Source organism: Chryseobacterium oncorhynchi (assembly GCF_002899895.1).
Classification (GTDB): Bacteria; Bacteroidota; Bacteroidia; order Flavobacteriales; family Weeksellaceae; genus Chryseobacterium; species Chryseobacterium oncorhynchi.
The window spans coordinates 749729-807399 of the sequence record NZ_PPEI02000002.1; the positions used below are offsets into that span (position 1 = coordinate 749729).

54 protein-coding genes and 1 riboswitch (1 of these 55 cut by a window edge) are annotated in these 57671 nt (G+C 35.4%); of the genes, 33 read left to right on the forward strand and 21 right to left on the reverse strand.

Translation table 11 applies throughout. From position 1 onward, the window contains the following. A protein-coding gene (locus C1638_RS08975; RefSeq protein WP_109620174.1) for an alpha/beta hydrolase crosses the window boundary here: on the forward strand, positions 1 to 223 show its end. It extends 647 nt beyond the left edge of the window; 223 of the gene's 870 nt are visible here — the last part of the coding sequence; its start codon lies off the left edge, out of view; it ends in the stop codon at positions 221 to 223. A 41-nt stretch (positions 224 to 264) separates the two neighbouring features. Here C1638_RS08975 and C1638_RS08980 read toward each other — a convergent pair whose 3' ends face one another. From C1638_RS08980 to C1638_RS09000, 5 genes are all read right to left on the reverse strand, one after another. Further along, positions 265 to 966: a DedA family protein gene (locus C1638_RS08980; RefSeq protein ID WP_109620176.1), complete on the reverse strand. Its 702-nt coding sequence runs from the start codon at positions 964 to 966 to the stop codon at positions 265 to 267. 85 nt (positions 967 to 1051) lie between these two features. Beyond that, the gene (gene prfB, locus C1638_RS08985; protein WP_076353784.1) at positions 1052 to 2164 is read right to left on the reverse strand and encodes a peptide chain release factor 2; all 1113 of its coding nucleotides are present in this window, start codon (positions 2162 to 2164) and stop codon (positions 1052 to 1054) included. 146 nt (positions 2165 to 2310) lie between these two features. Further along, the gene (locus C1638_RS08990) at positions 2311 to 2616 is read right to left on the reverse strand and encodes a hypothetical protein (protein WP_109620178.1); all 306 of its coding nucleotides are present in this window, start codon (positions 2614 to 2616) and stop codon (positions 2311 to 2313) included. Positions 2617 to 2642: 26 nt separating this feature from the next. After that, positions 2643 to 3749 (reverse strand): NAD(P)/FAD-dependent oxidoreductase, encoded by a 1107-nt coding sequence (locus tag C1638_RS08995; RefSeq protein WP_109620179.1) that lies wholly within the window; start codon positions 3747 to 3749, stop codon positions 2643 to 2645. Between the two features lie 92 nt (positions 3750 to 3841). Next, positions 3842 to 5191, reverse strand: a complete 1350-nt coding sequence (locus tag C1638_RS09000) for an ATP-binding protein (protein WP_109620181.1) — start codon at positions 5189 to 5191, stop codon at positions 3842 to 3844. Between the two features lie 116 nt (positions 5192 to 5307). Here C1638_RS09000 and C1638_RS09005 point away from each other — a divergent pair, with 116 nt between their 5' ends. The 3 genes from C1638_RS09005 (at position 5308) to C1638_RS09015 (ending at position 7805) form a co-directional block, all read left to right on the forward strand. After that, positions 5308 to 6210, forward strand: a complete 903-nt coding sequence (locus C1638_RS09005; RefSeq protein WP_109620183.1) for an ABC transporter ATP-binding protein — start codon at positions 5308 to 5310, stop codon at positions 6208 to 6210. 2 nt (positions 6211 to 6212) lie between these two features. Beyond that, the gene (locus C1638_RS09010; protein ID WP_109620185.1) at positions 6213 to 7058 is read left to right on the forward strand and encodes an ABC transporter permease; all 846 of its coding nucleotides are present in this window, start codon (positions 6213 to 6215) and stop codon (positions 7056 to 7058) included. A gap of 99 nt (positions 7059 to 7157) precedes the next feature. Then, positions 7158 to 7805, forward strand: coding sequence for a hypothetical protein (locus C1638_RS09015; protein WP_109620187.1), 648 nt, complete (start codon positions 7158 to 7160; stop codon positions 7803 to 7805). Between the two features lie 42 nt (positions 7806 to 7847). Here the strand turns inward: C1638_RS09015 and msrB are convergent, their stop codons facing one another. The 4 genes from msrB to C1638_RS09035 all read right to left on the reverse strand — a co-directional run bounded on the left by msrB (position 7848) and on the right by C1638_RS09035 (position 10320). Then, positions 7848 to 8948 (reverse strand): peptide-methionine (R)-S-oxide reductase MsrB, encoded by a 1101-nt coding sequence (gene msrB, locus C1638_RS09020; RefSeq protein ID WP_109620648.1) that lies wholly within the window; start codon positions 8946 to 8948, stop codon positions 7848 to 7850. 17 nt (positions 8949 to 8965) lie between these two features. Next, positions 8966 to 9415: a DUF417 family protein gene (locus C1638_RS09025; protein WP_109620650.1), complete on the reverse strand. Its 450-nt coding sequence runs from the start codon at positions 9413 to 9415 to the stop codon at positions 8966 to 8968. An 81-nt stretch (positions 9416 to 9496) separates the two neighbouring features. Beyond that, on the reverse strand, positions 9497 to 9709 hold the full coding sequence (locus tag C1638_RS09030; protein ID WP_228428095.1) for a hypothetical protein: 213 nt from the start codon (positions 9707 to 9709) through the stop codon (positions 9497 to 9499). Positions 9710 to 9771: 62 nt separating this feature from the next. Then, the gene (locus C1638_RS09035; protein WP_109620191.1) at positions 9772 to 10320 is read right to left on the reverse strand and encodes an RNA polymerase sigma factor; all 549 of its coding nucleotides are present in this window, start codon (positions 10318 to 10320) and stop codon (positions 9772 to 9774) included. 340 nt (positions 10321 to 10660) lie between these two features. Here C1638_RS09035 and alaS point away from each other — a divergent pair, with 340 nt between their 5' ends. The 4 genes from alaS (at position 10661) to C1638_RS09055 (ending at position 17650) form a co-directional block, all read left to right on the forward strand. Continuing rightward, positions 10661 to 13264 carry an alanine--tRNA ligase gene (alaS, locus tag C1638_RS09040; protein ID WP_109620652.1) on the forward strand — a complete coding sequence of 868 codons (2604 nt, stop codon included), beginning with the start codon at positions 10661 to 10663 and terminating at the stop codon, positions 13262 to 13264. Positions 13265 to 13482: 218 nt separating this feature from the next. Beyond that, positions 13483 to 15879, forward strand: a complete 2397-nt coding sequence (locus tag C1638_RS09045) for a hypothetical protein (RefSeq protein WP_109620193.1) — start codon at positions 13483 to 13485, stop codon at positions 15877 to 15879. 58 nt (positions 15880 to 15937) lie between these two features. Continuing rightward, positions 15938 to 16174 (forward strand): hypothetical protein, encoded by a 237-nt coding sequence (locus tag C1638_RS09050; RefSeq protein ID WP_076353758.1) that lies wholly within the window; start codon positions 15938 to 15940, stop codon positions 16172 to 16174. Positions 16175 to 16180: 6 nt separating this feature from the next. Next, positions 16181 to 17650: a M20/M25/M40 family metallo-hydrolase gene (locus C1638_RS09055; protein ID WP_109620196.1), complete on the forward strand. Its 1470-nt coding sequence runs from the start codon at positions 16181 to 16183 to the stop codon at positions 17648 to 17650. A 64-nt stretch (positions 17651 to 17714) separates the two neighbouring features. Here C1638_RS09055 and ilvA read toward each other — a convergent pair whose 3' ends face one another. From ilvA to folP, 7 genes are all read right to left on the reverse strand, one after another. After that, positions 17715 to 18977, reverse strand: a complete 1263-nt coding sequence (gene ilvA, locus C1638_RS09060) for a threonine ammonia-lyase IlvA (protein WP_109620198.1) — start codon at positions 18975 to 18977, stop codon at positions 17715 to 17717. A gap of 14 nt (positions 18978 to 18991) precedes the next feature. Further along, positions 18992 to 20038 (reverse strand): ketol-acid reductoisomerase, encoded by a 1047-nt coding sequence (gene ilvC / locus C1638_RS09065; protein WP_109620200.1) that lies wholly within the window; start codon positions 20036 to 20038, stop codon positions 18992 to 18994. Between the two features lie 42 nt (positions 20039 to 20080). Next, positions 20081 to 20362 (reverse strand): ACT domain-containing protein, encoded by a 282-nt coding sequence (locus tag C1638_RS09070; RefSeq protein WP_109620202.1) that lies wholly within the window; start codon positions 20360 to 20362, stop codon positions 20081 to 20083. A gap of 15 nt (positions 20363 to 20377) precedes the next feature. Beyond that, a complete protein-coding gene (gene ilvB, locus C1638_RS09075; RefSeq protein ID WP_109620204.1) occupies positions 20378 to 22102 on the reverse strand; it encodes a biosynthetic-type acetolactate synthase large subunit in 1725 nt (574 codons plus the stop codon). A 12-nt stretch (positions 22103 to 22114) separates the two neighbouring features. Next, entirely contained in the window at positions 22115 to 23791 is a 1677-nt protein-coding gene (ilvD, locus tag C1638_RS09080; RefSeq protein ID WP_109620206.1) for a dihydroxy-acid dehydratase, read from the reverse strand. A gap of 212 nt (positions 23792 to 24003) precedes the next feature. Further along, the gene (gene ilvE, locus C1638_RS09085; RefSeq protein ID WP_109620208.1) at positions 24004 to 24876 is read right to left on the reverse strand and encodes a branched-chain-amino-acid transaminase; all 873 of its coding nucleotides are present in this window, start codon (positions 24874 to 24876) and stop codon (positions 24004 to 24006) included. Between the two features lie 366 nt (positions 24877 to 25242). Further along, positions 25243 to 26109, reverse strand: coding sequence for a dihydropteroate synthase (folP, locus tag C1638_RS09090; RefSeq protein WP_165826522.1), 867 nt, complete (start codon positions 26107 to 26109; stop codon positions 25243 to 25245). A gap of 243 nt (positions 26110 to 26352) precedes the next feature. Here folP and C1638_RS09095 point away from each other — a divergent pair, with 243 nt between their 5' ends. The 7 genes from C1638_RS09095 to C1638_RS09125 all read left to right on the forward strand — a co-directional run bounded on the left by C1638_RS09095 (position 26353) and on the right by C1638_RS09125 (position 33679). Then, positions 26353 to 26919, forward strand: a complete 567-nt coding sequence (locus tag C1638_RS09095) for a DUF1599 domain-containing protein (protein WP_109620211.1) — start codon at positions 26353 to 26355, stop codon at positions 26917 to 26919. A gap of 2 nt (positions 26920 to 26921) precedes the next feature. Next, positions 26922 to 28031: a BT_3928 family protein gene (locus C1638_RS09100; RefSeq protein WP_109620213.1), complete on the forward strand. Its 1110-nt coding sequence runs from the start codon at positions 26922 to 26924 to the stop codon at positions 28029 to 28031. A gap of 57 nt (positions 28032 to 28088) precedes the next feature. Continuing rightward, positions 28089 to 28439 carry a hypothetical protein gene (locus C1638_RS09105; protein WP_076353736.1) on the forward strand — a complete coding sequence of 117 codons (351 nt, stop codon included), beginning with the start codon at positions 28089 to 28091 and terminating at the stop codon, positions 28437 to 28439. A gap of 25 nt (positions 28440 to 28464) precedes the next feature. After that, positions 28465 to 30591, forward strand: coding sequence for a S9 family peptidase (locus C1638_RS09110; RefSeq protein WP_109620214.1), 2127 nt, complete (start codon positions 28465 to 28467; stop codon positions 30589 to 30591). A gap of 59 nt (positions 30592 to 30650) precedes the next feature. Next, on the forward strand, positions 30651 to 31409 hold the full coding sequence (tpiA, locus tag C1638_RS09115) for a triose-phosphate isomerase (protein WP_109620216.1): 759 nt from the start codon (positions 30651 to 30653) through the stop codon (positions 31407 to 31409). A 182-nt stretch (positions 31410 to 31591) separates the two neighbouring features. Continuing rightward, positions 31592 to 32746 carry a helix-turn-helix domain-containing protein gene (locus C1638_RS09120; protein WP_228428096.1) on the forward strand — a complete coding sequence of 385 codons (1155 nt, stop codon included), beginning with the start codon at positions 31592 to 31594 and terminating at the stop codon, positions 32744 to 32746. A gap of 117 nt (positions 32747 to 32863) precedes the next feature. Further along, positions 32864 to 33679, forward strand: a complete 816-nt coding sequence (locus C1638_RS09125; protein WP_109620218.1) for a pepsin/retropepsin-like aspartic protease family protein — start codon at positions 32864 to 32866, stop codon at positions 33677 to 33679. 99 nt (positions 33680 to 33778) lie between these two features. On the opposite strand, the gene C1638_RS09130 is transcribed toward C1638_RS09125, so the two are convergent. Further along, a complete protein-coding gene (locus C1638_RS09130; protein WP_109620220.1) occupies positions 33779 to 35044 on the reverse strand; it encodes an esterase-like activity of phytase family protein in 1266 nt (421 codons plus the stop codon). A gap of 256 nt (positions 35045 to 35300) precedes the next feature. Then, positions 35301 to 35493, forward strand: a riboswitch (cobalamin riboswitch). A 70-nt stretch (positions 35494 to 35563) separates the two neighbouring features. On the opposite strand from C1638_RS09130, the gene C1638_RS09135 reads away from it, so the two are divergent. Continuing rightward, positions 35564 to 36682: a T9SS type A sorting domain-containing protein gene (locus tag C1638_RS09135; protein WP_109620222.1), complete on the forward strand. Its 1119-nt coding sequence runs from the start codon at positions 35564 to 35566 to the stop codon at positions 36680 to 36682. Positions 36683 to 36771: 89 nt separating this feature from the next. On the opposite strand, the gene clpP is transcribed toward C1638_RS09135, so the two are convergent. After that, complete coding sequence (gene clpP / locus C1638_RS09140) at positions 36772 to 37458, reverse strand: ATP-dependent Clp endopeptidase proteolytic subunit ClpP (RefSeq protein ID WP_034726592.1); 687 nt, start codon at positions 37456 to 37458, stop codon at positions 36772 to 36774. Between the two features lie 109 nt (positions 37459 to 37567). Continuing rightward, positions 37568 to 39556: a DNA primase gene (gene dnaG, locus C1638_RS09145; RefSeq protein ID WP_109620224.1), complete on the reverse strand. Its 1989-nt coding sequence runs from the start codon at positions 39554 to 39556 to the stop codon at positions 37568 to 37570. 97 nt (positions 39557 to 39653) lie between these two features. On the opposite strand from dnaG, the gene tsaE reads away from it, so the two are divergent. From tsaE to C1638_RS09185, 8 genes are all read left to right on the forward strand, one after another. Then, the gene (tsaE, locus tag C1638_RS09150) at positions 39654 to 40061 is read left to right on the forward strand and encodes a tRNA (adenosine(37)-N6)-threonylcarbamoyltransferase complex ATPase subunit type 1 TsaE (RefSeq protein ID WP_109620226.1); all 408 of its coding nucleotides are present in this window, start codon (positions 39654 to 39656) and stop codon (positions 40059 to 40061) included. Positions 40062 to 40129: 68 nt separating this feature from the next. Beyond that, positions 40130 to 41320 (forward strand): alanine dehydrogenase, encoded by a 1191-nt coding sequence (locus tag C1638_RS09155; RefSeq protein WP_076353720.1) that lies wholly within the window; start codon positions 40130 to 40132, stop codon positions 41318 to 41320. Further along, positions 41321 to 41692 carry a hypothetical protein gene (locus C1638_RS09160; protein WP_109620228.1) on the forward strand — a complete coding sequence of 124 codons (372 nt, stop codon included), beginning with the start codon at positions 41321 to 41323 and terminating at the stop codon, positions 41690 to 41692. Positions 41693 to 41712: 20 nt separating this feature from the next. Then, on the forward strand, positions 41713 to 42486 hold the full coding sequence (locus C1638_RS09165; protein ID WP_109620230.1) for a histidine kinase: 774 nt from the start codon (positions 41713 to 41715) through the stop codon (positions 42484 to 42486). Next, a complete protein-coding gene (locus tag C1638_RS09170) occupies positions 42461 to 43171 on the forward strand; it encodes a LytR/AlgR family response regulator transcription factor (protein WP_109620232.1) in 711 nt (236 codons plus the stop codon). The genes C1638_RS09165 and C1638_RS09170 overlap by 26 nt, the downstream gene beginning before the upstream one ends. Positions 43172 to 43417: 246 nt before the next feature. After that, positions 43418 to 45697 carry a cation:proton antiporter gene (locus tag C1638_RS09175; protein WP_228428097.1) on the forward strand — a complete coding sequence of 760 codons (2280 nt, stop codon included), beginning with the start codon at positions 43418 to 43420 and terminating at the stop codon, positions 45695 to 45697. A gap of 95 nt (positions 45698 to 45792) precedes the next feature. After that, entirely contained in the window at positions 45793 to 46272 is a 480-nt protein-coding gene (locus C1638_RS09180; RefSeq protein WP_109620233.1) for a hypothetical protein, read from the forward strand. 26 nt (positions 46273 to 46298) lie between these two features. Further along, positions 46299 to 46835 carry a hypothetical protein gene (locus C1638_RS09185; RefSeq protein ID WP_109620235.1) on the forward strand — a complete coding sequence of 179 codons (537 nt, stop codon included), beginning with the start codon at positions 46299 to 46301 and terminating at the stop codon, positions 46833 to 46835. Between the two features lie 79 nt (positions 46836 to 46914). On the opposite strand, the gene C1638_RS09190 is transcribed toward C1638_RS09185, so the two are convergent. Next, positions 46915 to 47568, reverse strand: coding sequence for a hypothetical protein (locus tag C1638_RS09190; RefSeq protein WP_109620237.1), 654 nt, complete (start codon positions 47566 to 47568; stop codon positions 46915 to 46917). A gap of 238 nt (positions 47569 to 47806) precedes the next feature. Between C1638_RS09190 and C1638_RS09195 the strand changes: the two genes are divergently transcribed. From C1638_RS09195 to C1638_RS09235, 9 genes are all read left to right on the forward strand, one after another. Continuing rightward, a complete protein-coding gene (locus C1638_RS09195) occupies positions 47807 to 48832 on the forward strand; it encodes a LysM peptidoglycan-binding domain-containing protein (RefSeq protein ID WP_109620239.1) in 1026 nt (341 codons plus the stop codon). 1 nt (position 48833) lies between these two features. Next, positions 48834 to 49679: a DUF4280 and LysM peptidoglycan-binding domain-containing protein gene (locus C1638_RS09200; protein ID WP_109620241.1), complete on the forward strand. Its 846-nt coding sequence runs from the start codon at positions 48834 to 48836 to the stop codon at positions 49677 to 49679. Positions 49680 to 49698: 19 nt separating this feature from the next. After that, positions 49699 to 52227, forward strand: coding sequence for a peptidoglycan recognition protein family protein (locus C1638_RS09205; protein ID WP_109620243.1), 2529 nt, complete (start codon positions 49699 to 49701; stop codon positions 52225 to 52227). Between the two features lie 15 nt (positions 52228 to 52242). Further along, complete coding sequence (locus tag C1638_RS09210) at positions 52243 to 53022, forward strand: hypothetical protein (protein ID WP_109620245.1); 780 nt, start codon at positions 52243 to 52245, stop codon at positions 53020 to 53022. Between the two features lie 186 nt (positions 53023 to 53208). Beyond that, a complete protein-coding gene (locus C1638_RS09215) occupies positions 53209 to 53757 on the forward strand; it encodes a DUF5991 domain-containing protein (protein WP_109620247.1) in 549 nt (182 codons plus the stop codon). A gap of 44 nt (positions 53758 to 53801) precedes the next feature. Further along, positions 53802 to 54593, forward strand: coding sequence for an SH3 domain-containing protein (locus tag C1638_RS09220; protein WP_109620249.1), 792 nt, complete (start codon positions 53802 to 53804; stop codon positions 54591 to 54593). Positions 54594 to 54787: 194 nt separating this feature from the next. Further along, a complete protein-coding gene (locus C1638_RS09225; protein ID WP_123838363.1) occupies positions 54788 to 55252 on the forward strand; it encodes a hypothetical protein in 465 nt (154 codons plus the stop codon). Between the two features lie 47 nt (positions 55253 to 55299). Further along, a complete protein-coding gene (locus tag C1638_RS09230) occupies positions 55300 to 55779 on the forward strand; it encodes a hypothetical protein (protein WP_109620253.1) in 480 nt (159 codons plus the stop codon). A gap of 269 nt (positions 55780 to 56048) precedes the next feature. Continuing rightward, complete coding sequence (locus C1638_RS09235; RefSeq protein ID WP_109620255.1) at positions 56049 to 56891, forward strand: prephenate dehydrogenase; 843 nt, start codon at positions 56049 to 56051, stop codon at positions 56889 to 56891. Positions 56892 to 56983: 92 nt separating this feature from the next. On the opposite strand, the gene C1638_RS09240 is transcribed toward C1638_RS09235, so the two are convergent. Next, positions 56984 to 57652, reverse strand: coding sequence for a hypothetical protein (locus C1638_RS09240; RefSeq protein WP_109620257.1), 669 nt, complete (start codon positions 57650 to 57652; stop codon positions 56984 to 56986). Between the last annotated feature and the right edge of the window lie 19 nt (positions 57653 to 57671).

Here is a 57671-nt window from a genome sequence, read left to right on the forward strand (position 1 = left end):
TATTGCCAACATCACCAATGTTCCTACCCTATTATTTCAGGGCAACAATGATTTCCTTGTTAACCATCATCAGGGGCAGGCAATGGACTCTGCGCTCACCCACATGAATGTTCCCCATAGGTTTATCTTTATGGAGAAAACAGGCCATGTTCCAAGGTTTTTCAGTAAAACAAAAAGAGATAGTATTATCTATCCGAATATTCTGGAATGGATAAAAAAATAACCTACTAAAAAGCAGGTTATTTTTTATATTTCTATTGATTCTTATTCTGGGTCAGAATCATTGTTTTCATACTTGGAAAAGTCTTCTTTTTTACCAAAAACAAATTTGATGATCACCGGAAGTGTTGTTACCAATACAATCACAATGATGATATACTCCAATTTCTCTTTTAAGTTGATTCCAAATTGCTCCATGAATAATTTATCAAGGTAATGTCCTGCAAAAATCAAAATGAATGACCACAGGATTGCTCCGATAACATTATCCCTTAGAAATTCTTTCTTATCCATTTTTACAATTCCTGCAACAATGGGGGTAAACGTTCTTACAACAGGTAAAAACCTAGCCATAATAATAGCTAATGCACCATGTTTTTCAAAGAAATCATGAGCCTGATACAGATATTTTTTCTTAAAAAGCATTGAATCTGGCCTTTTATATAAAGCCGGACCTGCTTTACGTCCAAAATAGTAACCTACTTCATTTCCTATAATAGCAGCCAGAGCTACTCCGGAAGCTAAAAGTGTTGTATCTAAGAAATCGCTCCCAGTGGAGCCAAAAGTCTCTTTGATGATTTCAACGGCATAAATTCCTGAAACAAACAATAATGAATCTCCTGGTAGAAAAAATCCTACAAAAAGACCTGTTTCAGCAAAAACAATGAACAAAATAAGCCAAAACCCTCCCATTTTAATATAAAACTCCGGGTTTAATAAATCCTTCCAGCTATTGAAATCTTCCATATATATCGATGAACAACAAAAATAAGTCTAAAATGTCTGAAACAAAAATTAATTATAAGATTTTAACTAAAAATCATATGATATTTTATAGCTCCATATCATCATCGGAAACTGCAGTACCATCTGCCATTAGAAAAGCTTTCAGGAAAGGGGTGATATTTCCGTTCATCACCGCATCCACATCTGATGTTTCATGGCCTGAGCGTACATCTTTTACCAATTTGTATGGGTGCATCACATAATTTCTGATTTGACTTCCCCACTCGATCTTCATTTTATTGGCTTCAATTTCATTTCTGGCCCTCATACGCTCTTCCAATTCCATTTCGTATAATCTGGAACGAAGGAGCTGCATTGCTTTCTCTTTATTCTGAAGCTGTGAACGGGATTCTGAGTTTTCAATGATAATTCCTGTAGGTGCGTGACGAAGACGTACAGCGGTTTCAACCTTGTTTACGTTCTGCCCTCCTGCTCCGGAAGACCTCATTGTTTCAAATGATATATCGGCAGGGTTAATATTAATTTCAATGGTATCATCCACCAATGGATAAACATATACAGAAACAAAGCTGGTATGACGTTTAGCGTTACTGTCAAAAGGTGAAATTCTTACCAAACGGTGTACTCCATTCTCCCCTTTCAGGTATCCAAAGGCATATTCACCTTCAATTTCAAGAGTAACCGTCTTCACTCCGGCTACCTCACCTTCCTGAAAATTCAGTTCACGGATCTTATAGCCTTGCTTTTCTGCCCACATTGTGTACATTCTCATCAGCATAGATGCCCAGTCACAACTTTCTGTACCTCCTGCTCCTGCAGTGATCTGAAGAACAGCCGAAAGCTCATCTCCCTCGTTGGAAAGCATATTCTTAAATTCAAGATCCTCGATTTTTTCAACCAGCTGTGGAAAAGTTTCATCCAACTCTTTTTCAGAATCAGGATCTTCTTTAGCAAAATCAACTAAAACCTGTAGGTCTTCAAACTGTGTCTGAATTTCATCATAACCCTCCACCCATTTTTTCTTGGATCGAAGCTGCTTCAGAAAAGCTTCTGCAGTCTTAGGATTATCCCAAAATTCAGGAGCTGCTGTTTTTTCATCATCGTTGGCTATTTCTATCTTCTTTTTTTCAATCTGAAGGTATCTATGTAGGTCTTCAATCCTGGATTGAACTTCTTTTATCTGGTCGTTGTTAATCACGAGTTTTTCTTTTTTACAAAAATAAGGAATTCTTTTAGAGTAGAGAGTTTTGAGTTTTATTAAGGCGTAGAATTTGATTTAGAGAAAAAAGAGTATTTTTCCTTTATACTTATGGTCTTTACAGATCTGAGTTCAATTCGGAAGAATTAGCTAAAAAAGTATTCTCTTCTCAACATAAAGGTAATATACATACATATAACATGTACTGCAATAATAATAGGAAAGGCTTTTTTTGTACTAAATTTATCCATTAAAAAACCATAAACAGGTAACTGTACTATTCCAATAAATAAAGATATTTTTTCATTAAAAAATGTTCCTAGCAAGCTAAAAGGAAAGATAGCCAGTATAGGAAAATAGGTCCCGTGTCCTCCTCCTCCTGCAAGGATTGTAATAAACCCAAGAGGAATTGTTAATATAGAAAACCATATTGTGTATTTATAGCTACTCATAGTTTTTTATTTAGTTTTATCATTTATCAGATCATTTCTGCGACCAACTCACCAATCTTTGGAGCTAAGGCAACTCCCATTCCTGAAAGTCTTACCGCACAAAACTGTTTTTCTGAAACCTGTTTTACGATGGGTGTTTTTTCTGTACCCATAGCCATGATTCCGGACCAACGGAGGGCAATCTTGAATTCATAATCTGGCAGAACAACTTCTTGTAAAAAAGTTTCTAAATGATTTTGGAGAAATTCTGTGGTTTCAAAGGCTGTAGTTTCTTCAGTTTTAAAATCCTGATTTCGTCCACCACCTAGTAATATTCTATTTCCTAAATTTCTAAAGTAATAAAACCCCTCATCGTAATGGAAAGTTCCTTTTAATTTTAAATTTTCTATAGGTTCGGTCAATAAGATCTGTCCGCGAGCAGGAATTATATTTTCATTCTCAAGAAATTTTGAACTGAAGGCATTAGTGCAATGTACCAGCGCATCAGCTTTTACAGAAAGATCTTCCGATAGATAAATTTCAACCTCGCCTGAGCTCTCCTCAATTTTCTTCACCTCTGTTCCTAATAAAAACTCAATCTTCAGCTCATGACACTTCTCTGTAAGTTTCTGTAATAACTTCCCCGAGTGCAAACTTCCCTCACAAGGGTTTTCAATTAAAAACTGAGATTTTCCTAGTCCAAAGTTCTTTATTTTATTCTGTTTCAAGGTATATGTCTGCTGTAGCCCTGTTATAGATTTCAATTGAACATTCACCTCATCCAGATGTAACAAAGGTTGCTCATTATTCAATATTTCATAACCACCGCTGAGTTCAAAATCTATTTCATCACTTTTAAAATAGTGTCTAATCTTTTGAAGTCCATCAAACCTCATCTGAACAAGATCCAATGTTTTTTCCCAACCCATATTTTGGGAATCTGCAATAACTTCTGTAAGGCTCCCAAAGCAGGCAAATCCGGCATTCCTCGTTGAAGCTCCCAATGGAATTGTATTCCGTTCTATAATCAATACAGACTTTTCGGGGTATTTCTCTTTGATAGATATGGCAGTCCAAAGTCCGGTAAAACCAGCCCCTATGATGACGATATCTCTTTTACGGTAAAAGGTTTCCTGTTCCCAGATACTGATCATGAGTGTTTTTTTGTACAGTGTAAAAAGTATTTGATCATGCAAAAGAGATAAGAATCTAAAAATAGAGCATTTCTATCTTCAAACCCTGAAAGTTACTCTTCTTTTTCTCCATTATGATGGAATCCAATGGCGCGCCTTGGTTCTTCAACGATTTTATAGGTCTCCAATTCACTTTTCAATGCCTGAATTCTAAAATGAAATTCTTCAAAATTATTAATGATTGCATCAGCCAGAAATCTTGCTACCTGATCCAGATATTCTTCAGTAAGCTTTGCTGTGGCATCTCTTAAAGCTCCATTCAAAAGATTCTTGTCAATTTTAAGCTTTTCATTTCGCGTTCTTTGGTAGAGATTTTTAATACGTTTCTTTAAACTTTGGGTAAAGTCAATCAGCATGGTGTTGCTAAAAGCTTTCATTCTTGAAGAAACGTCATGCCAGAAAGGAAGTTTATCTGCTTTATTATTTTTAAGAATCTTGTAAAGTAAGGAATCTTCTTCAAGCCCTCTCGTCATTGCATATAAGATAATCTCGGAGCGTTCTGAAGCATTGGGCGGGAATATGGGAATCATCACATCAAATCTTCCCGGCGCCAGAATTTCTTCATCAATTTCTGAAACAGAGTTGGCAGAACCTACCATTAGTACTCCTTCTTTTTCAAACTTACCAATGTAATGAAGAATCAGCTCCTGAGCCTCAAGATTGCAAGAAGCAATATCTGTTTCCGCTTTTCTCTGCATCATAATTTCATCAAAATCTTCAAGGAAAAGCAGCATTTTATTTTCTTTCATCATGGTTTGTAGAAAGTCACTAAAATTAATTTCATTTCCATCAATAAATGAAGTTCCCAAATAGTGTTTCTTAACTTCTTTAAACTGATATCCTATAATTTCAGCAATTTTATTGGCCCAAAAAATCTTTCCACTTCCCGGAGGTCCATATAAAATAATTCCTGCGGGTTTATTGATTCCCCAATCCTTGATCTGCTGGGGATTTAAAAATGGTTCTAATACTGCAGAAGTATAGAAAAATAAGTCTCTGTATCCTATAAAATCTCTTTGCTGTAAACGGGTCTTATGGCCAAAGTAGTCATATACGAACTTATAGTTCCCTCCCATCTTATTATCGATACCATAACTTGAAATAGAAGATTTGAAAAAACCATTGTCGAAGATATTAGGATTGTTATCTTTTATGGCTTTTTCTACTTTGTCTTTAGGCTGGTTAATTACTTCCGCAATCTGTTCCAAGGTCTTATTCTTATCCAGATCCTTTTCATATAATCTTAAAAAATCTACATTTTCACGGGCAAATTTTTCAAAATCTTCCTTTACATCAAAGTTTGTACTAACGCAATCTACCAATTCTAGGTCGAAATCCTGTATAAACTGCTTTATGGCTTCTGCAGAAACATTGAGTTCTTCTGCGAGTTCGATTAACTTCATAATTCCCTATTAGTTCTATCAAATTTAATGTATTTACATTTAAATTTATATTGATTTATGATAATTTTGTAACAATATCTAGTTTAGATAGACTACTACTATGTAAAACAAATTACATGGAAAAGATTTTATCAGTAAAAAATTTGACAAAAAAATTTAAAAGAGTTGTAGTCAACAATATCTCTTTTGATGTCGAAAAAGGAAATGTATATGGCCTTCTTGGTCCCAACGGAAGCGGGAAATCTACTACTTTTGGGATGTTGCTATCAACGATCAATCCTACCAGCGGAGATTGGTTCTGGTTTGGTAAAAAAGGTACAGATTCAGAAACTTTAAAAAGGATTGGAGCTATTATTGAACAGCCCAACTTCTATCCTTATTTAAGTGCCGAAACAAACCTTAAAATTGTGGCAGAAATTAAAAATGCCTCTTATTCAAGGATTGATGAAGTTCTGAAGATCGTTAACCTGTACGAAAGGAAAAAAGATACTTTCAAAACCTTTTCTTTGGGAATGAAACAACGTCTGGCCATTGCTTCTGCCCTACTGAATAACCCGGAAGTATTGATATTGGATGAACCGACAAACGGATTGGATCCTGAAGGAATTATTCAGATCAGAGAAATCATCAACGATATTGCAAAGCAAGGAATCACAATTATCATTGCCAGTCACCTTTTGGATGAAATTGAAAAAATCTGCAGCCATGTAATTGTACTAAAAGAAGGAAATTCTATCTACTGTGGAAGAGTGGACGAAATGACTTCCAACAATGGATATTTTGAATTAAAAGCAGATAACAATACATTGCTTTTAAATACATTAAATGAGCTTCAATGGTTCTCTTCCATCAATCAGGACGGTGATCTTATCAAAGCACAGATCCGTGATGATGCTTCAATTTCCGCTTCGGCGATGAATCAAAAACTGGCTGAGAGAGGAATCTATCTTTCCCATTTGACCAAGAAAAAATTATCTCTTGAATCTCAATTCCTTGAACTTGTAAAAAACACCAATTAGTCATGATAAAATTATTAAAACTAGAATACTACAAAAACCTGAACTACAAACCGTTCAAAGTTTTTACAATATTATATTTTGCTATCCTTATTGCTTTACTTTTCATCGGATTGGTTGATTTTGATCTTTTCGGAGGAACGATTAACTTAAAGGAACAAGGAATTTATAATTTTCCGGAAATCTGGAACTTTACCACATGGATTGTTGCTTTATTGAAAATTTTTCTGGGATTGATTATTGTTTTCTCCATTTCACAGGAATTTAGTAATCGCATGTTCAAGCAGAATACGATTGATGGATTGAGCAGACAGGAATTTATCATTTCAAAATTGCTGACAATAAGCATTTTCACAATTGTTTCTACCGTAATTGTATTGGGTATCACTCTATTTCTGGGATATCAATATTCGAATACAACAGAATCCACAAAGGTTTTTTCAGAGATTTTCTTTATTGGAAATTATCTGGTTAAGTTATTTACGTTCTTCTGCTTTCTAATGTTTCTTTCCATTTTGTTGAGAAAATCAATCTTTGTATTTCTTGCCCTTTTTGTTTTCTGGATTGGTGAGGGAATTTTAACAGCAGTTGAAGTTTTTTCAAAAGTAAAAGGGGTACAGGGTCCACAAAGGAATGATATTCTTCAGAATGACTTTTTTATAACACATCTTTTACCATTGGAAAGTATGTCCAGTCTTATTCCTAATCCGATAATGAGATTAAATATGGCTAAAATGATGGGCGTAAAGTATGAGTTCCACTACCCTACAGAAAGCCTTATCGCATGTCTGGTATGGTCTGCTGTTTTCATATTCGGGTCATACTGGATTTTGAAAAAAAGAGATTGGTAGACTTCAATGTTAAAAATTGAAAGATTATTTTTAAAGTGGTTCGTTTCGGATCACTTTTTTTGGCTTAAAATTTTCATTCGGTATCGTCAAAACCTATCCATGAGAAAAATATATTATGTACCCGGGTTGATGAGCGCAATATTGATTCCTCTGTTATTATGGTATTATGGGAATCAAAAATTTAACGAAATAAATGTTTCAGTAATAGATATAGGACTTCCTGCAAAATTAAAGGAAGACAAAAGCAATGACATGTATACTTTTGAACCTGCAAGAAACTGGAATTACAAAAGGATCAAAATAGAATCCGGTACAGCTAAACAAAATTCAAAATTATATGTTTCAGAACTGAAAAACATTCAAAAAAGAAACGAGAAAGAATCTGGTATTGAGTTTATTTTAAGTCAAAATAATACGTATGGTGACTTTGTATCTATTTTGAATGATCTGCATATCGCCAAACAAGAACAATATGCGGTTGATATTGAAAAAACAGGACATATTTTTGCCGTTTATAGCTATGTTAACCCCAATGCTAAACCTCTCGAATATGAATGTTTACTTTGTAACGATATAATATCTTCAACGGTAATAAGCGCTGATACTTTTGAATCTTCTATTTATGGGAAAATCTTCAATACATTTACAGTCTTTCCAAAAGATACATATTACATTATTTTTGCATTTCTGATATTTCTAAATATCTCTATGTTCAGCATTAAAGAACGATTTCAAATGCATCATTAATTCAAAATAAAAAGGCTGCCAAATGGCAGCCTTCCTTTCAAATTACTTTTTATCTAACAACGGAAGATATTTTCCGTATCCTTTTTTATCCATTTCAGCTTTTGGAACAAACTTCAGAGAAGCACTATTGATACAGTAACGAAGTCCGCCTTTATCCTCGGGTCCATCTGTAAAAACATGTCCTAAGTGAGCATCTCCAATTTTACTTCTCACCTCTACTCTGGTCATTCCATGCGTACGATCCAATTTTTCATCAATCATGCTTTTTGTAATAGGTTTTGAAAAGCTTGGCCATCCACAACCTGATTCAAATTTGTCTGTTGATATAAATAAAGGTTCGCCTGTGGTAATATCCACATAAATTCCTTCTCTTGTTTCGTCCCAGTACTCATTTTGGAAAGGTCTTTCTGTTCCGTTTTCCTGAGTTACATTATATTGTTCTGCACTTAATTTTTCCTTTAAAACTTTTTTATCCGGCTTCTGATAGTTTGTTGCCTTTGGAAGCGGGTTAGCTTTTTTCGCCATTTCAAAAAGGCCTGGTTCAATATGACAGTAACCTCCTGGGTTTTTATCCAAATAATCCTGATGATAATCTTCTGCCTTGTAGAAATTTTTCAAAGAAACAGTCTCTACCATTAACGGCTTATTGTAATTTTTAGCCAGCGTCTGAACTTCTCCTTTTACAACAGCTTCATCATTTTTATCTGTAAAATAAATACCTGTTCTATATTGGTTTCCGCGGTCATTTCCTTGCTGATCTTTGCTTGTAGGATCAATCGTTTTAAAATATAGGTCAATCAAAAGTTTCAGATCTACTTGCTCTGGATCATACTTCACTTTTACAGTTTCTGCAAAACCTGTTGTATGACTTACCACTTCCTCGTAGGTAGGATTTTGAGTATTTCCGTTTGCATAACCAACTTCTGTTCCTACAACTCCACGAATCTGTTGAAAGAAATGTTCTGTTCCCCAGAAGCATCCACCGGCAAAATAAATCTCTCTGATGTTTTTATTATCCATAATTTCTTGTTTTTCTTTCTTTATCTCTACTTCATTGGGCTTGTTCTTTTTAAAAAGCCCGGATTCTGCAGCAAAAACTGCGATACCCAGTATAATTCCGAGTACTATTAATATATTTTTCATATTTAGCTTTTTATTCATTATTTATTATTTTGAACAATCATTAATCCAAATCCTAAAAGCATAAGGTCTTTCAATATAAAAAAGTCTGTGACCGGCACTCCATCTACTACTTTCCACATTCCCGGTGTTGTAAATAAATAGCTTAAAGTCACTAGAAAAGTTACAATCATTCCTATCCCTGCATACTTTTTCAGTACAGCAAATTTCGCACTAAATATGAGTAGTAAGGCAATGATAATTTCTATCGTTCCGATAAGATTTGACATAGCCTGAACGCTCATAATCTTATATACGAAAAAAGTTAAGAAATGGTTTTCAACCAAAGGTTTTATAGCGGCAGCTTCAGTGGGAGTAAATTTGAAAATACCAATCCAGAGCAAAATAAGAGCAGCTCCGAAGAGGGAAATGTAATATCCCAGTTTGTACGTTGATTGATTTTTACCAGTTGTATTTGTTGTTCCGACCATTTTTTTAAGATTTTGAATTAATACTTTTATTGTTTTCAAAAGTATAGTCGGGGCTATTTCAAAATCCTGACAAAAATTTTCTTAAAAATTTAATTTTTCAATCATTTTATTTTTAAAATCCTGAATTTCAGACTCATTAATTTCAACAGTCTTCTGAGCAAGCGTCTTTTTAAAGACCTTATCCAATAGGGCCAGTTTTTCATTATACATCCTGCACCATTTACAAATCATTAAATGGGCACCCAACTTTCTGTTTTCTTTGGCAGAAATAGATCCGGCATTTCGTTTTTCCATGAGCAAAGTTGCTTCGCTGCATGGTAAAAATAGGGTATGTAATATTTTTTTTAACATTGTAATTATAATCTTGAAAACCAGTTAAACTCCAGACACTCTCTAAGCTGTACCCGGCTTCGTTGAAGAATCTTCCAAAGGTTAGTCGTAGAAACATTCAATTCCTGACTCACTTCGGGTGCTTTTTTTTCTTCCAGGTAATACATTTTCAATAAAATCTTCCATCTAGCAGGCAATTCTTCAATACATTCTTCAAGTGTTTTGTTGAATTCCTGATTATCCAAAAGTTCAGATTCTGTTGAAACATTCCAGTCATTGATAACATCTTTATTTTTCCACGATCCTGTTTCATCAAAGAAATGATCTAGCTTTATAGTGGGTTCTGATTTATATTTATTTCGGTAGAAATCAGCAATTTTTCTATTAAGGATAGCCATCAACCAGGTTAAAGGCTGGCTTTTCCCCTCAAATGAGTCATAGCTTGAAAATGCAGCGATAAAGACATCCTGAACAACATCCTGAGCATCCTCCTTATTCGAAAGCAGGTACAGGGCCTTTTTCAAAAGAGGTCCGGAATATTGATCGATCCAGCTTTTCAGGATTTCATTTTTCATTATGAGAGGATATTTTTATCTTATTCAGATCATAGCGAAGATAATAAGTTAAATGGAAAGGAACAATTATTACTGTGGGATAAAGCACGTACTTTATATCCCATAAAATTTTAACGTCCTATTTTAATTGTCATTTTTGAGTATGACTTATCTCAAATGATCAATTTATTCTTCATCCTACCACATTTTAAAAAGGACAAATCGAAATTATAGCCAATATTATGTCTGACATTTGATAAAACATCCTTGAAAATATATAATATTGGATATTAAATCACCTAAAAATCTTAAATTTGCATCTTATCAAAATTTGATATTAAAAAAAAGCAAAAGCAATACTATGACATCACAAGAGATACGTCAAAAATTTTTAGACTATTTTAAAAGTAAGGAGCACCTTATCGTTCCTTCGGCTCCTATTGTGCTGAAAGACGACCCTACCCTTATGTTTTCCAACTCCGGAATGACGCAGTTCAAGGATTTCTTCCTAGGCTACAAAACGCCTACGGCCCCAAGAATTGCCGATACACAGAAGTGTCTGAGAGTTTCAGGAAAGCACAATGATTTGGATGATGTAGGTAGAGATACTTACCACCACACCATGTTTGAAATGTTAGGAAACTGGTCTTTCGGGGATTACTTCAAAAAAGAGGCTATTGCTTTTGCCTGGGAATTACTGACTGAAGTATACGGAATTCCAAAAGAAAATTTATATGTAACGATTTTTGAAGGAGATGCTTCTGAAAATCTTGACAGAGATCAGGACGCGTATGATTTCTGGAAGTCTCACATTTCTGAGGACAGAATCATCAACGGAAATAAAAAGGATAATTTCTGGGAAATGGGTGAAAGTGGACCATGCGGGCCATGTTCAGAAATCCATATTGACCTAAGAACACCTGAAGAAAAAGCTCAAGTTTCAGGACTTGAATTAGTGAATAATGACCACCCTCAGGTTGTTGAGGTATGGAATCTGGTTTTCATGGAATTCAACAGAAAGGCTGATAAGTCTCTGGAAAAACTTCCGGCTCAACACGTAGATACAGGAATGGGCTTTGAGCGTCTTTGTATGGCACTTCAAGGAAAATCTTCCAACTATGATACAGATGTTTTCACTCCGCTTATTTCTAAAGTTGAGGAACTTTCAGGTAAAAAATATACTGGAATTTTAGAAGATGAAAAAGATATTGCCATCCGTGTTGTGGTAGACCACATCAGAGCAGTTTCTTTTGCTATTGCAGACGGACAGCTTCCTTCTAACGGAGGGGCAGGTTATGTGATCAGAAGAATTTTAAGAAGAGGTATTTCTTATTCTTACAGATTCCTTGGAATGAAAGAACCTTTCCTTTATCAATTGGTTGCTGTTTTACAGGAACAAATGGGGGCTGTTTTCCCTGAACTTGAAAAACAAGGAAAACTGGTTTCTGAAGTTATTAAAAGTGAAGAGGAGTCTTTCTTAAAAACCATTGAAAACGGATTGATCAGAGTTGAAAAATTAATTCAACAAACCATTGCTGATAATCTAAAGGTATTACCAAGTGAAGAAGTTTTTGAACTATATGATACTTATGGTTTCCCGGATGACTTAACAAGAATTATTGCTGAGGAAAAGGGATTAACCATTGATGAGGAAGGATTCAAGGCTGAAATGGAAAAGCAAAAGCAACGTTCCAAGTCAGATTCTGCTCAAAAGGTTTATGACTGGGTAGTTTTAGAAGAGAAACCGGAATCATTCGTAGGATATGACCAGATTGAATCTGAAACGTATATTACAAGATACAGAAAGGTAGAAAACAAAGACGGAGAATTTTATCAGGTGGTACTGAGCAGCTCTCCATTCTACCCTGAAGGAGGTGGACAGGTTGGAGACAAAGGTATTCTGGAAAATGCTTCAGAAAGCTTTGAAGTACTGGAAACCAAAAAGGAAAACGGATTAATCGTTTCATTGATTAATGGTCTTCCAAAGGATGCAGGAGCAGTTTTCTATGCTAAAGCAGATGCTACAGACAGAAAGAACTCTCAGGCCAACCACTCTGTAACTCACCTTTTACACGAGGCATTAAGAGATGTTTTAGGAACACACGTTGAACAGAAAGGTTCTTACGTAGGTCCTGATTATCTTCGTTTCGACTTCTCTCACTTCAATAAAATGACTGAGGAAGAATTGGCTTTAATTGAAGAAAAAGTAAATCATAAGATCAAAGAAAGCATTGCTTTACAGGAGTTCAGAAATATTCCTATTCAGGAGGCTCTAGAAAAAGGGGCAATGGCTTTATTTGGAGAAAAATATGGTGACAGTGTGAGAATGATCCAGTTTGGGAGTTCTAGAGAACTTTGCGGAGGAACTCACGTAAAAAATACCAGCGAAATCGGTCATTTCAAAATTACATCTGAAAGTTCTGCTGCGGCAGGAATCAGAAGAATTGAAGCAATTTCAGGTGATAAATCTGAAGAGTACTTTAATAATCTTGAAAAGCAGATTATTGAACTTTCACAATTGCTGAAATCTAAAGATGTAGTAAGATCTATTGAAAAACTTATTGAGGAAAATGCTTCATTAAAAGCTGAAGTAGATGCCCTTAAAAAGGAAAAAGCAAAAGGAGAAATCGGTGATTGGAAGACTGCTTATGAGCAGAAAGGCAACAAACAATTGCTGGTGAAGAAGACTTCCTTGGATGCTGGTTCTGTTAAGGATATTGTATTCCAATTGAAAAGAGAGATCCCAACTTCGGTAACGATCATTCTTTCTGATGCAGATGGGAAACCAATGATTACTGTAGGAGTTTCTGATGATCTGGCAGCAGATTATCAGGCTGGAGCTATTGTAAAAGATCTGGCAAAAGAAATCCAAGGCGGTGGCGGTGGAAACCCAGGCTTTGCAACTGCAGGGGGTAAAAACCTTTCCGGATTGGAAAATGCTTATCAAAAAGCACTGAATATTTAAAAGATATTTCAAAATATAGAAAACTCCTGAATTTAATTTGTTCAGGAGTTTTTTTATTGGAAATTTCAAAGAATTTCAGAAACACAATCTACACCGTAAGCTTAATCTTCATTCTGTAGGGAACATCCATTTACTCATTAGATTAAATCAATGTTATACTCTGTTAAAAAACTTTTATACAAGAATAAATATCATTAATTTTGACATAGTTTTTTTACATGAAAAGGGGTTTACAATTATTATTTTTCCTGATCTATTTTTTGGGTTATTCGCAACTGAAAATAAAAGTTGTGGATGACACCAATCAAAAACCTGTGTCTAATGCTAAGGTTTTCTGTGATGATAAAATCCTTGGCTACACCAATGTACAAGGGATTTTAGAGTTTAAAACAGCATGCAGGAATATAGAAGTCGAAGCGGAATCCTATAAAAGGGAAACAACATCTGTGGAAAGCAGCATGGAGGTTTCTCTTACCAAAAAGTCATCAAAGACGACAGCCATCGAAGCAGTTATAATTGAAGATAAAAGTGATCCAAGAGCACTGGAAATCCTTAAAAAGGTCAACAAATTATTTAACGAGAACTCTCCAAAAAGCTTAGGCTCCTATGCTTATAAATCCTACGAAAAAATCTCCATGGATATTGACGAGGATAGTCTTTCTCAGTTTAATCAGTATTTCAATGACCTTAATATTTTCAAGAAAAAAAGAGAGAAAGACTCACTGAATAACATCAATGCAAGAAAGATATTTGCAAAAAGTAAACTCTTCCTTTGGGAAAGAGCCCAGGAGTTTTTATATTCCAAAAAATATGGGGAGAAGATCAATATTCTGGACAACAGGATTTCTGGTTTAAAGCAGCCGGTTTATGAGATGATTGCTCTTCAGCAAAGTAACAGAGATGTTGTTCCGGAACAGGTAAAGCCAGAAAACAGGGGCCTCTATAGATTCTTTCTGTCAGATACTATCGAGCTTGACGGAAGAAAAAACTTTGTGATCCGTTTCCGTGAAGTTAACTACAAAAATCCGGACAGAAAAAGAAAATACAACGGTTCTATTTATATTGATACGGAGACCTACGGAATTAAAAAAATTGAAAATTTCAGTAAAAATAAGAACGACGGAATTATCACCAGCACCTGGGTATTTTATAATAACAAATGGTTCCTTGCCCATGAAAAAACCAAGCTTAAAATGGGTAAAATGGCTATGGATGATAAGGAACATGTTAATAAAAAGGACAAGAAAAGCTTTGGTACCTATGCTTTCCTCACATCAAAATATTTTGACTTTGAATCTCCCATTGAAGAAAAAGCCCAAGATTTCAAAGGATATACATTCTCTGTAAAAAGTATTGACGGGCATTCTCTGGACCGATACAGAACAGATCCGCTTACTGAAAGAGAACAAAATACCTATAAGACAATTGACAGCCTTGGCAAAAAATATAAAATTGACAGTAAGGCACAGATTATTTCTGGTTTGCTTAACGGGCAAATCAGGGTAAAAGCAGTAGATTTTGCAGTAGATGAAATTGCCAACTATAACTCGTATGAGGGTTTCAGACTTGGATTAAAAGCTAAGATTAATGAAAACTTTAACCCGTATTTTTCTCCTGACTACTATTTTGCCTATGGTGTAAAGGACAGAAGATGGAAGTATGGAATGGGTATAGATGTAAAGACTACATTAAGAAAAAATTCGTTCTTCAGGTTTGAATTTTATGATGATGTGACAGCTTCAGGAGAGTTTTACAGACGACTTTGGAATTTCAAAATGAGGATGATGAACTTTGGAAACAATCTTAACAATGACAAATATTTCCACTTCAAGGGCGCATCTTTGTCTTATCTGAATGATGTTACCAACGGACTTACCCTTGCTCTTGCTGTAAGAAGAAATATTGAAGAAGCTGAGTTCGATTACCAGTTTAGAGATGGTGAATCTTCATTTAAAAATTTCAACACCCTGTTTACCTTAAAGTATTCCCCGAATTCTACCAACATTATGACTCCACAGGGAAAATCCCTGATTGATCAGAAGTATCCGGAGCTTTATTTTAACTATGAACAAAGTTATAAAATGGCAGGCGGAAGTTTCAATTACTCCCGATTCGATGCTCTTTTTGTACATAATTTTAAAACCCCGATCGGAACTACAGGTTTCAGATTGTATGGCGGTGTAGTTTTGGGTGAAGCTCCAATCTGGAAGAACTTTACCATGAACGGACTTGCCTCTCCGGGTAAGGATTTCAATTTTAACCTTACTTCATTCCTCGGATTTGCAACACTGGAGGGTGGAAAGTTTTATAATGATAAATTCGTTGCCTATTACTTTACCCATAAACTGCCTTTTTACTTCAAAAGCTTTGGACACAATGTTTCCAGCTTCGATTTTGTATTACGTGGAACCATTGGAGATATGAAGCATCCGGAGTATCATCAGTTTAAGTTCAAAAAGCTGGACCACCTGTATCAGGAGGTTGGTTTGGAATGGAATAACTTCCTTTCGAGCTATTTCAATCTGGGATTATTCTACAGAGTGGGCTATTATGCCACCCCTCACTTCAAGGAAAATTTTGCCATCCAGTTCAAATTAAAGTTCCTGGAATTTTAAATTCCAAATCTTTAAGCACCCCATTATACAATACATTATACATCATATATAAGTTACCATGCAGAGAATAGAAATAAAAGCGGAAGCATTTTTTGAATTATTAAAGTTAAAAGATACTTCCATGTGGGAAATATTTTCACAGATGATAAACGGAGAAGAAAAAGAAATTATATTTTTGGATAATGAAGATAAAATTCTCTTCAATTATGTTTTACCTTCTAACCCAGAGAAACTGGAAGAAGACAGAAAAGAGTTTTCAAAGCAATTTGCTGATAAACTAAATCATTTAAATTAAAATCAGATGAATAGAAATTATATTTTTTCCATCTTGAGTATTCTTATATTCAGTATAGGGAATGCTCAAAGCTATAAGAAGCCCTTGGTTTCAGCTATCAAGGAGTCTGATCTTAAAAAAGACATGTATGAATTGGCTGCAGATCAATTTTGGGGACGTGAGGCGGGAACCCTTGATGAATTAAAGGTTTCTATGTGGCTTGCCGACAAAGCAAAGGAAGCGGGAATGAAGCCTGCGGGTGATCATGGTACTTTTTTCCAGTTCTTTGATATGTACAGACATCAGGTAATTCCTCAAAGCAGCCTGAAAATTGGAGATAATAGTTTAAAGCTATGGAAAGATTATCTTGTGGCAGAGCCTGTAAATGCGTCTCTGGATGCTGAGGTTGTATACGCAGGAAATGCAGAACCTGAGGATCTTTCTAAATTGAATATCAAAGGAAAAATATTGGCAGTATATGCTTCTGATAAAAATATAGACAAGGAAATGACTCTTTTTGTAAGAAGATATCCTGGATTTGTAAGAACAAAATACTACAATAAGGCCTATGAACTTGGGGCAAAAGCAATCATCTTTATCACGGATGACCTTTCTGAACAAAGCTGGCCAGAAGTTCTTCCCCAAATGACAAGAGGAAGCTATGGCGTAGAGGGATTAAGAGAAAAAATAACGAATAACATCCCTGTTCTTTGGATCAAAAAAGAAAATGCAGGCTGGGTAAAGAACAACCCCAAAGCTTCTCTTAACCTGATTACGGAAACCTATAAATATCCATCTGTAAATATCATCGGAAAAATTGAAGGAACAGATCCTGCCCTTAAAGATGAATATGTTCTGCTTAGCGGGCATCAGGACCACGATGGGATCAGACATCCTGTAAAGAATGATACCATCTATAACGGAGCTGATGATAATGCCAGTACCTGCGTAGCGATGTTAGCAATGGCAAGAGCCTATAAAAAGCAACCCGGAAAAAGAAGCATGCTGTTTGTTTTTCATGGTGCTGAAGAAAGAGGTTTGCTTGGGTCAAGATGGCACGCAGCACATCCTGTTGTTCCAAAAGAGAAAATTGTAGCAGTGCTTAATGGAGATATGATCGGAAGAAACAGTAATGATGAAGCTGCTTTATTAGGAGGAAATGCACCACATAAAAATTCTGAAGAATTAGTAAAAATGGCAGAGGAAGCCAATAATGAAAGTACTAAATTCAAATATTTGAAAGATTGGGACTCTCCTAGTCATGCAGAATTCTTTTATTTCCGTAGTGACCATCTTCCTTATGCTAAAATTGGAATTCCTGCCATATTTTTCACTAGTGTACTGCATGATCAGTACCATACTCCACAGGATGAATCTGAAAACATCAATTACAAAAAGTTATATAAAATGACTGAATGGATGTACAGAACTTCTTGGAAAGTAGCTAATGAAGCTGAACGCCCGAAAATTATTTCAAATTTTACCCTTGAAAGATAAATAACAAAAAAGCTTCACAAATTGTGAAGCTTTTTTCATCATAGTGTTTTTAGTAAATGCCTGATTATATAAGTAAATTCATTAGGGACGGGTCATTGTTCAGATAGTTGACAAAGAAATCATGTTTCTTCATTTTATCAATTAATGGAGTAAAATCTTCTTTGTGCTTTATGGCAATCCCCACCACTGCTATTCCTTTTTCCTTGGAATTTTTTTGAGTATATTCAAAAAAAGTAATATCATCATTTTGTCCCAAGACATCCATTACAAAGGTTTTCAAAGCTCCGGGACGTTGTGGGAACCTCACCAAAAAATAGTGTTTTAAGTTGGCATACAACAAGGCTTTTTCCTTGATCTCTTCCATTCGGGTGATATCATTATTGCTCCCACTGATAATGCATACTACATTTTTGCCTTCGATCTGATCTTTATATTTTTCCAATGCTGCAACGGAAAGTGCTCCCGCAGGTTCCACAACAATGGCATCTTTGTTATACAATGAAAGTATGGTTTCGCACACCAGGCCCTCCTCTACGGTTGCCATATCATGCAGAACATCTTTACAAAGTTCAAAAGTGAGACTTCCCACCTGTTGTACTGCTGCGCCGTCCACAAATCGGCTGATTTTTTCAAGAAGTACAGGCTTTCCATTTTCTAAGGCCTTTTTCATACTTGCTGCTGCCGATGGTTCTACTCCAATAATTTTTGTCTGGGGAGATAATTCATGAAAGACAGAACATATACCAGCAGCCAATCCTCCTCCTCCTATGGGTACAAAAAGATAATCAATAGGTTCTTCTGCTTGCTCAAGAATTTCCAATGCTGTGGTGGCCTGCCCTTCAATAATCGCAGGATCATCAAACGGATGAATAAATATTCCGTCTTTTTCCTTACAAAACCTCATCGCAGCATCTTTGGCTTCGTCAAAAGTGTCTCCGAATAAAATGACTTCAATATCATTCCCACCAAACATTTTCACCTGCTCCAGCTTTTGTCCCGGCGTTGGTAAAGGCATAAAAATAGTTCCTTTCACTTTCATAGAATTGCAAGCAAAGGCAACTCCCTGAGCATGATTTCCTGCGCTGGCGCAAACAACACCTCTAGAAAGTTCTTCCTGAGACATCGTTGCCATTTTATTGTAGGCTCCACGAATTTTATAGGATCTTACTCTTTGAAGATCTTCTCTTTTAAAGCTTATCTTCGCATTATAGACCGTTGACAGGTTATTATTAACAGCCAAAGGGGTTCTGACGCATACATTTTTGAGCCTTTCTGCAGCACTATAGACATTATCCAAGATGGATAGATAGGTTTCTCCCGTCCTCATTTTCTTTTTTTTGTTTAATTATTCTCAGGTCTCAGACTGCGTACCGTTTTTCCGGCTCTCCACATCTCGCTTTCTCTTAATTCGGTTAGCTCTACCTCCAGTTTTTCTCTGTAATCCGGCTTACTATTGCTGTCTATGGATCTTTGAGCTTCATTTCCCTGAGCTACGCTGTCATACAGTTCCTCAAATAATGGAGAAGTGGCATCTCTGAAACGTTTCCACCAATCCAAGGCTCCTCTTTGAGCCGTTGTACTACAGTTGGCATACATCCAATCCATTCCGTTTTCTGCAACCAAAGGCATTAGTGATTGTGTAAGTTCTTCTACGGTTTCATTAAATGCTTCAGATGGGCTATGTCCGTTTTTCCTTAATACATCATATTGGGCAGCAAATATTCCCTGTACCGCACCCATCAAGGTTCCTCTTTCTCCTGCAAGATCACTGTAAACTTCTTTTTTAAAGTTGGTTTCAAATAAATAACCGCTTCCTATGGCAATTCCAAGGGCAGTAACTCTTTCCCTAGCTTTTCCTGTGGCATCCTGATATACTGCAAAACTACTGTTCAATCCTCTATCCTGAAGAAACATTCTTCTAAGTGAAGTTCCTGATCCCTTTGGAGCTACAAGAAAAACATCTACATCTGTTGGCGGAACAATTCCTGTACGTTCATTAAAGGTAATCCCGAATCCATGGGAGAAATATAATGCCTTTCCGGCAGTAAGGTGTTGTTTTACTTTTGGCCAGTATTCTATTTGTGCGGCATCACTCAGAAGGTAGCAGATGATAGTTCCTTTTTGTAGAGCTTCTTCTATTTCGAAAAGCGTTTCACCCGGAACAAATCCATCTGCAACAGCCTTATCCCATGATTTTGAATTTTTTCTCTGGCCTACGATGACATTAATTCCGTTGTCTTTTTGATTAAGAGCCTGTCCGGGTCCCTGTACACCGTATCCAATTACTGCTACCACTTCATCTTTTAATACTTCCTGAGCTTTTTTCAAGGGAAACTCTTCTCTTGTTACTACGTTTTCTTCTACTCCTCCAAAATTCAATTTTGCCATTTCTTTTAATTTTATTTGTTATATATGATTTTAATTTTCTGCTTAACTTGCGTATTCTACTACGGTCAGATGTGGATTTTTATGATAATGAACTTCCAGTATATCTACTTGTTTCTCCATTTGTCTGGTAATCTTCTGAACAGATTCTTCTGTTTCTTTGATGGTGATAACAAACTTTTTTATCTTGTCTATTTCGGAAGGTCCCATATTGAAATTCATAATTGAAATCCTTCTTCTTGAAAAAATAGCATTGATCCTGGTGATCAATCCCAAACAATCCTCTGTATAGGCTGTTATGGTATATTCTTTATTTTCTGTTTTCATTTTTTTATGTTTGTGTTATTGTTTATGATTCAATACAATCTCTGAAACGCTTTTCCCTTGTGGAATCATAGGAAATACATTGTGTTTTTTTCCTGTCATTACCTCAAGAAGAAACGCTCCTTTATGATCAAGCATTTCTCGGAGAGCATCTTCCAAATCTTGTCTTTGAGTCACCTTTCTTCCGGAAATACTATATCCTTTTGCAACCTGTACAAAATCAGGACTTTGAATATCTACGAATGAGTATCGTTCTTCATGAAAAAGCTCCTGCCATTGCCTCACCATTCCCAGATAGCTGTTATTAAGAATTAAGATTTTAATATCCGGATGATACTGCATCACAGTTCCCAACTCCTGAATATTCATCTGTGCTCCTCCATCACCCATTACAGCAATTACAGGAAGATTATGTTCTCCATAAGCTGCTCCTATTGCGGCGGGAAGGCAGAATCCCATAGTCCCCAATCCCCCACTTGTAATATTCGTTCTGGGATTTTTAAAGCTTGAATATCTACAGGTCACCATCTGATGTTGTCCTACATCGGTTACAATAACAGCTTCTCCCATTGTAATTTCGTTGAGGTATCTGATCACTTCTCCCATTGTGATTTCTTCTTCTGTAGGAAATAATTCATCATTGATAAGGTTAATGCTTTCAACTTCCAGACAATCTTTAAATTTTTGATGCCAATCCGAATGTTCTCTTTTACTGATGAAAGCAGTAATAAGTGGCAGGGTTTCCTTACAGTTTCCAAGAACAGGAACATCTACTTTTACATTTTTGTTGATCTCAGCCTTATCAATATCCAGATGAATAATCTTTGCCTGCTTCGCATATTGATCCAATCTTCCTGTAACACGGTCGTCAAAGCGCATTCCTACCGCAATCAGCACATCACATTGGTTGGTAAGAATATTGGGTCCATAGTTTCCATGCATTCCCACCATTCCTACAGCCTGAGGATGATCTGTGGGAACAGCTCCCATTCCCAGAACAGTCCATGCAATCGGGATCCCTGATTTTTCTGCAAGCTGCAGAAACTCTTCCTCAGCTTTCCCTAGCATAATACCCTGACCAGCAATAATGAATGGACGCTCTGCATTGTTAATCAAATCCGCAGCTTGTTCAATGCACTCCATTGATGGAACCGGATCTGGTTTATAGCTTCTCAATGAATGGCAGGGTGAATATCCTTTATATGGAACTTTCTGTAGTTGAGCATTTTTTGTAACATCAACAAGTACAGGCCCCGGACGACCTGACCTTGCAATATAGAAAGCCTTGGCTAGTACTTCGGGAAGTTCGTTGGCGTCTGTAACCTGATAATTCCATTTGGTAACGGGGCTTGTTACATTCATTACATCTATTTCCTGAAAAGCATCTGTTCCTAAAAGATGTTCAAAGACCTGTCCTGTAATGCATACAAGAGGTGTATTATCCAGTAAGGCATCAGCTAGCCCTGTCACTAGATTGGTAGCTCCGGGACCGCTTGTTGCCATTACAACTCCTACTTTTCCTGATACTCTTGCCAATCCTTGTGCGGCATGTACTGCGGCCTGTTCGTGGCGGACAAGAATATGCTCTAACTGTTCTTTATAATCATAAAGTGCATCATAGATTGGAATAATGGCGCCTCCGGGATATCCAAAAACAGTCTTTATACCTTCCTGAAGAAATGCTTCAAGTATAATCCGACTTCCGCTCAGTTCTGTTTCTATTGATAGATTTAGGTTGTTCATGATGTTTTTATTTTAAATTTCATCCGTTACACAGCCCTCGGCGGCAGATGATACAGTTAATGCATATTTATAGAGTAAACCTTTCTTTACCTTTAGAGCTGGTTTCTGCCAGCCTTCTTTTCTTTTCTCAATTTCTTCGTCCGAAACCTTGAGTTGTATTGTATTATTTACGGCATCTATCTCAATGAGATCATCATCTTTTACAAAGGCAATCAAACCGCCTTCATGAGCCTCGGGCGTAATATGCCCCACTACAAAACCATGAGTCCCTCCACTGAATCTGCCATCTGTAATTAGGGCAACACTGCTTCCAAGTCCTACTCCAATTAAGGCACTGGTGGGTTTCAACATTTCCGGCATACCCGGCGCTCCTCTAGGTCCTTCATATCGAATAACAATGACATCTCCATGTTGTACTGTTCCATCTTCAATCCCTTTTATCAAGTTTTTTTCTCCATCAAATACACGGGCTTTCCCTAAAAACCGTTCTCCTTCTTTTCCTGTTATCTTGGCAACACTTCCTTTTTCGGCAAGGTTTCCATAGAGTATTCTCAGGTGTCCCGTAGGTTTTATCGGCTTTGATAATGGTTTTATAATCTTTTGTGTATTAAAATCCAATGTTGGGATATTTTCCAGATTTTCAGCTAATGTTTTTCCTGTAACAGTTAAGCAGTCACCATGCAGTAGTCCTTCTTCCAACAGATATTTCATAACAGCCGGTATTCCTCCATGTTCATGTAAATCCTGCATCAGATATTTACCACTTGGCTTAAGATCAGCCAGTACAGGAGTACAATCGCTCATTTTTTGAAAATCATCCTGTGTAATAGATACTCCCACGCTTTTCGCCATTGCTATAAAATGCAGAACCGCATTGGTACTTCCTCCTAAAATAACGATCAGGCGAAGTGCATTCTCAAAGGCTTTTCGGGTCATGATATCTGAGGGTTTGATATCTTTTTCCAATAGTATTTTCAGATATTCTCCTGCTTCCAGACATTCATCTTGTTTTTCTTTGCTTAAAGCAGGATTGGAAGATGAGTATGGAAGGCTCATTCCTAATGCTTCTATTGCTGAGGCCATAGTATTGGCTGTATACATTCCGCCGCATGCTCCTGCTCCCGGACAAGAATTTTTAACAACTCCATCAAAATCCTCATCAGAAATTTCACCGGCTATTTTTTTACCTAAAGCCTCAAAGGCTGAAACAATATTCAATGTTTCTCCTTTATAGCATCCTGGGGCAATAGTTCCACCATATACCATAAGAGAGGGTCTGTTCAATCTTCCCATTGCGATAATGGTTCCCGGCATATTCTTGTCGCAACCCGGTAGGGCAATAAGTCCATCATAATACTGCGCTCCGCAAATCGCTTCAATACTGTCCGCAATAACGTCTCGGCTTACCAGAGAATAACGCATGCCATCAGTACCGTTACTCATCCCATCGCTTACGCCAATAGTGTTAAAGATTAGCCCTGCCAACCCGGTATTCCATGTTCCTTTCTTTACAATTCGGGCCAGATCATTTAGGTGCATATTGCAAGTATTTCCATCATATCCCATACTGGCAATTCCGACCTGAGCCTTGTGCATATCTTCTTCTGTAAAGCCTATTCCGTAAAGCATTGCTTTTGCAGCAGGCTGTTCGCTATTTTGTGTGAATGTTTTTGAATATTTATTTAACATATTATCCTACTTTTCCTATTCTTCTCATCTCTTAGTTTGAGATCCAAAACTTCAATTTTTTGGAAGTCAGAAATGATGTTTTTACTTAATTTTGGTCCAAAACTACAGTTTGTAATGTCTTTCCATTTTCAACTTTTCTAAAAATTACAATACTCAATTGTTTAAAAAACAAATGCAACATATTGATAACCAAAATATTAAAATCATAATATTTACAACGACAGAACTCTCACTAATCTCAGATAAGCTTGCTGTACCTTTTGACTTGCTGTATCTTCCCAATTCTTTGCAAAAGGAACATCATCAAGAGAATCCAATGCAACAATTTCAGCAGCTGTACCACAGAAAAAAGCTGCATCAGCACCTCTCATTTCCTCAGGTTTAAAAAAGGTTTCCTTAACAGGGATATTAAGTTCTCTGCATATTTCAAAAACAGTCTGTCTGGTTATCCCCGGAAGAATGCTTCCTTTTGCCGGAGTAAATAGCATTCCCTCTTTTTCATAAAAAACATTGGCACCTGAACTTTCTGCAACATTTCCGTTTTCATCCAATACCAAAGCTTCATCATATCCTTTGTCCTTGGCATCCTGACAGGCAAGAATAGAGTTCACATAATGTCCCCCCACCTTTGCTTCTACTTTAAATGCTTTAGGATTTGGGCGTTGAAAACCTGAGGTCATAATCTTCATTTTATCTACCAGATAACCATTGCTCCATTCCCAAGCCAGCAAGGACAGGTAAGATTCTTTCCCTTTTGAAAGAGACATATTGGGAGAACAAGTGACCAGAGGGCGGATATAAGCATCAGTAAAGCCATTCAGTTCTAAAAGTTCGTAGGTAAGTTCTGTAAGCTGCTCTGCCGAATAATGGAAAGGAATATGCATCAGTTCTGCTGATCTTTTTAATCTTTCGTAATGTTCTTTCGCTTTAAAGATCTTTGTTCCGTGGGCAGTACTGTAAGATTTGATTCCTTCAAAAACAGAATATCCGTAGTGAAGAGATTGTCCGTAAAGATCCATACCGGCCTCTTTTGCTTTCATAAAGTTTCCATCAAAATAGATGACCGTGTCGTTATTGTAATACATGTTATAGGGGTTAAAAATTAACAAAAGGGAATAAAAAAAGCCCTCTCACGTTGTGAGAGGGCTAAAATATATGTACAGTCATACATCTTCCATCTCACAGACGCAAGGGAATAATAATGACGATAATAATTACTGCAAATAACTGATACATATTCTTGACTATAAAAAAATTAAAATAAAAAAAGCCGCTTCAACAATGAAACGGCTTGTATAATTTAAAGAAAAATTTATTCTAAAATGCCGTTTCCTGACTGTTGTAAATGACAACAGCTGCAATAGAAATGACAATAATATTTTTCTGATTCGTAAAATTCATACTGCAAATGTATAAACTTTTTAATTACTCGCAAGTTTTTTTGAAACTTTTTATTTTTTCTGTAAAAACTGATCAAGAGTTTCCTTTGCCTCAGCCACATCATGAACCCTCAAAATTTTTGCACCCTGCTCCAAAACTTTCATATGAAGTTTTTGAGTTTCTTCATTGATATCAAGTGGAGATTTCCCAAGAGGTTTATAGATAAATGATTTTCTGGAAATCCCTATCAGCAAAGGAAATTTACCAAAGCCAAGAAAGTCTACTTCGTGAATCATCTTCATCTGATCTTCCACTGTTTTTCCGAAGCCAAAACCGGGATCAAGGATAATATCATGTACTCCTTTCTGTAATAGTTCATTGGTTTTTTCGGAAAAATATCGGTTTACTTCCAGGGTTATATCTTCAAACTTAATTTTATCATGCATGGTTTCGTAGGACGGGTTAACGTGCATCAAAATGTAAGGCAGCTTCGTTTCTGCTGCTATATCAAACATTTTTGCATCATACTGCCCACCTGAAATGTCATTGATAATATCAACCCCTTCACTGAATCCGAATTTTACGGTTTCAGCATAAAAAGTGTCTAAAGAAACCAATGCTTCAGGGAATTCTTTTTTTATTTGAGAAATGATATTTCCAATCCTGCGAATTTCCTCTTTGCTGCTCAAAAATTCTGCATTGGGACGGGTAGATTGTGGTCCGATATCAATAATTTCTGCTCCGTCTTTTACTAGCTTTTCGGCATGTTTCAAAGCCAAATTTTCATCATTAAACTTCCCTCCATCGGAGAAAGAATCTGGAGTAAGATTGAGGATTCCCATGATCTTTGGAGTATCCAGTTGTACCAGCCTTCCATTACAGTTCATGGAGTGGATTTGGGCATCAGAGCATTGAGGTATTTGAGCGTTTGAAAACATGAGAATTGATGAATGATTTTTATATTCTGCAAAATTAGTAATTGTGGTTGTATTTGGGAAGAAATTAGATGTTTGAAAGATAAAATATTTCATTATCAATCATCTTATCACCATGCCATTACCCCTTTCTATTCTCCTGCTCCAAAACTCTCCTATTTTTCTGCATTCAAACCCTTAAACTCTCTTTCTAAAAATTCTGCTACCTAAAACCTAATTCGTATATTTGGAAGATTAAGAAAATTTATGCTAAAAACATCAGTACAATTCGAGAAAATTATCAGTCAGTGTCGTGATCTTTTCAGTAAAAAGTTACAGGATTACGGAGCAGCCTGGAGGGTTTTGAGACCGAGTTCCATAACGGATCAGATTTATATAAAAGTGAACAGAATCCGTACGCTGCAAATGACCGATGTAAAAATGGTGGATGAAAGTGAGGAAGATGAATTTATCGCAATTGTCAACTACTCTATCATTGGACTTATTCAGCTTGAAAAAGGGCTTTCCAATGATTTTAATGAAAATAAGGAAGAGATTTTAGGTCTTTATGACCAATATGCCGGTGAAGCGAAAGCTTTAATGGAAAGAAAAAATCATGACTACGGTGAAGCGTGGAGAGATATGAGAATCTCTTCGATCACCGATCTTATTTATCAAAAAGTATTAAGAACTAAACAGATTGAAGATAATCAGGGAAAAACCATCGTTTCTGAAGGGCTGGATGCCAATTACTTCGATATGCTGAACTATGCTGTCTTCTGTCTGATCAAGTTTTCTGAACAACAAAACCAATTCGAACCCAAAACTATTTAATTATGATCAAAGGTTTATTACGCTTTATTATCGCTGTTATTTTTATCCTTTCAGGCTTCGTAAAAGCTGTGGATTTGGTAGGATTTTCCTTTAAAATGGAGGAATATTTCTCACCTGCAGTCTTCAATATGCCGTTTTTTGAAAAATTTGCGTTGCTATTTTCAATCATCGTCGTTGTGCTGGAGCTTTTCCTTGGATTTATGTTACTGATTAAACTAAAGCTTAAATTTACCTTATCAGCCTTAATAGCACTTTGTGTGTTCTTTGGTTTCCTTACTTTTTATTCCGCTTACTTCAATGTTGTAACGGATTGCGGATGCTTTGGAGATGCCATTAAGTTTACGCCTTGGCAAAGCTTTCTGAAAGATGTTGTGCTTCTTGTAGGACTTATTCTTCTATTTTTATTATACAGAAAAGATTTCTGCAAAAAGGATGAATATGGCAGTACCAAAAAAGAATCTACAAGCAAGTTCAAATATTATATTCTGGGAGCATTTTCCTTAGTAATGATCTACATTATGGCACAGGGAATTATGCATGAACCGATGATTGATTTCCGTGATTACAAAATTGGAACGGACATTAAAGGTGAGAAAGAAAAAATAAATAAAAACCCATCTGAATACAAGACTTATTATTCTCTTAAAAACCAAAAGACAGGAGAAGTTTTAAAGGTAAATCAGGATGATTATATTAAAGAAACAAAATACTGGGCAGAGGGTTCTCCTTGGAAAATTGAAGAGGGTAAGAATGAATCTGTTCTGGTAAAGGAAGGATATAAATCTGAGATTGTGAAATTCAAAATTGAAGATCCTACCGGAATGGAACTTACTGAGGAGATCATCAAAGCTCCAAAGGCTATTTTAGTATTCTCTTATCTCCCAAAAGAGGTTCCTGCAGATCTTCTTCAAAAAGTGGAAGCCAAGGTAAATACTCAGAAAGGAGCACTTATTTTTGGGGTTTCAACCTATCAGAATACCTTTAAAACTATTAAAAATACAATGATGGATGGAACTGCCATCAAAACTATCGCAAGAAGTAATCCATTTGTACTGATCCTTGAAAACGGAAAAATTGTAGACAAGCAGCCTGCAAAGGACTATGTCAAATAACAAATGGTGAGCTATCTAATTTAAACATTCAACTTCAACATTAAATTTCAACAACACATGCAAAAATCAAATAAATCTATCGCAGGTTACCACTTATTAATGATCCTTTCATCTGTAGACGGAGAGTTTGCTCCGGAGGAAGGAATGCTTGTACAGCAATACCTGGCTGATGAATTTCCGTTCAGAATGAATCTTGACAACGAGCTTGATACCCTTGCTCTTTTGCAGCCTGAAGAATGGAAAGATCACTTTGAATTCCACGGAAGATGTTTTCTTGATGATTCTACCGAGGATGAGCGTGTAAAGTTTGCTCAGTTTGCAAAATCATTAATAAAAGCAGACAACAAAGTAACGGAAGAAGAACATACGTTCTATATTCTTCTGAAAAACCTTTGGGGACTATCATAAATAAAGATCCAAAATCAAAATAATCATGAAAAAAATTTATCTAGGATTATTAGTAATGAGTGCATCAACATTTCAATCTCAAAAATTTCCGGACATGAAAGCTCCTGTTGCAGAAAAGCAGGAACATATTAGGGAAATCCACGGTGATAAGGTAAATGATCCTTATTACTGGATGATCGATTATTTTAAAAAAGGAAAAGACTCTACCAAGGTCGTTGATTATTTGAAAGCTGAAAACACCTATTGGGAAGGCATGATGAAAGATACAGAACCTTTCAGAGAAAAGCTTTTCCAGGAAATGAAAGCAAGAATCAAGGAAAAAGATGAGTCTGTGCCGGTTTTCAGAAACGGATATTATTATTATACCCGTACAGAAACCGGAAAACAATATTTTAAATATTGCAGAAAGAAAGCAACCCTTAGCGCTCCTGAGGAAGTTCTGCTAGATGTAGACCAGCTGGCAGAGGGACATCCTTATTATTCGGCTTCAGGTTTCAGTATCAGCCCGGATAATATGAAGATGATTTACGGAGTGGATGATGTTTCCAGAAGACAATATAAATTATTTTTAAAGGATTTATCTACCGGAAAAACTACTGATCTTGGTATTAAAAATACAACAGGATCAGCAATATGGGCCAATGATAATAAAACGATCTTTTATACCTCCAAAAATCCTGAAACTCTTTTAACAGAAAAGATCTACAGACATACTTTGGGAACAGATTCTTCCAAGGATGCTATGGTGTATGAAGAAAAGGACAAAACCAATTATATAGGTGCAGAAAAGTCCAAGAATCAGAAATTTATCATGATCTATTCTCAGGCAACAACTTCTTCTGAGATCCAATATCTGGATGCCAATGATCCTAATGGAACTTTTAAGGTTTTCCAGCCAAGAATAAAGGATGTTTTGTATGATGTAACTGCTCTGGAAGATAAATTTTTAATTACTACCAATAAAGACGCTCTTAATTTTAAAGTAGTAGAAACACCTTTAAACAAAACGGGCGTTGAAAACTGGAAAGACTTTATTCCTCACAGAAAAGAGGTTCTGATGCAGGGGATTTCTGAGTTTAAGAATTATCTAGTTTTTAGTGAAAGACAAAACGGACTTTCCCAGTTGGTGATCTATGACAGAAAAACAGGCAAAAAAGAGTTTCTGAAATTTGACGAGGCGGCTTATACTGTTTCTCCATCAGGAAATCCGGAATACAATACAGATAATTTCCGTTTCGGTTATACTTCCATGATTACTCCAAGTTCTCAGTTTGAACAAGACTTAAAGACCGGAAAAAGAGCTCTCTTGAAACAACAGGAAGTTCTGGGAGGTTATAATAAAGAGAATTATACTACCGAAAGGCTTTTTGCCACAGCAAAAGACGGAACTCAGATTCCTATCTCTATTGTATACAAAAAAGGATTTAAAAGAGATGGAAGCAATCCACTTTTACTATACGCTTACGGTTCCTATGGAAATTCTATGGATGCAGGCTTCAGCAGTACAAGACTGAGTCTTTTGGACAGAGGTTTTGCTTTCGCTATTGCTCACATTCGTGGAGGTCAGGAAATGGGAAGACAGTGGTATGAAGACGGAAAAATGATGAAAAAGAAAAACACATTTACCGACTTTATCGATTGTGGAGAGTATTTAGTTAAAGAAAAATATACTTCTCCTAAACATTTGTATGCTCAAGGAGGAAGTGCAGGAGGTCTATTAATGGGGGCTGTAGCCAATATGAGTCCTAATCTTTGGAATGGGGTGATTTCACAGGTGCCATTTGTGGATGTAATTAATACAATGCTTGACACAAGTATTCCTTTGACAACAAATGAATATGACGAATGGGGTAATCCTAACAACAAGGATGCTTATTTATACATGAAATCTTACTCTCCTTATGAAAATATAGAGAAGAAAAACTATCCTAATCTATTAGTAACAACGGGGCTTCACGATTCTCAGGTACAATATTTTGAACCTGCTAAATGGGTTGCAAAGCTTAGGGATATGAAGACTGATAAAAACGTATTATTATTGAAAACAGACATGGATTATGGCCATGGTGGTGCTTCAGGAAGATTTGATTATCTAAAGGATATTGCCTTGGTGTATGCTTTCATGTTTAAATTAGAGGGAATTAATAAATAATAAGTTTAGCAGATTCATTAGAATAAAAATTTAAAAGTAAATAAATCAATATAAATCTTATGAGAAGAAAAATAGTTGCAGGAAACTGGAAAATGAACAAAAATGTAATTGATGCACAACAATTGATGATTCAGTTACTAAGCTATAAAAACAACAATGCAACCAACTGTGAGGTTTGGATCGCTCCGCCTTCTTTATATTTAATGATGGCAAAAGACATCTTTGAAAAGAATGAAATCGGGGTATTCTCTCAGGATATGAGCGAGCATGAAAGTGGAGCTTACACTGGTGAGATTTCTGCAGATATGTTGGAATCTATTGAAGCAAATGGATCTTTGATCGGTCATTCTGAAAGAAGACAATACCACGGTGAAACAGATTCTCATTGTAACAGAAAAGTAAAATTGGCTTTAGATAAAGGTCTTACTCCAATCTATTGTAACGGAGAAACTCTTGAACAAAGAAAGGCAGGACAACACTTTGAAGTGGTTAAAAACCAAACTGAAGTAGCTCTTTTCACTCTTTCTGCTGATGAAATCAAAAAAGTAGTCATTGCTTACGAACCAGTTTGGGCTATCGGAACAGGAGAAACAGCAACACCTGAGCAGGCTCAGGAAATTCATGCACATATCAGAAGCATCATTGCAGCTAAATATGGTCAGGAAGTTGCGGATGAAGTTTCTATTCTTTACGGAGGTTCTGTGAAGCCGGACAATGCTAAGGAAATCTTCTCTCAGCCCGATATTGACGGAGGTCTGATTGGAGGTGCAGCTTTGAAATTAGAGGATTTCTCTAAGATTATTGAGGGTTTTAATTAATAGTAAAAATTTAACATCAATAAAAGGGCATCTTTGATGCCCTTTTTCATAGCCTTTGGTCTAATTAGTATAAAACCATATTTACTTTCGTTCTGATTTTTCAGAAAGGCAGGTATGCTCAAAAATTGAAAATAAATCCCGAAGATTTTATTTTTTCGAATATATCTTTTAAAATTACTTAAATGGATTTTTTAAAAACGATCGCCACCATATCTGTTTTTATACTGTTCCTTCTTATTTTGTTTTTATTGACCTTAAAATCTAACAAAAAGCTTCCCAATCAGCTTTTTGCAGGATTTCTTTTTTTCACAGCTATTGATGCAAGTGGAGTTTTCACATCAGAAGCTTTCGTTAGCACTTACCCAAACTTAGAGATTTTCAGATGGACTCTCATTTTATTTAATATACCTATATTCTATTTGTATGTCTTATCACTTTGCTATGAAGATTTTCAATTAAAAGGAAAACATCTGTTTCATCTCATCCCTTTTATCATCATCAATCTCATATTAGCTTCAAAAATATATTATGCAGAGGGTATTGAAAAAAAATATTTTTTACAGCATCATCATGAGACCGGTGAAATGATAATTTTCCAATATTTGATAGAAATTCAATATTTGATTTACAATATTGCCATTCTTCTGGTTTTGAAAAAAACCAGAAATATTTATTTGGAAAATGAATCTTACTCTACCAACTTAGTTTATAAATGGTTGTTTCAAATAACCTTGATTTTTATGATTGTTCATTATTTTGCAACCTTTAAAAATATATTGAGATATACTGACAATCACCGACTATTGATTTTTATTAACTGTTTTTTGGAAATCATTGCATTGATTGTTACTAGCTGGTTTGTCTTAAAAGCATTAAAATATCCTGAATTTTTCAGAGGAGTTAATACGCAGTTACAATTAATACATGATTCTAACAATGAAACACTGCCAAAAACTAAATCAGAAAACAAACAAAATCCAGATGAGAGTATCAATTTCCAACTCGAACTGCTGAAGAAATATATGACAGAAGAAAAACCGTATTTAGATCCAGCACTTACGGTACAAAGCCTCGCAGAAAAAATGAATATGCCCAGCCGCGAATTATCAGTTTTAATAAACTCTAATATGGATCAACATTTTTTTGATTTTGTGAATAAATACCGTATCGAAAATGCAATGGAATTATTAACTAATTACTCTAAAAAAGATTGTACTATTCTAGAAATTTTATATCAGGTTGGATTCAATTCAAAATCATCATTTAATACTGCTTTTAAAAAACATACCGCTTTAACCCCTACAGAATACAGAAATACCTTTTATAAAACCAACTAGCATCTTTTTATTTGGTTCGACTTTTTAAAATCGGTCGCTTTTCGGAAGATAATAATTCAAATTTGTCAGCTATAAAACAGAGATTATTTTGTCTCACTTACTAAACAAAAAAGAATTATGAAAACAAAGAAAATGCTTTTCAGCTTATTATCCATAGGAGCTAGCCTATTGGGGTTTGGACAAGATACCATAAGATTAAAACCTTATATTGAAAACATGAAAACCATAGAGGTCTTTATTGAAGGAAAAAAATATGATTTCCTATTTGACACAGGTGGAGCAGAAACCATTATTTCCCCTGAAATAGCAAACCTTTTTAATAAAAAAATCTATGGAAAGGCAACAGGATTTAGAATGAGCGGAGAAATGATTAAAGCTCAAAAATCAGATCGTATTCCAATGACTATAGGTTCGACAAAGATATTTCATCCAACAGTCAGTGTTTTTGATATCATGACTATTTTACCGAAAGAATTCCCTAAACTAGATGGTGTTATATCTTTAAAATCTTTTGCTGAACATATTCTGACGCTCAACCTTGCTAGAAATATCATTATTATAGAAAGCAAATCCTCATCCCAAAAGGCAATACATGGGAAAAATCTTATTGCCTGTAGATTTGCCAATGGACTGGACTCTACTGAGCTAAATATTTTTTTGAATATTCCAAAAGATAATCAATCATACTGGTTCCTTTTTGATTCTGGAAACAGTGGTCCTTTACTGTTATCTACCGAAACTGCTGCAACCTGGAAACTCTCAAAAGACAAAGATGGTATGAACTCCGAAACTCAATTTATTATCGGAAAAAAATCATTGATCTCAAAATCATTTACACGAGATATTATTTATGATGGTGTACTCAATTTTGAAACTTTGTCCAAATATATTTTCACGATTGATTTTAAAAAAAGCAAAGTTTGGATAAAATAGTATGCAAAAGCAATATTTATTATTTTATTTTCTTATTCAGGCCCAGGATAATAAAAAACGGCGGAATAAATTCCGCCGTTTTCCTTTAAAAAAATCTAATTATTGAATATCGACTACATACATAGTTCCTTTATCTACTTTCCCTGTTTTAGGTAGGATCTTTGCCTTAGGGTTTCCGCTGCCATCATCCACTACTCCAAAGTCGTCATCATTGAAAACAGCCAGTTTATTATTTCCTAAATAAACAATCCCCTCAAATTTATCATGTTCATATCCTAGTTTTGCCACTAAATCTACAGCCAGGTTTTTAGTAACAGGTTTTATTCCTGCAATGGTAAGTTCATCCCAAGTACATTGCTCCAAAGCCTTACCATTTACTTTCATTCCGTCTACAGCAGCCAAATCAGTCCCATTTACATCAGATGCATTGCTTAGATTGATTCTGTATACTTTTTTAACTCCTCCCTGTGTTCCGAAGTTTCCATCTCTTTCAATGACAAGAAATTCATTATTGCCTAACGCTGTGATATCACATACTGAATCAGACGCACCACCATCCTGCTTATACAGATATTGCTTGGTTTGCCCGGTTGCAATATCAAAAGTCACGATTCTTGTTAAAGTAGTATTTGTTGCCAGTGCTTTCGTAGGCACCAGCATCATAGACTGTATAGTTCCTACCAATGTTTTTCCGTCCGGAGTCATACAAAGACCTTCCATCCCTCTATTGGCTCTTCTTTTCGCCAGAACTGCAGGTAATTTTTTTGTACCTGTATTCACTCCAATCGGGCTTATTCTTTCCATCTCTACTCCTTCTGCACTGTAATGAACGATGTGTGGACCATACTCATCAGATACCCAGAATGTGCCGTCTGGTGCAGCAACGATACTTTCACTATCCAGACCATAATTATCCGTACCCAGAACAGTTCCTGCCGCATCATAAGCCACTTCACCTGTGCTTCCCATTCCTACCGGGTTTGGAAGTCCGGTAATAGGTTGTCCTGATGGATTTTTAAGCTTAATATATTTGATTACCTCTACATTTCCTTCAGCATTAATTTTAAAATGCATAATGGTTGGGGTAAAATTGGGGGTCAAAAACTTTTTACCATTCAGATAATCTGTATTTGGGCCACGATCTGTAATCACATAAAATTCACCTTTTCTGCTGGGATGAGCAGCAGCACCGGAGCCAAAGCCACCATTTATCACATCTACCCCATTGATAGTTGCCATTTTAGAAAAAGGAAACTCCTGAGGAAGTTTAGAATAATTGACATCCTGATTATTCACATTGTCATCATCTTTATTACATGATAATAATGCAGTCATTACCAAAGCAGATAATAGTAGTTTTTTCATATTAACTTTTATGGCGCGAAAGTATAGATTGATTGTAAACTGATCTTGAATGCAATAATAATTATGTTTTAACAATGAAACCCGAGAATGAATTCAATATAAACAACAAAAACCTACAGTTTGATCCTAAAATCAAAAGACAAACTAAAATTTAGTATCAACTCATGAAATATAAAACTCTAAAGCATATATAACCATCAAAAAAAACACAATTCCGTACATAATTCACAAAACGTTTTCAAAAATTTATATGATATATTTGCAGCGTTTTAAGGTTGAACACTGTTCATTAATAGGGAATCAAGTGAGAATATTATTCAATTCTTGAGCTGTACCCGCAACTGTAAGCTGTTTCACCTATAGCAATATTATACCACTGGATCAAAAAATCCGGGAAGGTTAGCTATAAGGATGTGAGCCAGGAGACCTGCCTTGAATACACTTTTCATTTCAGAACTAAGGATCTGATTCTTTTTTCTGTAATAAGTTTCGGGAATAAAACTTTAATTTAATTATATTATGAGAAAAATCTATCTTTTTTTCTTGCTGCTTTGTATGCAGTTTTTCTTTGCCCAATTCACAGAAAACGACATTAAGTTTTGGGTAGGAACGGGTTCTAAAAAGGCTTATTTCATTGCCGATTTCAATGATAACAACACTCCAAAATCCTATGCGTGGGGGTATCGTTTTGACGCGGATAATTTAATGGCAGAAGACATGATCAATGCCATTATATCGGCAGAACCTAAAATGCAGGCTGATATTTTTTCAGGATATCTGTTCAGCTTTTCCTATAACCATCATGCTCCAAGTACCGATGACTCCTGGATTCCCTGGTTTGGGCCAAGCTTAGACAATATGTCTAATGAAAATAATGGGGCTGGTTATGTTCATTTAACAGACGGACTTTGGTTTGGGATTACCTATGGTACTGATAATGGCCAAGTTGACATTCCGCCATCCACTCCTGTCCCTGCCTACAGCTCCCAATGGTTTACCCCATCCCAAGTCACCAACTGGATTGGAACAGGAAATAACAAAAGTCTTGTTGTGATAGACTTTGGAACAGATAACAACAACGGCAATGCGAATTCCTTTGTTTTTGGAATTAAATATAACGGAAATATAACCGCAGAACAGGCACTACAGCTTATTAAATCTCATGCTTCCTATTTTAATTTCACTTCAGGTAATAATCAAATCTCCAATCTATCATTAAATACTTTCAACGGAAATAGTTCAGGAACGCAAAACTGGAAATTATATACAGGAAAAGATCTTTCGAGCTGGCAGAAAAAAGCAGATCTTAGTCAAATACAATTGAGTAATAATAGCTGGCTAGGATTAGGTTTTGGAGAAAGAAGACCATTCACTCCTACAGAAGCTAATAATGCAACATTAGGAGTTGCTTCTGTACAGAAAAATAAATTCAGTGTTTACCCTAATCCAACAAGTGATGTTATTCATATTGAAACCTCAGAAAACATTAAGGAAGTGAATATTTATTCTGCGCTGGGACAAAAAGTAATGACTACCCAAGCAGCAAAGATCAATGTGAAGTCTTTAAATGCAGGCGTATATTGGGTGGAGATTAAGACATCGAACAGTTCTACGATACAGAAGATGGTTAAGAAATAAGAAATATTCTGAACTTTGTATACACAAGGTTTATCATAACAAAAAAACGTACCTCTTCAGGTACGTTTTTTTATGATTTTAAAAATCAATTATTTTTTCTCAGTAGATCTTTGAAGAACCTCATCTACCATTCCGTAGCCTTTTGCTTCTTCAGAAGTCATCCAGTAATCTCTATCAGAAGATTTTTCAACCCACTCATAAGTTTGTCCTGAATGGTGACCAATGATCTCATAAAGCTCTTGCTTTAATTTCAACATCTCTCTCAAGTTGATCTCCATATCAGAAGCAACCCCTTGTGCACCTCCTGAAGGCTGGTGAATCATTACTCTTGAGTGCTTTAAAGCAGAACGTTTTCCTTTTTCACCTGCAACCAATAATACAGCTCCCATTGAAGCAGCCATACCTGTACAGATTGTTGCTACGTCAGGCTTAATGATCTGCATAGTGTCATAAATTCCTAAACCTGCATACACGCTACCACCCGGAGAGTTGATATAGATCTGAATATCTTTTGACGGATCAGCACTTTCCAAAAATAAAAGCTGTGCTGTAACGATGTTCGCTACCTGATCATCAATACCTGTTCCCAAGAAGATAATTCTGTCCATCATCAAACGGGAGAAAACGTCCATCTGAGCAACGTTTAATCTTCTTTCCTCCATGATGTACGGTGTAAGATTCGTTGGGCCATACATACCCATATACTGATCGGTAACCAAACCGTTGTTTCCTAAATGCTTTACAGAGAAATCTCTGAAATCTTTTTTAATGTCCATATTTCTATTATGTATTATTTTAATATTCTCGAAGTTTAAATTACAATATTTATTCCTAAAATTTTATAGGACTTTTTGTCACAGAATCCTGAAAATTACTGTCTTTAAACTATCTTTTTCTATTCCCATAAATACCCTTGATTGGTGAGTATTCGATGATATTGCTTAATCGTATTGAAGCCTGTTTCAACAAGGTAATCTTTTTGATCAGCTCATAATACTTGGTTTCATCTGTACTGCTGTGTTCATCAAGTTCCTTGGCTGTTTCCGTGATTAAATAATCAATATATCGGTATTTATGCAATAAGACATCCCCTTTGATCTGATCTGCCACCTTATCTCCGTAATTGGGTGGATAAATACTTCTGGAAGCCCAGTTTTCAAGTTCATCCAAAGGCAGTAAGGCATCCACCACCTTTGAGGTAATCTCTTCATCCATAAAAGATACAAAAAAGTTCCCACTTCTAAGTTCTTCTTTCTGAATTCCCTCTCTTACCTGGTTAATAATAATCTCATTTTCTTTTACTAAAAATGTATAATGCTCCTCTTCAAAATGATGTAAAATTTCCTCAATAACGGTAATCTGATATTCTTCATTTTGTTCATTCATCCTCTTCAATACAATATCCCCAAACATCAGCATATGATCTACCAGTTTATTCTCCATAAACAAGACATCAAACAGAAAAGGATCTTCTTTTTCCTTATCTAAAGGAACAATCTCCATTTTTGGAGCGGCAGTCTTTTCTTTTTGTTGTTGCTGAACATGATGCGTCTGATTCTGGGTAATTTGCTTCTGAACATCCAATTCATTGAAAAGACTCTGCTCAGAAAGACCAAACTTATTGGAAACCTCTTTAAGGTACACTTCTCTTTTCAGGGCGTTCTGTACAAAGGAAACCGATTTTACAATATCACGAATGGCTTCAGCCTTTTTAATAGGGTCACTTCCTACATCCCTTAGCAGAATTTCAGCCTTAAAGTCGATGAAATCCATCGCTTCATTTTCAATGTATTTCTCAACATATTCCTGTGGATGTTTTCTGGCAAAGGAATCCGGGTCATCACCATCCGGAAATAGCAATACACGAATGTTCATTCCCTCTGTCAGCAACATATCAATGCTTCGGAAACTGGCTTTAATACCGGCATTGTCTCCGTCAAAAAGGATCGTTACATTTTCTGTAAGCCTTTTAATCAACTTGATTTGCTCCGTGGTCAGGGAAGTTCCGGAGCTTGCTACCACGTTCTCTATTCCGGACATATGAAGAGAAATCACATCCATATATCCCTCCACCAAAAGACAACCATTCTTTCTCGAAATCGCCTGCTTACTTTGGTTTAATCCGTAAAGAACATTGGATTTATGATAAATCTCTGTTTCCGGTGAATTGAGATACTTCGCCGTTTTAACATTGTTCTTAAGAATCCTTGCTCCAAATCCCAAAATCCTTCCTGAGAAACTATGAATTGGGAAAATAACTCTTTCTCTGAAACGATCTACTCCTGCAGGCGTATTTTCAGGGAAAATGGAAAGTCCTGATTTTTCAAGAATCTCTTTATTATACCCTTTTTCCAATGCATAGGTTGTAAAGGCATTCTTTTTTTCGGGAGAATATCCAAGTTGGAACTTCTTGATGATATCATCTTTAAGCTCTCTTTCCTTAAAATAAGCAAGACCTATACTTCTTCCCTCTTCATCATCCCAAAGGATCTCCTGAAAATAGGTATTGGCAACCTCATGGATCTTATACAGCAGATCTTTTTCAGTCTGTGCATGTTTTGCTTCCTCAGAAATTTCACGAAGATCTTCTTCAATTTCGATTCCATATTTCTTGGCTGCATGGCGAAGTGCCTCAGGATAAGTAAAGTTTTCAATTTCCATCAGGAAAGAGATGGCTGTACCTCCTTTTCCTGTAGAGAAATCTTTCCAGATCTGCTTACTTGGTGAAACCACAAAACTTGGAGACTTTTCTTCATGAAAAGGACTGAGTCCTTTAAAGTTAGACCCTGCTCTTTTCAACTGCACATACTCGCCCACAATCTCTTCAACGCGGATTGTGGAGAATATTTTATCAATGGTCTGCTTAGAAATCATGGTACAAAAATACACATAAAAAAAAACCTTACAATTATATAAACGTACTTATATATTTCGAGGATTTTTATGATTATTTTTGCAAACAAATTAGCATATGCAGTTCACTATCCATACAATTGAAGACTGGCAGGAAATTGTTGACACCATCATTCCTGAATTAAAACATAACATCCTATTATTAAAGGGAAATCTGGGAGCAGGAAAAACCACTTTCACTCAATTTTTACTTAAAAATATGGGAAGTAAAGATGAGGTCAATTCTCCTACTTATTCTATTGTTAATGAATACAACACATCAAAAGGAAAAGTATATCACTTTGATCTTTATCGTCTAAAAAACATTGAAGAAGTTTATGATATCGGGATTGAAGAATACCTTGATAACTCTTTTCTATGCATTATTGAATGGCCAGAAGTATATGAAGATGAGCTTTACGGGCTCAACTATCACACAATGAGTATTCTGAATACGGGTGAAAACAGAGAAGTTTCATTCGATTAAATATTATGTATCTTTGCTTACTAATTAAGTGTAAAAAAACAATCTGTAAGACATAATTTAATTTAAGGATGAGCACAAACATTTTTACTCCTTTCACAGAAGAAGAATTGATGCCGAAAGAGGAAAAATTGGAGGTTATAAAGAAAGGAAAACAATTCAGTATTGGAATTCCTAAGGAAACCTGTCTCAACGAAAGGAGAACCTGCATTACTCCAGATGCTGTACAGGTATTGGTAGAACATGGCCATGAGATCATCGTAGAATCAGGGGCCGGACAAGGTTCATTTTTTACAGATTTACAATATTCCGAATCGGGGGCAAAGATTACCAATGATCCCAAGGAAGCATTCGGACAGGATCTGATCTTAAAGATTAACCCTCCTACCGAAGACGAAATCGATTTTATGAAACCTAACACCTACCTGGTTTCAGCCCTTCAAATTAATCTTAGGGATAAAGAATATTTCCTTAAGCTTGCAGAGAAAAAAATAAATGCAATCGCCTTTGAATTTATCGTTGATGAATATAAGCAGCTTGCATTGGTAAGATTAATTGGTGAAATTGCAGGAACCGTTTCTGTTCTATATGCATCAGAATTACTAGCTCTTTCCAACGGTTTAATGCTTGGCGGAATTACAGGTGTAAGACCTGCAGAAGTCGTCATCCTTGGAGCAGGAATTGTAGGTGAATTTGCCACAAAGGCAGCCATCGGTTTGGGTGCAAGTATCAAGGTATTCGACAACTCACTATCTAAACTGAGAAGGCTTCATACAATGGTTGACAGCCGCGTTCCTACTTCCATTATTGATCCTAAGGAGCTTAGCAAAAGCCTAAGACGTGCAGATGTAGTAATTGGAGCTCTTCCAAGATTAAATATGACCCCTATCGTAACCGAAGATATGGTGATGAAGATGAAAAAAGGAAGTGTCATTATTGATATTACCATAGACAACGGTAAGGTGATTGAAACATCAGAACTGACAACCATGGAAGATCCTTACATCATTAAACATGGTGTGATCCACTGCGGACTTCCGAACCTTACATCAAGAATGCCTAGAACTACCACAAAGGCTATTTCTAATTTCTTCCTTTCCTATATTTTAAATTATGATGAAGAAGGCGGCTTTGAAAATATGCTGATCCGCAAAAATGAAATGAAGCAGAGCTTATATATGTACAAAGGAAGACATACCAAAAAGATCATCTGTGACCGTTTCGGACTTACATACCACGATATCAATCTTTTAATTTTCTAAATGAAAAAATTTAAATTTTATGCAATAGGCTTCATTCCGGGGCTAGTTATCGTATTTTTTATTTTAAACAAGAAAGGAGCAAGCTGCAGCGGGTATCTACCCAATAGCCGTGTCATTGCAGAAACCCTTTCAAAGGAATTCAAGTATTCCGAAGAGGTAAAAACAGCAATGATCACTTACAAGATTGATGAAAAATTTGTAAAGGACAGCATTATTACCAACGGGAAAGTAGACTTTGACAAAAGTAATGCTCAGAAAAAACCATGCCCTGGCTATCTTTTGACATATCCTGAAAAAAATCCGACCTACGAGATTGGTTTTGATAAATGCGAGGAAACTGTAACTGTAAACAGCCTTAAGAAGCTTAGATAAGTTTCAATAATCCCAACGATATGGAAGGCAACTACTACATGATTCATGATTATCTGATATTCATCGGAGTCTTTGCCATTTTCCTTTTTTTAACGACCAGTATTTATCTTTTCAGCCAAAATCAGAAACTGAAACAGAAAAACGCCAAGCTATCTGAGGCCAATAAGATTATTGAGCAGCGCCTTAATGAAGTTCGCTTAGAGCATATCGGAACAAAGCTGAATCCGCATTTGTTTAAAAACATCCTCAATTCTGTTCAGTCACATGCCTACCAGACTTATATGTCTCTGGATAAGTTGGCCAACGTTCTGGATTATATTTTATACGAAAGCAACAACAAGTATGTAAGCCCAAAGGAGGAGCTCAATTTTGCCTTAAGCCTTATTGAAATTAATAAAATCAAGATCAATCCCCTTTTTGATTTTAGAATCAAATCAAGGGTCAATAAGTCTGATTCTGTTTATGAAGAAAAAGTCTTTGCCCCATTAATATCTGTTGACCTTATTGAAAATGCCTTCAAGCACACTGATTTTCTGGCTCAGGATTCTTTCATTTCCATTTATCTGGAACTTGAAAACGGCATTTTTACGATGAAAGTGAGTAATAAAGCTTCATTAAAAAATATTCTGGAAAAGGAAAAGAGTGGCTTTGGAAGCCAGTCTTTGGATCAAAGACTTAAAATGATCTACAGCACTTACTATCAACTGGAAAGAAGCTCAAAAAACGGTATCTTCACTGCAGAATTAAAAATCAATTTAGGAGAATTCTATGATAAAATGCGTTATTCTGGATGATGAATTACTAGCCATCAGCTATCTAAAGCTTCTATGTGAACAGATTGATGATGTAGAAGTCATAAAGGCATTCAATGATCCTAAGATATTTCTAAAAGAAATTGATTCCTTGGATTGTAATCTTTGTATACTGGACATCGAAATGCCCGGAATGACAGGGCTTCAGGTTGCAGAATTAATTTCCGGTTCAAAAAAAATAATCTTTACTACCGCTTATAAAGAATACGCAGCCGAGGCATTTGACCTGAATGTTGTGGACTATGTAAGAAAGCCCATCAAAAAAGAACGCTTGGTACAAGCTTTTGAAAAAGCCAAGGAACAAATTACTACCGTTCAGAAGAAAACTTTTATTGAATGGAATACCAATATTGGTAAAACAGTTATTCTAACAGAGCAGATCGCCTACATCAAGACGTCAGAAATCGACAGCCGTGATAAGGATATTACGCTTAATGATGGAACAGCTATTGTTTTAAAGAATCTTAATTTTAAAAATCTTCTGGAAATGCTTCCAGCCAAAGATTTTGTACAGGTTAATAAAAAAGAGATCATTGCACTGGCCTCTATCAAAGTATTTTCAACCAACGAAATCATTACTACTATTCCTACGGAAGACCACAGTTTCCTAAAACTTCAGATTGGAGAAGCCTACAAAAATTCATTACTGGAATTGTTTGGAAAATAGATTTTTCAATTATTCCGGTTTTGTTACAGAATATGAACTATTTCATTTTATGACAGCTCCTTTTTTCATCCTTTAATTTACTTGTTTTTGTACTGATCAGGACGGAAAATGGGGGTTCGGGACAGGTCTCGGCTATTCATTTAAATAAATTTGATTACATTTTTTACAACATTCATTACATTTAAAAAATAAGGTATTTTAATCTCAAAATATTCTTATCAACTTTGCATCAAAATTATAGGAATCATGAATTTGGGGAAATACAGAAATTTAATTTTCTACATCACTACCATAGCCGTCTTTTCATGCCTGATGTACTATTTCATCATTGAAGGACAGACCTTGGAAATAAAGGAAAACATTGTTGCTAAAACCAGCACTGGCTCTACTTGGGAAAATTTCCAGGAATCATTCAAAACAAATCTACACCACCCACTCGCATTATTATTGGCCCAAATTGTTACCATTATCCTTACAGCAAGGCTTTTTGGATGGATCTGTATGAAAATAAGACAGCCAAGTGTAATTGGAGAAATGATTGCCGGTATTATTCTGGGGCCATCACTTCTTGGGATGTATTTTCCTGAGTTTTCTGCGTTTCTTTTCCCAAAAGAATCATTAGGTAATCTACAGTTTCTGAGCCAGATAGGTCTTATTCTCTTTATGTATATTGTAGGAATGGAGCTGGATTTGAGTGTTTTAAGAAAAAAAGCACACGACGCTGTTGTCATCAGCCATGCCAGTATCATTATCCCTTTTGCGCTGGGAATTGGGCTATCCTACTTTATTTATCAGGAATTTTCACCGGATGGTATTCAGTTTACTTCTTTTGCTTTATTTATAGCCATTTCTATGAGTATTACGGCTTTTCCGGTATTGGCAAGAATTGTACAAGAAAGGAATCTTCAGAAAACCAAGCTTGGAACCATCGTTATTACCTGTGCAGCAGCAGATGATATTACAGCATGGTGTATTCTTGCTGCAGTAATTGCCATTGTAAAGGCAGGTTCATTTACAAGTTCGATCTATGTGATCATTATGGCCATTGCCTACGTCTTTTTAATGATTAAAATTGTAAGACCATTCCTAAAAAGAATCGGAGATCTTCAGGCAGGAAAAAACACCATCAACAAACCAATGGTTGCCATTTTCTTCCTTACCCTGATCTTATCATCATATGTTACAGAAGTTATTGGTATTCATGCTTTATTCGGAGCGTTTATGGCAGGAGCTATTATGCCGGAAAATGCGAAATTCCGTACTTTGTTTATCGATAAAGTGGAAGATGTAGCCTTGGTACTTCTTCTTCCGTTGTTCTTTGTTTTCACAGGACTTCGTACTCAAATTGGCTTGTTGAATGACAGCCACTTATGGATGACCGCAGGTTTTATCATTTTAACCGCAGTTGTCGGAAAATTTGCAGGAAGTGCATTGACTGCCAGGTTCGTAGGAATAAACTGGAAAGAAAGCTTAACGATTGGAGCTTTGATGAATACCCGAGGTTTGATGGAGCTTATTGTACTAAATATCGGCTATGATCTCGGAGTATTAGGCCCAGAAATCTTCGCAATGCTTGTTATTATGGCTCTGTTTACTACTTTTATGACAGGCCCGGCATTAGATTTTATTAATTTTATTTTTAAATCAAAAAAAGACGAAGACGAAACAATTCCGGAAAATGACTCCAAGTATCGGGTATTACTGTCTTTTGACAAACCTGAATCCGGAAGTACCCTCCTAAGACTTGCCCACGATTTTACGAATAAAATGAATGGCAATAAGAGTATCACAGCGATGAATATTGCTCCGGTAGATGAAATGCACGCTTATGATATTGATGAATATGAAGAATCACAGTTCCAGAATGTCATTGAAACATCTCATGAACTGAATCTGGAGGTTGCTACTCTTTTTAAAGCCTCAACGGATATAGAAAATGATCTTACCAGCATCACCAATAAAGGACATTATGATCTTCTCCTGATCATGCTTGGAAAATCAATGTATGAGGGAAGTTTACTCGGAAGACTCTTAGGTTTCACGACCAAGATCATTAACCCCGAAAAGCTTTTGAATACGGTAAAAGGGAAAGGAAATATCTTCAACAATTCTCCTTTTGATGATTTTACATTACAAATTCTGGATAAAGCAAATATCCCTGTAGGTGTTTTGGTGGAAAAAGATTTCACAGCGGCAGATAAAGTATTTGTCCCGATCTTCAATCTAAGTGACTTTTATCTTCTTGAATATGCCAAAAGACTGATTAACAATAACAATTCTCAAATCATCATTCTTGACGCAGCAGGACAAATTCGCAATAATATTGAGGTGAAAGAACTCATCAGAAGTATTGAACAGGTTGCGCCTAATCATATCACCCTGTACAATGAGAAAAAAATTGAAAAGGAATTCCTAAGCTCCCAGGACTTAATGTTGATCAGCAGCAAAAGCTGGAAAAACCTGATTGATACTAAAAGTCTTTGGTTGTCTGATATTCCGTCAACATTAATTATTTCAAATCCGTAACACACAGATATTTCTATTTCTACATGAAGCCGTAAATATTATTCGTTGTTTGTAAAGAAAAAACGGGTATATTTATAGCTTCATTTTTTTTGAATATGCTGATTAACAGTAAAGATGGCACCATAAAACTAGAGGCCTTTGCTACACAGCTGTATAAAGGAATGCTACTCAAACAGCTTCAACAGACTGAGTTTTATAAGAAAAAATATCATCATGCGCGGGATGTAAAAACCGGATATTTTTGGTATTATTTTGACAGAATGGAAGAAAGAGGATATCAATTCTATCTTAATCTCTGCTTTTTTGAAGATCAGTTGCACAGCATCCATATGAATACCTGGAAAAGCACTGATCCCAAGGACTGGAATGAATGGACGGAAGAGAAAGAAATGCAGATCTTCCACCGGAACAATGCCTTTCTGGAAATGATTCTGGGAGTATCTCCAACAAAGAAGAAAATACCTTATCCAAGCTGTACTTTCAAATTTTCATGGGGAAATATCTGGTCTGTATATGATCCTAGAAGTGCCAGCAGCCTAATGGGAATCAGTTATAGTGAAGAGGAAAATAATTAATAACCACAAAAACAAAATAGTATACTATGTGCCGATATGCCATGATGGTTTACAAAGCTCATTATGCCTGTTTCAACTGCCAGAAAACATTTAAACGACGTGCTTTATACGACGTGGATAAAAGTAAACAAACCTCTGTAGAGGCTAAGTGCCCCGAATGTGGAAACCTAATGGCAAACATGGGACTGGATTTTGAATCTCCTGCAAAAAACGATCATAAGCAATGGGCACATATCCAAAATCTTTATACAGTGGGAATCACCTTTCACTCCTGTGGATGCTCCGGACCCGGATATATTCCTCAGGATCGAAAAGCCATTATTACTTACCTTGAAAAAATACGCTCAGAATATATGCGTGCTCTGGTATTCTGGAGGTACCGCATAGAACCGGAAAATAAAAGAGAACGCGAAATTGAGTATCAAAAAAATGGATCTCAGCTATGGGCCGTTAGCCGTAATGCTTTTAAAGAAACGGTAAGCAATCAGGATGGGATTAATTACTGGATTAATAAGATCAAGGAGGTTGAAGAGCGGCTTACTACTATCAAAGAAAATAAATAATCTCTTTTTTCAATATCACAATCTGGAAATAGAGCAGTTTACCAATAATTTTGGAATTGTTACATTATATAATATAAGGCTATTTCTCTTGTAATAATTTCAAAAGTCTCTTAAAATCATCTTTTATACTTTTTTCTTCCTCAGACATATAACTTCCACTGAAAGGAGCACCACAATCCTGACTGTTTATAATATGGATCAGATTTCTTTTTTCAAAATAATTTCTGGTCTCCATAATTTCTGATTTTTCAAAATCAAAAGCTTCGGTATCATTATTTTCTTTCATGGCTTTTACATCATAGAAAAGTGGACGGTTGTATTTATAATCTTTTTCAAAAACAAAAGATAACTTTCCGTTCAGCAGATAATATTCTATCAAAACCTGCCCCATTTCTCCATAATGTCTGGCCATAATTTTTTCCAGACTTTTATTTTTGTAATAATACGTTGCTTCTCCCCCTTCAGCGGATTCTCCTTCAATATCTTTCTTTTTGATAGATGTCCAGTTTGTAATAGAATTGATCCTCTTAAAATTGGCCTGAATAGGTTTTAATCTGTCTTTCAGATATTCGTTCGTATCCGTATCCTTTTCATTGTAACTTTCCTTGATTCTTATCGTGTCCCTTTGCTTTACAATAGAAGAATCCGAAAACCCACAATACAAGCTTTCTGCAGACATAAAACTGATTGCAGTCAATAGAATAAAAAGTCCCTGAAAATATTTATTTTTCATATCATTAGATTTCCGTGAAATTAAAAGTTACAAAAGATTTTGTAGTTGTAATAATCAAAATCCACTTTACAATGGTTTCAGATACTATTTCCACAAATTTAATCAATCTTCTTGTTTAAAATGAGTTAAAATAGACAGAAGTCTCTTGTCGTAGTTTTACTACAATTTTTAAAATTTAACCTTAAAAATTAATTTCCAGTAGAGTTTTTTAATAGCTTTATCCTATAATTCACTTTCGATGGAAATTGGTTTTTTAGAATATAAGGTTCGCAACGGAGATACACTGAAATCCATAGCTTCACGGTTGGGCATGACCGGAGAAGAGCTAAAGCTGTTCCATAATGCCCATTGTGAAAAGATGGATACCATTTGGTTTGAAAACCTGAATGAGGTTAGAAGTATTCTTGTTCCCTTAGATTTTAAAACAGAAAAACAAAAGGAAGAGGAAAGAAAAAACATCTTACCACTTTCTCAATTATCAGAAGACTTTTTTGCAAAGACTTATACTATTTCAGAATCCATTGAAAGTCCATTTGAGGCATCTGTAAACATAGATTACACTATAGAACTCAACGTTCATAAAGACAAGAACAAAAACCTTTACATTTTGGCATACAGTCAAAAGGGTTTCACATCAAACGGAAATCCACCGGATGATAAAATGGGGGGGCTTTCCATTGCTTGTATGAAAAGCATTATGCCTATTGAATTTACTTTAAGTGACTTTGGTAAAATCAATGGTTTTGTTAATCACAAAAAGATCATTAAAGTATTTGCAGATCAACGTAAAGAGATTGAAGACTTCTATATTGGGGAAGTTTCTCAGAAATATCTGGACTTATTTGAAAGGAATATTGCAGATGAAAAGTTTTTTCTACAGCAGTTTCAAAGTACCCTACTCTTTCAAACACTATTTCCCAAAATGGATTGGTTCCAAAAGAAAACAAACTGGAAAGAATCATTTTACTTTTTACAAAACTCCTTTCCGGTAGAATGTGATATGGAAATTGAGTATGAAAATGAAGATCAAAATTCTCAAACAGCAATTATAAGAGGAAATATTGCGGAATTTTACGACTTACAGGAAATAAGAACAGGAAGAAAACATAAGGAAATAGCTGAAGATCCTGTTTCAGGAGAAATTATTATTGAATACACCACCCACAAAAAAAACAAAACCCTTCTTCAGGTTAGATCTATTATAAATTTATGGCGTGAAGAAGCACCAATTTACCATCACACAATCACTATAACACAAGGATAATATGAAAAATTATGTCATACAACAGGGCGATACATTCAGTTCGCTGGCCCGGCAGTTTAAGTTGAAAAATGAAGCAACGTTAAAGACCTATCACAATCTTCACTGCTCAGAGGAAGATGTTATGCAGGAGCCTATTCCGGGAAAAAAAATCCTTATTCCGGAAGATCCTCAACTAATGGCGGAAGAAAAAGATTCTCAAAATACAGACAGCCCCTCTGATCAGAATGAGGAAAACTCTTCAGAAAATGCAATTCAGAATGAAGAATCTTCTGAGCTGGCTCAGAGCGGTGATAACACATCTGATAAAGCCGAGGATAAAAAAAAAAATAAAGATAAACAAGAAAATAGTAGCAGCTCTGGTCCTCATGAAGGAAAATACTTTGTTATCCAGAAAGGTACTGTACAGTGTAATCAGGGATTCAAATTCCCAAAATTCAAGGTGACCAGCCAGAAAAAGCATTATTGGAATAATGCTGAGGGCCAAGCTGATTATCTTGCTGTAACAGAAGACGACCTACAATTTGATCCACCTGCACAACCTTTTGGCCAATGTAAACTTAAACCAACCTCGGGAGGGTATCTTCCATGTGCTTATGCTGCCGCAGGAAAATGGCAGAAACCTTACGAAAAGGTAAAAATCGCGGGTAAAAGCTGCCTTACAGAAATTTCTGAACTCATGTGCAGTACGGGAGGAAAGATCACCATTCTAAAACATGGCCAACAAACCGAGGTCAGTAATAATCAGGTTGCCAATGCTGATTCCAAAGAGCAACAGGTTTACAATCCGATTGTAAATTTTGATGAATTTAAGGAAGAAAATGAAGAGAATGAGGCAGAAGCCTGGTAACCCCTAAAAACTGAATATAATGGCAAAAAAAGGTGTTTTAAAAATTACAGGTAACACATCTCCAAAAATAGGAGAAAAGACAATCTATAAAGTAACAGAATGGTACCCAGCTACTCCACTTAATGAGCGGAAAGAATCTCTGATCACTTGGGAACTTTTTAGAAAAAGGGATAACGGGAGATTTACCACTACCACAATAAAGAAAAAAGGTATTGGTGAATTTACTTTTGGTAAAGATGCATGGCAATTTACATACAGAGTGGAGGGTTATCTTCACAACCCTGAAAGAAAAGAACCTATGTCCATCATTGTACAACCACAAAAGAAAGACAAAAATACCCCTCCAAAAGAAAAAAATATTCTTGAAGTAAAGCTTACTTATCAAGATGGATCATCTATTAATAAAGCATTAAGTTATAAGGATCAACTTCGTGCCATTGCCAAGTGTCAGGGACTTGAAGGAGAACAAATTACATTCTCGCTTTGGGAAGATGATGAAATAGGCAAAGGTCACAATAATAAAAACCAATTTATCACTAAGTCTCCTCCTATACAGGTAGACAGTAAAGGAAATGCCCGTTGGAGCTTCACATTACTGAATGCTTTCATTTCTATTGCCAATAAAAGAGAAGATGATAAAAAGAAACATGAATATTATGTTACTGCAGAGTACAGTGGAAAACTGAAAGCCTCAGATAATGTAAATGCCAAAAACCCAGAATATAAAGCTCCAACCATCCCACCTAAGAAACCTACTGGAAATAACAATGGTACAAAGCCTCAACCTCAACCAAAGCCCACTTCTCCGCCTCCAAAACCACTACCTAATACTCCCAAAGGATCTACAAGGCCCCACTCTCCGAACAATCAACCAGATAAAAAAGGATCCATTATCAAAATATTATTAACCGATAAAAACGGTAAAGAATTTAGCCGAAATCCCAAATTTGGGGAAACGATCAAGGTGCATATAGAATCTAAAAATCTTGTCGGCAAAAAATATATCCTAAAGATCTGGGAACATGACTTAACAGGAAAAAATGACCTATTGTATACCAATGAACATACATTCTTAGATGATAAAGTAAACGTTCTTATGCCACTAACTCCTGCGATGCAAAAAACCGGAGAAATAGGAAATGATTCTAAAAACCCTGACAGTGGTGAATATTGGAAAGGAGGTCAACAGGAAATCTTTGCGGAAGTTATATTTTTGGATATATCTACCAAATCAGAAACAATTGATGTAGATATAATGGAACCTCCAAAGAAACAGGAGAATGGAACAAGCCCTACAAAAAAAGAAAAGGCAGATCCCCCAAAACCTAAATCAACTTGCTTGTGTAAACAATATGATTTAATTTTAGGAAATAAAGTAGACTGCAGCTTTAGAAAAAAAGTAGTTGAAATTTCAAAAGAGCTTTGGGGTGAAGGAAGAAAAATAGAAATGGCTAATAACCTAATGGTAATTATGTATTTTGAAACAGCCAAAACATTTAGCCCATCTAAACAGAATAGTAGAGGTTTTACAGGGTTAATTCAATTTGGAACTGATGCTGCTTCTGATGTTGGAACAACAACGGATAAACTAAAAAAAATGTCTGCTGTTGAACAGTTGAATTATGTGAAAAAGTATTTTGAACAAACACCATTCAAAGGGAAAATAAATAATTTGCTCGACATGTATTTATCTGTTAATTATCCCTCAATGATAAAGAATAACAAAACTGGAGCAAAAAACATTTTATATTCTGCCCCTTCTATTCAATATCATACAAATTATCCCTTTATGAAAGAAAGTGGAGAATATGATAACATAATTGGTGAAGAAATAATTAATGGAAAAAAAATAGTTAAAAGAGGTTTTAAAGAAGGACATACGTATGTGTGGGAAGTAGATGCAGTAATGAAAGAATGGTATGAAAAATATAAATCCGAAAAATGGAATGAAAAATGTGAAGATATACCAGCTACAGAAGAAAAAATAATTACAGGAGGATGTTTTCAAAATGTAGTTAAAGATGGTTTTCTAGTAGATCCTAAAATTGAAATATTCAAAAAAGGAACAACAAAAAAAATTGATAAGGATGTAAAAATAATTGTTTTACACAGGACCCATTATAATTTAAAGCATAATGTAAAAAACTTAATAACAAATAACAAATATCCTGTTCATTTTTGGGTTAATGGAGATGGTAAAATTTATCAACAAACAAGTTTAAATAATGAGTCTCACCATATAGGGGTTGCACAAAAAGCTCATACAAAGGCTAATAAATGGGGGAATAGTAATTCTATATCTATAGAAGTTAATGGGGAGTATCTTGATAAAAATGGAAAGAGAGCTGAAAGAGAAGTATCTGGAGGGTATTGGGAAGATGTAACTAAAGAACAAGCACAATCAGTTGCTTGTTTAGTATCTTTCTTAATGGAACACTATTCTCTTTCAATTAATGAGGTGCAAGTACATGAAGAACTATGTGCTAAAACAACTGGGGAAGGTAAAACTGTTTATAATGCGATGCTTCCATTGTTAAACAAGAAATAATTAAATATAAAAAATATGCAACTAATCTCTCATTTATTAATAATAGCTATCCTGTTCAATTATTCTTGTACAAAAACTAAAATTGAACAAAAATCCATAGAAAATAATAATATACTTCCAAAAACATCTTTGGAGGACAATAATGAACATACTTTCAGATTACCTGATTTAGATAAACTAGCAGATAAATCTCCAATATTAAAAGCTGAAGGGTTTGGAAATGAAAATGAAGAACTTAGATTTATTGTTGGAGATATTATTATTTTATCAGCCGACAAAAAACTTGTATATCTAAATTTACTTCCAAAAACAACAGAAGATAACAGTTATGTTATTCATTTAATAGTTCAAAACTTAGAGGATAATTCATCTAAAATTGCAAAAAAATGGATAATTGATTTGGATAATTCAGATCAAAATACCCTAATGGATTTTTACAAAAAAAATAAAGTAGAAATAAATAAAATTTTCAAAAATGAAAACCTCTCTTTTTTAAATGACAAAATTCTATTTAATTCTTATAATACAATTAAAGATATTAACTTGAAATATAATTATGAAAACGATGAAGTAAGAGGAATAACTGTTTTCAATAAAAACCAAAAAATAGTAAATATTCAAAAAATATCGGGAAAAACATTATGTCCAGAATGTGATTCTTTAAGGATATATAAAGGAGATTATTTAGGGAGCATTTCTTTTAAAGCAAACACTAAAAAATTGCTCATTTTAGGTTTATTAGAGCAAGTATCACTCTCTCCAAGTGCTCTACATATAAGATTTGTTAGTTTATAAAACCACAGTGCATTATGAATAATAATCAATTGTAAGTATTTTATTATCAATACACTAAGCCCAAAACCTCTCTTTTCTTATAAAGAAACGGCTTGAAAACACCAAGTTTATCAGATAAATCTAACAAGAAAATATTAATTGAATGGGGTTATTTAGTAAGCCCAGCTGATACAAAAAATATTAACAATGATTAAATACACTATAAAAATTTCAATAAGTTTAGCAATTATCGTTTTACTTTCTTGTAAACAGAATACGAAAACTTCTTATATCTCTACTGAAAATGTATCAAATACCGTTGATACAGGAAAAATAATTAATCCTCAAAAAGTTTCAGATCACAATGATAAAGTTCGTGAAGAAGCCAGAAATCAAGATACTTTGAAGAAATGGATCGGTGATTATCATTTTGATGTACATGGTAAAGGAGAAAGAGAAGAATATGAATATAAAATAAATTTAAATATTTCAAAAGATTCCGTTATCTACTATGCCGAGGGTTATCAGCTTTATCAAAAATTTTTATTAAAAGTTGTTGAAAACAATAATTCTCTTGACCTAAAATATCAAGAGTCATTAGATGGTACAAATTCTTGGGCATTGGCAAAAACCCATGATTTTGGTAAGCTGTATTTAAAAGACGGAAAGTATATGTGGGAATGTCCTTTTCTAAATATTAGTTTTACAGATAATCAAAAAGTAGCCTATCTATTAAACAATAAAAATAACCGATAACTTTCCCATAAGATGATAACTAGTAAATCTTATTTAACCAATTGATGAAAAACCTTTTAGTACTATTAATTCTAACAATCTCAATCCATTGTCATTCCCAGAAGAAAGCACCTCAGACTTCCTCAAAAAGTATCTCAAGTGAAGTTCAAAGAAGCTCTTTTGAAACCTACATCAATAACGAAGATTATTTCATAAAAACTTTCGATGTCAATAAAGATGGAATATCAGATAAAATGGTAAGCAGCAAACCTTATTTGGGTGAAAATCTATTTGTTTTTTTGGGAAATAAACAAGGGAAGTATACATTATCATTAGAAACAATAAACTTTTCTGAAGATGGAGGAAATATTATTAGTGATATCATTCCCCTGCCAGACAAAAAGGGTTTTACTATAAAAACTTACTTTCCTGACCGTGGATACTATGAAAAGGAATATCATATTATCTTACAAAATAACACATGGATTCTTCAAAATATCATCTATAAAACAATGTCAGATGTTTCACAGGATGCCGTAAAATACATTTGTGATGTTCCTCAAAATATTGATATACAAAAAACCGGATGGACTGATAAAATAGCACCTATTCCTGAAAAAAATATAAGAGATAAAAAATGTAGCATAGAAAAGAAGGGCAATACAGAATATTATATTCAGGATTCTGATGGTTTTACCAATTTAAGACAAGATAAAAACTCCTCGTCCAAAATCCTGCAAAAGATAAAAAGTGGAGAACAGATTGAAGTGTTAGACCAAAATGGTGACTGGTGGTCAATCATTTCCAAAGAAAGAAATAAAGGATACATCCATAAAAGCAGGATAAAATCTAGATAAAAATAGCTTTCCTACCCCGTCCCACCTATTGAAGTTTCAATTTTTTATAATATCTTTCAGGAACAAAAAACATAAAAACGACCATCGATTCAGGAAACATGACGGAAAAACGACATTTATTTCTTTCAATAACTTCTTTATTTATATATGCAGCATGCTTGCTTTCCTGCAATAAATCTCAGGACAACAAAGTCATGAAACCCAAAGAAGCAATCTTCGCCCGTGACAGTACTGCTGTTGAAAGCTATCTTCAACAATCGTATAACCTCCGTGTTAAAGATTCCATCAATGGGAGCTGGAAGTACTCAGATATGGGCGTTTCTCAACAAATTCAGTTCCTTATAAGTTTAGAAAAAAAGAAAGATAATGACAGCATCAAGGGGTCATATTTATTCAAAGCTTACGGAAAAATAAAAGAAGAGGGGGTCATTACAGGCATCATAAAAGAAAAAAAAATGGTGATCGAATTTTATCCTACATCGTATCCGGCTGAAGATAAAGGAAAAGCTGAACTTTTGGATTGGAATGAAAAAAACTACCTTTATATGAATTGGAATCTGATAAAATCCCCCAAAAAGTCTTCTGTTCCTGAAAAATGTAAGCTCACTAAATTCAGGCCTAGTACTGGTAAAAAAAGAGGTAGAATATATATCAGGTAAATTAACACTCATTATTTAAATATAGAAATAATTTTAACCCACTATTAATGAAAAAAATAAGCTTCATCGCTATTGCCCTGTTAATGATAACAGGATGTAAAAACGATACAAAACAGGCAAACAATGAAACCGAAACTCCTAAAAAAGACAGCCCTGTTGTAAAAGCTCCCATCGTAGAAAATACAGCTCCGGAAAGTAAAGAAATTCCTACACTGAAAGAATGTACAGAAAAAACAGTGGAATACGGAAGTGAAGAGGAATGCATCTTCCCGAAAAGTACGATGGAAGAGGTTTATCAAAAAACCATCAAGGAGAAAGAAGTGGAAAAATCAGAACTTCTTCTAGCAGAATTACCTAAGCAAAGCATTGAAAAAGAAATCAATCAGGATGGTTTGGACATGATCAGCTACAAGGTATCCTCCAATAAAATTGAAATTGAATTTTCATTTGCCGGTGGGGTTACTACCCTAGAATTGGAGCAGAAAGGTGAAAATGTAAAAAGAACAATCATTCACAGCGCTGATTAAGATGCATTCAACTCTATAAAAAATATTATATCAAAAGCAGTATCGTTCCCAACAAGGACTGGCATTACAATAGCCCAATTCTTGTCAAGAAGAAATCATAAAAAGTGATCAACTTTAAAAAATATTTTATAACTTCGCATTGTGAATTTCAACAACGGAACATATTATTATAGAATTTTTAACTCAGATCTGGGATAGGGATTCTTATGAACATAACTTAAAACCTCGTCCTAGGACGAGGTTTTTTTATTTAAAAAAAATTGAAAAAGATGAAAATAAGTATTATTGGAGTAGGATTGATCGGTGGTTCAATGGCCTTGAAATTAAGAGAAAAAAACATTGCCAGCTTCATCTATGGTATTGATAACAGCAAGCAGCATATCAACGAAGCATTAGATTTGAAAATAATTGATGCTGAAGCAGATCTGGAACAGGGAGTTAAAGATTCAGACCTTATTATTCTTGCCATTCCGGTAGATTCTGCGAGAAAGTTATTGCCAAGTGTTCTGGATCTTATATCCGATCATCAGACCGTTATGGATGCCGGTTCTACTAAGGCTGGGATCGTTGGTGCTGTTAAAAACCATCCGAAACGTTCAAGATTTGTAGCTTTTCACCCGATGTGGGGTACTGAAAACAATGGTCCAAAGTCTGCCATTGCTGAAAGTTTCTCAGGAAAAGCCGGAGTTATCTGTAACAAGGAAGAATCTGCTGAAGATGCACTCAATGTAGTGGAAACAGTAGTTAACGCCCTTGATATGCACATGATTTACATGAATGCAGAGGATCATGATATCCATACCGCTTATATTTCCCATATTTCTCACATTACCTCCTATGCACTAGCCAATACTGTACTGGAAAAGGAACGTGAGGAAGAAACCATCTTTCAGCTTGCCAGTTCAGGTTTCTCAAGTACGGTACGTCTTGCAAAATCTCATCCTGAAATGTGGGTTCCCATCTTTAAACAAAACAAAGAAAACGTATTGGATGTTTTGAATGAGCATATCACCCAGCTCAGAAAATTCAAGGCTGCTCTGGAAAAAGAAAACTATGAATACCTTGAAGAGCTTATTACCAATGCAAACAGAATTAGAGGAATATTAAGATAGAAAAACGATATACCTTCAAAAACAAAAGCCACAGAAGTTTTTTAATAGTAAACTTTTGTGGCTTTTATGCTTAGATAAAGTATTGAATACGCTTAAAATTTCATCATCAATCCTACTCCATTTCTATCATTAAGCACATAATAATCCGGATTAAACTTTCTTACTCCTGCGGTACTGTAATGATCCATAGCATCTTTCATCTGTGAATGTCCCACCAACTTGAGTACTACTCCTGCTCCCGCACCGATAAGGCCAATAATAAGAGGGACAGAAGACCCTTTTGCTTCACCGTCTTTCACTCCATTACTGTCAGCCTTAGAAAGATTCGAAAGTCCTCCAATAACAAAGGATGCTGCACCTCCTATAACTAAAACGGTCCCAATATTATTTACCGTTCGCCCTTTCATGTATAAGGGGTCTTTTTGTTGAAGCAAATAATCTTTGATGTATCTTTTAGAGGTCAGTTTAGATATTTCCGTACTCTTAGTTGTTTCTCCAGGGTTTTCTTCTGGTATAAGCCCAACTCCACTTTTTCCATCTTCCTGAATTCCTTTCACAGAATTATCATAAAGAAATTCTTCAGCTCCATTCTGAATATTAGTGTAAGTAACTTTTCCTTTATTGTAAATTAGATTCTTGTAGGATATCTTCTGATTATCCTGGGTAATAATGATTCCTTTTGTTGAAGATTCAGGAATGCTGATCTGTGAGTACAATGCCACTGAAGCCACAGCAAACAGCACTGTTAGAACTTTTCTCATGTTATTTAGTTTTTGGCAA

Bases quoted from the DNA above. Each gene is read 5' to 3' on its own strand.
- C1638_RS09095 (WP_109620211.1), top strand. From the start codon at position 26,353: ATGCTAAAAACATCAGTACAATTCGAGAAAATTATCAGTCAGTGTCGT.
- msrB (WP_109620648.1), bottom strand. From the start codon at position 8,948: ATGAAAAATATATTAATAGTACTCGGAATTATACTGGGTATCGCAGTT.
- alaS (WP_109620652.1), top strand. From the start codon at position 10,661: ATGACATCACAAGAGATACGTCAAAAATTTTTAGACTATTTTAAAAGT.
- C1638_RS09070 (WP_109620202.1), bottom strand. From the start codon at position 20,362: ATGAAAACAGAAAATAAAGAATATACCATAACAGCCTATACAGAGGAT.
- C1638_RS09045 (WP_109620193.1), top strand. From the start codon at position 13,483: ATGAAAAGGGGTTTACAATTATTATTTTTCCTGATCTATTTTTTGGGT.
- C1638_RS09030 (WP_228428095.1), bottom strand. From the start codon at position 9,709: ATGGAAAAACGAAATGCCGGATCTATTTCTGCCAAAGAAAACAGAAAG.
- C1638_RS09160 (WP_109620228.1), top strand. From the start codon at position 41,321: ATGAAAAAATTTAAATTTTATGCAATAGGCTTCATTCCGGGGCTAGTT.
- clpP (WP_034726592.1), bottom strand. From the start codon at position 37,458: ATGGACATTAAAAAAGATTTCAGAGATTTCTCTGTAAAGCATTTAGGA.
- C1638_RS09205 (WP_109620243.1), top strand. From the start codon at position 49,699: ATGGCAAAAAAAGGTGTTTTAAAAATTACAGGTAACACATCTCCAAAA.
- C1638_RS09135 (WP_109620222.1), top strand. From the start codon at position 35,564: ATGAGAAAAATCTATCTTTTTTTCTTGCTGCTTTGTATGCAGTTTTTC.
- C1638_RS09240 (WP_109620257.1), bottom strand. From the start codon at position 57,652: ATGAGAAAAGTTCTAACAGTGCTGTTTGCTGTGGCTTCAGTGGCATTG.
- C1638_RS08980 (WP_109620176.1), bottom strand. From the start codon at position 966: ATGGAAGATTTCAATAGCTGGAAGGATTTATTAAACCCGGAGTTTTAT.
- folP (WP_165826522.1), bottom strand. From the start codon at position 26,109: ATGTTTTCAAACGCTCAAATACCTCAATGCTCTGATGCCCAAATCCAC.
- ilvD (WP_109620206.1), bottom strand. From the start codon at position 23,791: ATGTTAAATAAATATTCAAAAACATTCACACAAAATAGCGAACAGCCT.
- C1638_RS09100 (WP_109620213.1), top strand. From the start codon at position 26,922: ATGATCAAAGGTTTATTACGCTTTATTATCGCTGTTATTTTTATCCTT.
- C1638_RS09220 (WP_109620249.1), top strand. From the start codon at position 53,802: ATGAAAAACCTTTTAGTACTATTAATTCTAACAATCTCAATCCATTGT.
- C1638_RS09035 (WP_109620191.1), bottom strand. From the start codon at position 10,320: ATGAAAAATGAAATCCTGAAAAGCTGGATCGATCAATATTCCGGACCT.
- C1638_RS08995 (WP_109620179.1), bottom strand. From the start codon at position 3,749: ATGATCAGTATCTGGGAACAGGAAACCTTTTACCGTAAAAGAGATATC.
- tsaE (WP_109620226.1), top strand. From the start codon at position 39,654: ATGCAGTTCACTATCCATACAATTGAAGACTGGCAGGAAATTGTTGAC.
- C1638_RS09170 (WP_109620232.1), top strand. From the start codon at position 42,461: ATGATAAAATGCGTTATTCTGGATGATGAATTACTAGCCATCAGCTAT.
- C1638_RS09235 (WP_109620255.1), top strand. From the start codon at position 56,049: ATGAAAATAAGTATTATTGGAGTAGGATTGATCGGTGGTTCAATGGCC.
- C1638_RS09125 (WP_109620218.1), top strand. From the start codon at position 32,864: ATGAAAACAAAGAAAATGCTTTTCAGCTTATTATCCATAGGAGCTAGC.
- dnaG (WP_109620224.1), bottom strand. From the start codon at position 39,556: ATGATTTCTAAGCAGACCATTGATAAAATATTCTCCACAATCCGCGTT.
- C1638_RS09210 (WP_109620245.1), top strand. From the start codon at position 52,243: ATGCAACTAATCTCTCATTTATTAATAATAGCTATCCTGTTCAATTAT.
- C1638_RS09010 (WP_109620185.1), top strand. From the start codon at position 6,213: ATGATAAAATTATTAAAACTAGAATACTACAAAAACCTGAACTACAAA.
- C1638_RS09015 (WP_109620187.1), top strand. From the start codon at position 7,158: ATGAGAAAAATATATTATGTACCCGGGTTGATGAGCGCAATATTGATT.
- C1638_RS09195 (WP_109620239.1), top strand. From the start codon at position 47,807: ATGGAAATTGGTTTTTTAGAATATAAGGTTCGCAACGGAGATACACTG.
- C1638_RS09130 (WP_109620220.1), bottom strand. From the start codon at position 35,044: ATGAAAAAACTACTATTATCTGCTTTGGTAATGACTGCATTATTATCA.
- C1638_RS09155 (WP_076353720.1), top strand. From the start codon at position 40,130: ATGAGCACAAACATTTTTACTCCTTTCACAGAAGAAGAATTGATGCCG.
- tpiA (WP_109620216.1), top strand. From the start codon at position 30,651: ATGAGAAGAAAAATAGTTGCAGGAAACTGGAAAATGAACAAAAATGTA.
- C1638_RS09110 (WP_109620214.1), top strand. From the start codon at position 28,465: ATGAAAAAAATTTATCTAGGATTATTAGTAATGAGTGCATCAACATTT.
- C1638_RS09185 (WP_109620235.1), top strand. From the start codon at position 46,299: ATGTGCCGATATGCCATGATGGTTTACAAAGCTCATTATGCCTGTTTC.
- C1638_RS09050 (WP_076353758.1), top strand. From the start codon at position 15,938: ATGCAGAGAATAGAAATAAAAGCGGAAGCATTTTTTGAATTATTAAAG.
- ilvA (WP_109620198.1), bottom strand. From the start codon at position 18,977: ATGAGGACGGGAGAAACCTATCTATCCATCTTGGATAATGTCTATAGT.
- C1638_RS09225 (WP_123838363.1), top strand. From the start codon at position 54,788: ATGAAACCCAAAGAAGCAATCTTCGCCCGTGACAGTACTGCTGTTGAA.
- C1638_RS09200 (WP_109620241.1), top strand. From the start codon at position 48,834: ATGAAAAATTATGTCATACAACAGGGCGATACATTCAGTTCGCTGGCC.
- C1638_RS09230 (WP_109620253.1), top strand. From the start codon at position 55,300: ATGAAAAAAATAAGCTTCATCGCTATTGCCCTGTTAATGATAACAGGA.
- ilvB (WP_109620204.1), bottom strand. From the start codon at position 22,102: ATGAACAACCTAAATCTATCAATAGAAACAGAACTGAGCGGAAGTCGG.
- ilvE (WP_109620208.1), bottom strand. From the start codon at position 24,876: ATGTATTACAATAACGACACGGTCATCTATTTTGATGGAAACTTTATG.
- C1638_RS09005 (WP_109620183.1), top strand. From the start codon at position 5,308: ATGGAAAAGATTTTATCAGTAAAAAATTTGACAAAAAAATTTAAAAGA.
- C1638_RS09175 (WP_228428097.1), top strand. From the start codon at position 43,418: ATGAATTTGGGGAAATACAGAAATTTAATTTTCTACATCACTACCATA.
- C1638_RS09105 (WP_076353736.1), top strand. From the start codon at position 28,089: ATGCAAAAATCAAATAAATCTATCGCAGGTTACCACTTATTAATGATC.
- C1638_RS09165 (WP_109620230.1), top strand. From the start codon at position 41,713: ATGGAAGGCAACTACTACATGATTCATGATTATCTGATATTCATCGGA.
- C1638_RS09120 (WP_228428096.1), top strand. From the start codon at position 31,592: ATGGATTTTTTAAAAACGATCGCCACCATATCTGTTTTTATACTGTTC.
- C1638_RS09215 (WP_109620247.1), top strand. From the start codon at position 53,209: ATGATTAAATACACTATAAAAATTTCAATAAGTTTAGCAATTATCGTT.
- C1638_RS09025 (WP_109620650.1), bottom strand. From the start codon at position 9,415: ATGGTCGGAACAACAAATACAACTGGTAAAAATCAATCAACGTACAAA.
- C1638_RS09190 (WP_109620237.1), bottom strand. From the start codon at position 47,568: ATGAAAAATAAATATTTTCAGGGACTTTTTATTCTATTGACTGCAATC.
- C1638_RS09000 (WP_109620181.1), bottom strand. From the start codon at position 5,191: ATGAAGTTAATCGAACTCGCAGAAGAACTCAATGTTTCTGCAGAAGCC.
- C1638_RS08990 (WP_109620178.1), bottom strand. From the start codon at position 2,616: ATGAGTAGCTATAAATACACAATATGGTTTTCTATATTAACAATTCCT.
- C1638_RS09180 (WP_109620233.1), top strand. From the start codon at position 45,793: ATGCTGATTAACAGTAAAGATGGCACCATAAAACTAGAGGCCTTTGCT.
- ilvC (WP_109620200.1), bottom strand. From the start codon at position 20,038: ATGGCAAAATTGAATTTTGGAGGAGTAGAAGAAAACGTAGTAACAAGA.
- C1638_RS09055 (WP_109620196.1), top strand. From the start codon at position 16,181: ATGAATAGAAATTATATTTTTTCCATCTTGAGTATTCTTATATTCAGT.